Here is a 57671-nt window from a genome sequence, read left to right on the forward strand (position 1 = left end):
TTGCAACCGAATATGGAGTAGAGAAGTTTGTGATCGGTTTTCCGAAACATATGAATAATGATATCGGAGAACGGGCAGAGAAGGCACTGGAATTTGGAGAGATGCTGAAGCGGCGTACCGGCATTGAGATCGTGATGTGGGATGAGCGCCTTACAACGGTGGAAGCGGAACGGACACTTATGGAATCCGGCGTAAGACGGGAGAACCGCAAGCAGTATGTGGATCAAATCGCGGCTGTATTTATATTGCAGGGATATCTGGACTCTCTGGGTATGCAAAAGTAACAGGCTTTGGAATACAATCAGACGATAAGGGGAAAGTATATGAAGAATGAAAAATTAACGTTTACATGCGGAGAAGGCGGCGAAGCAGAAGAATTTTTTGTTGTGGAGCAGACCAGACTGAATGGAGTGACTTACCTTCTGGTTGCAGATTCAGAAGAGGATGATGCAGAGTGCCTGATCTTGAAGGATACAAGTACGCCGGAAGAGAAGGACAGCGTTTATGAGATGGTAGAAGAGGAAGTAGAGCTTAATGCCGTACTCAAGGTGTTCGAAGAGCTTCTGGAGGATGTGGAGATTGAAGTGTAGACGGAACTGTCAAAAGAATATTTCTGACAGATAAGAACGGGGTTCGCACACAGAGGCGGACTCCGAATTTTACGATAATTAAATGTACGGATGAGATACATAAAATATATGGAGGTGTGAGATTGAAGAAAAAAAGCAACTCAAAACTTAAGATCATTCCGCTTGGAGGTCTTGAAAAGATCGGAATGAATATCACTGCCTTTGAATATGAAGACAGTATTATTGTAGTAGATTGCGGATTGTCGTTCCCGGAAGATGATATGCTCGGAATCGATCTTGTAATCCCGGATATCAGTTACCTTAAGAGCAATGCGGATAAGGTGAAGGGTTTTGTGATCACACATGGACATGAGGATCACATTGGAGCGCTTCCTTATGTGCTTAAAGAGATTAATCTGCCGATTTATACAACAAAGCTGACTATGGGAATTATCGAGAAAAAGCTCACAGAGCACAATCTTCTCCGCTCAACTAAAAGAAAAGTAGTGCGCCATGGACAGTCGATCAATCTTGGAAAATTCAGAATTGAATTTATCAAGACGAACCACAGTATCCAGGATGCATCGGCACTGGCAATCTATTCGCCGGCAGGTATTGTTGTGCATACCGGAGACTTTAAGGTAGATTATACACCGGTATTTGGTGATGCGATTGATCTGCAGCGTTTTGCAGAAATTGGCAAGAAAGGGGTACTGGCATTGATGTCAGACAGTACCAATGCGGAGAGACCTGGTTTTACACAGTCAGAAAGGACAGTGGGAGCTACATTTGACCGGCTTTTTGCCGAACACTCCAATACAAGAATTATTGTAGCAACCTTCGCTTCGAATGTAGACCGTGTACAGCAGATCATCAATACGTCTTACAAGTATGGACGTAAAGTAGTTGTAGAAGGCCGCAGTATGGTAAATATCATTTCGGTTGCATCAGAGCTTGGCTATTTGAATGTGCCGGAGAATACGCTGATCGAGACAGATCAGTTGAAAAACTATCCAAGAGAGAAGACAACGATTATCACAACCGGAAGCCAGGGAGAATCTATGGCGGCTCTGTCACGTATGGCAGCAGATATCCATAAGAAGATCTCGATCATGCCGGGTGACACAATCATTTTAAGCTCTAATCCGATCCCGGGTAATGAAAAAGCGGTATCGAATATCATCAATGAACTCTCTGAAAAGGGAGCGAATGTTATTTTCCAGGATACGCACGTATCCGGACATGCGTGCCAGGAAGAGCTGAAGCTGATCTATTCACTGGTAAAACCAAAATATGCAATTCCGGTTCACGGAGAATACCGTCATCTGAAAGCGAACGCAGGTATTGCCAAATCTCTTGGGATTCCGAAGGACAACATTTTCATCCTCAAGTCAGGCGATGTACTCGCACTGGATGATGAAAGTGCAGAAGTTTTAGATAAGGTACACACAGGAGAAATCCTGGTAGATGGACTCGGTGTTGGTGATGTCGGTAATATTGTACTGCGTGATCGTCAGCATCTGGCAGAAGACGGAATCCTGATTGTTGTTCTGACACTGGAAAAGCGTACCAACCAGCTTCTTGCCGGACCTGATATCGTATCCCGTGGATTTGTTTATGTACGTGAATCTGAAAGCCTGATGGAAGAGGCACGGAAGGTTGTTACGGAAGCGGTTGAAAAATGTCTGATGAGCCGTCATGCTGACTGGAGCAAGATTAAGCTTGTGATCCGCGACACAATGAATGACTTTATCTGGAAAAGAACCAAGAGAAAACCAATGATCCTTCCGATCATTATGGATGTATAATATAAAGATGCCTGTGGCATTTTTATGAAAATAAGCAGATGCGAAGATATCTGCATAAAGAAGCGCAGTCAGAGTTGAAAAGAAAATAAACTTTGTCTGCGCTTCTATGATAAATGTATAGGATAAGAATTCCCTTGGAAGAAAAGAGGAAGATATGATAGTAGAAGAACGACTGACGACTTACCTCCATTCTCTGGAAAGCGCGGACATTCCCGTTCTCGATGAGATCGGACAGGAAGCCCTTGCGGACATGGTTCCGATCATCCGCAAAGAGACAAAAAGTTTTCTGAAAGTAATGCTGGAGATCAAACGTCCGGTAAAGATTCTTGAAATTGGGACAGCAGTTGGATTTTCGGCAATTCTGATGGGAAAATATTCTCCGGAGGAATGTCGCATTACAACAATCGAAAATTACGAAAAAAGGATTCCAATTGCCAGAGCCAATTTTGCCAGGGCAGGTATGGAACAGAAAATTACGTTGCTTGAAGGCGATGCACTGGAGATCATGAAAGGCATGCCGGATGATGCAGGATTTGATTTTGTGTTTATGGATGCCGCAAAGGGACAATATCCGGCATATTTAGAACAGGTGATGCGTTTCCTTGTGCCGGGAGGAATCCTGATCACGGATAATGTGTTGCAGGACGGAGATATTATTGAGTCACGGTTTGCGGTGGAAAGAAGAGACCGCACGATCCATAGCCGGATGAGGGAGTATCTGTATACTCTGAAACATCATCCTGAGCTTGAGACGTCTATTCTTCCGCTGGGAGATGGAGTGGCACTGAGCGTGCGAAAATAAAAACAGGAGATAACAGTAACAGAAAGGAAAAAAATAATGGCAAGACATCCTGAATTATTGATACCGGCAAGCAGCCTGGAAGTGTTGAAGACTGCAGTCGTATTTGGAGCAGATGCAGTTTATATTGGAGGAGAAGCATTTGGACTTCGTGCAAAGGCAAAGAACTTTTCCAAAGAAGATATGATGGAAGGAATCCGGTTTGCACATGAGCATGATGTAAAAGTATATGTAACTGCAAATATTCTGGCACATAACTACGATCTGGAAGGCGTGCGGGAATATTTTAAAGAGTTAAAGGAAATAAAACCGGATGCATTGATCATTGCTGATCCGGGTGTATTTGAGATCGCAAAAGAAGTATGTCCGGAAATTGAAAGACATGTGAGTACACAGGCCAATAATACAAATTATGCAACTTATATGTTCTGGTACAGACAAGGGGCGAGCAGAGTTGTATCTGCAAGAGAACTTTCCATGCGTGAGATCAAAGAAATCCGTGCACATATCCCAGATGATCTGGAGATTGAGACATTCGTACACGGTGCAATGTGTATTTCTTATTCCGGAAGATGTCTGCTCAGTAATTTCTTTACAGGCAGGGATGCAAACCATGGCGCATGCACTCATCCGTGCCGCTGGAAATATTCTGTTGTGGAAGAAACCCGTCCGGGAGAATATATGCCGGTTTATGAAAATGAGAGAGGAACGTATATTTTCAATTCAAAAGACCTCTGCATGATCGAACATATTCCGGAGCTTATCGATGCGGGGATTGACAGCTTCAAGATCGAAGGAAGAATGAAAACGGCTCTGTATGTGGCAACTGTAGCGAGAACATACCGGAAAGCAATTGATGATTATCAGAAAGATCCGGAGCTTTACAGGAAGAATATGCCGTGGTATCTGGACCAGATCTCGAATTGTACCTATCGGCAGTTTACAACTGGATTTTTCTTTGGAAAACCATCGGAAGAGGCACAGATTTATGACAGCAACACCTATATCCGGGAGTACACATATCTTGGAATCACAGAAGAGATTAAAGACGGTATGGTGAAGATCGAACAGAGAAATAAATTTTCGGTGGGCGAGACGATTGAGATCATGAAACCGAACGGAGATAACGTGGAGGTTCAGGTAAAACGGATCGTAAATGAAGAAGGAGAAGAACAGGAGAGTGCACCACATCCGAAGCAGGTACTGTATGTAGAACTTTCCGGTAGGGCTGACAAGTACGATATTCTCAGAAGAAAAGAGGAAGCAGATGAATAAAAAAACGTGGAAGCCATATGCGGCGATCGTACTGATCCTTCTGTACGGCGTGGATATATTCTGGCTTTCCGGATTTTGTGTCTATTATTTTGGTGAGTGGGGAATTCCAATGTATGAGGGTCTTCTTGCGGTGCTGGCACTTGGAATAGTAGTGCTTTTCAGGGAAGACGTAAAGCGTGCATTTCCATTTCACAGACCGACGATCGCAAAGACTGTCGGAACATTGCTGATGTGGATCGGAACCCTTCTGATCACGATGATTCCGACATCGATCCTGCTTTATGTATTTCCGGAGCAGATGAGTGGGGCTACAGAAAGTGTGAGTGAATTATCCGGTGGACTGCCGTTTGGGCTTGCATTTCTTCTGATCTGTGTCACGCCGGCGATTTTTGAGGAAATAGCATTCAGAGGCGGGCTTTTCAGCTGTTTTCGTGGCTTTAGGAGTCCATGGCCGGCAATTCTGATCAGTGCAGCAGTGTTCGGTGCATTTCACGGAAGCTTCTGGCGGTTTGTGCCGACAGCGATGCTTGGAATCGCCATGGGATATCTGCTTGCCGAGACGGATAACATGTTTTATAACATGTTCTTCCATCTAATCAATAATGCGTTACCGACATTGCTTTTACAGCTTACTTCCAGTGTGACTTCAGAGCAGATGGAAAGTGCAGAAGCTATGGCATCGACAGGCATTTTGCTTGTGACGGTGGCGGTGTATTTTATTTATGCTTCGGCAGGACCGTTTTTGATTTATGCGGGGAATTACCTGATCCATAAAGGACAGCCGGGATACGACAGGGGACTTCTGCCAAGAGAGAAAAAGAAAACTCTGCTGGGGCTTGTGCTTGTAAGTAGCGTCTTTCTGGGACTTGGCATTCTGCTTTTTGGTATAGGAATGTTTGAGTAGAGTGTCCTGTCTGCCGGTGTGAAAGAAGCATCATGAATTTTAAAATGGACAGACAGGATCTAGACCGGCAAAAATTAAAAATGAGAAGGAAGAAAGCAGGGGCGGAGTTTTTGAATCGCCCCTTTTTCAATTCGCGAAACATAGGAACGTGAGATGCCAAGAGAAGCTGCAACTTCTTTCTGGGTATATTCTTTTTCACCATAAAGACCGTAGCGTTTTTTCAGTATCAGCTGTTCGCGGTCGGTGAGAACGGATTCCAGTTTTTCATAGAGAAGAGAAATATCATTTTTCAAGGCAAGCTGCATACAGGCATCTTCTTCATCAGATTCGATAACATCATACAGGCGGATCTCGTTCCCTTCCCGGTCTGTACCGATCGGTTCGTATAGGGAGGTTTCCCGGTTACTCTTCCGCTTGGTGCGCAGCATCATCAGAAGTTCATTTTCGATGCAGCGGCAGGCGTAGGTGGCAAGCCGGGCTTTTTTGTCCGGGTTAAAGGTGGAAACTGCTTTGATAAGGCCGATGGTTCCGATGGACAGAAGATCTTCTGTATCGTCCTCCAGATGCTGATATTTTTTTATGACATGAGCGACCAGACGGAGATTGTGCTCGATCAGAATATGACGGGCCTCATTGTCACCGTCTGCACTGCGTCTCAGAAGCTCGGATTCCTCTTTTGGAGTAAGAGGCGGAGGAAAGGATTTCAATACGATTACCTCAAAATAGAGTTACTAACATTGTATGTAAAAGTGAAATGTTCTGTGCTTTTCCATTCGGGTTATTTTGCGCTTGTGGTACGTCTGAAAATGCGTTATAATGAGCGTTGAATCATGTAGTAGCAGATATGTTTTACAAAAGAAATGAGATTACGAGAGAAAAGGAAAAAATTATGGGAATAAGGACAAGATTAGCGGTACTTGCCTGTAAGACATCCAATGCAGTCCTGCGACGGATGGGACGAGGCGGAACGAACCTGCCGGGCAAGATCGCATTAAAAATTGACAAAGATATTTTAAAGGAATTATCACGTGGGGTGAAGGTTACGGTAGTGACCGGAACCAATGGAAAGACGACCACGTCCCGTATGATCGAGCAGGCATTTGAAGAAGCCGGATATAAGTACTTCGCAAATAAATCCGGTGCCAATCTTCTGACCGGGATCATTACGGTGTTTGCACAGCACTGCAGTCTTTCTGGCAAGTGTTCCTACACACACGCATTGATCGAGTGCGATGAGGCAGCGTTCCGCAAGACCAGTGAGATGCTGCCGGTAGAGTGTCTGGTAGTCAACAATATTTTCCGTGACCAGTTGGACAGATATGGGGAGATCACCCACACGTTGAATGCAATCCGCGAAGGAATTACCCACGTACCGGATGCAACCCTGTGCCTGAACGCGGACTGTTCATTGACGTCATCTCTTGCAGATGATGTACCGAATAAGGTTGTATGGTTCGGGGTGGATGTGCCGATTTACAAAGAGACAGCGTTTGAATTGTCTGATGCAGTGTACTGTATTCATTGTAAGACAGAATATGAATACGATTACAGAACTTACAGCCATCTTGGCGGTTTCCGCTGTCCGAAATGTGGATATCACCGGCAGACACCGCAGGTTGGCGTGACGCAGGTAGTGCGTACCGGAGCAGATTCTTCGGATATCGTGTTAAATGCATTCGGGCATAGCCATGATGTGCACATTAATCTTCCGGGAGGTTACAATATTTACAATGCGGCAGCCTGTGTTGCGGCTGCGGAGATTGTTGGAATCGATGAAGACACAGCAGTTGATGCACTCAGCAGATTTGAGTGTGGTTTCGGACGTGCGGAACAGTTTGAACTTGGCAAGTCTAAAGCACGTATGATGCTTGTCAAGAACCCGGCAGGGTACAATCAGGTCATCAACCAGATCTCTAATGATGAGGAAGAGTGCAAGATTGCGTTCCTTCTGAACGACCGTTATGCAGATGGAACCGATATCAGCTGGATCTGGGATGTGGATTTTGAAGCACTTTCCCGCCAGAGCGCACGCTTTACCCGTATTCTGGTATCCGGAGTCCGTGCAGATGATATGGCGCTCCGCCTGAAATATGCAGGATTTGACACTGGACGGATTGAAGTGATCCGCGACTATGAGAACCTTTTAGAAGCAATCGGAGCGGATGAGACACCGACATTTATTATGCCAACTTATACCGCTATGTTTGATCTGCGCGGCGAGATCAGCAAGCATACCGATATCAAGGCATTTTACGAATAAGGAGGGAATTATGGAACTGAATATCTGTCATCTCTATCCGGACATCCTTAATCTGTATGGAGACCGGGGCAATATCATCACAATGAAACGTCGTATGGAGGATCGGGGAATCAAGGTCAATGTAGAAGGCTGCTCGATCGGAGAAACGCTGGATGCAAACCGCTATGATATCTTCTTCATTGGCGGAGGTCAGGATTTTGAACAGGAAGTCCTTCTGAAAGACCTGGGGACCGGAAAAGCAGCAGAGATCCGCGCGGCTGTGGAAGATGAAAAGACCTTCCTCGCAATCTGCGGAGGCTATCAGATGCTTGGCCAGTATTATAAGACCTGGGATGGTGTCCAGCTCGATTTTACCGGCGCGATCAACATTCATACCGTTGGATCAAAAGAGCGTATGATTGGCAATTATATGTTTGAGACCCTCCCGGAGAGCAGTGGAGCTGTCGTAGTCGGCTTTGAAAATCATTCCGGCAAGACCTACCTGGGTGAAGGCGTATCACCACTCGGCAAAATGCTCAAAGGCTACGGCAACAACGGAGAAGACCAAACCGAAGGAGCCCGCTACAAAAATGTCTTCGGAACCTATTCGCACGGCTCCCTTTTACCAAAGAACCCGGTTCTCTGCGATTTTATATTACAAACTGCCCTCGAACGCAAATACGGTCAAATAGAACCACTTGCGCCACTGGAAGATACCCTGGAATTAAACGCCAACGAATACATGAAACAAAGATTAAGCAAATAATGCTTCTTTAGAAAATGCCACTGCACACAGGGTTCCATCCCACCTGTGCAGTGGCATTTTGTCCCATCTATGATACAGCAAGGCAAAACTTTGCCAGTAAAGTACGGCGGTCATCGTGGGAAAATCAAAAGAGATGATTCTCCCACGATGACCTCACAACCTACTCCCACAAATTTCCCCTCTCAATCATCTTGACAAAATCCCCTACCCATACTATCATAAGGATACATTTTCTAAAAGATATCGGTTTTCTTTTAGCAAATCACTCATGGCATTTCGCCATACATTTTCTGAAATAAAACTTCTGAACTTTTGCCGGGGAAAGGCAAGGGTGAATTTAATATGGGATTTTATAAGGTACATTCGGCAACGATTCTGGGGCTGAAAGTAGAATTTGTGCAGGTAGAGGCAGATGCAGGGAACGGACTTCCAATGTTTCATATGGTGGGATATCTGTCTTCTGAGGTAAAGGAAGCCGCAGAACGGGTAAGAACTGCCATGCGTAATGCCGGTTATATCATGCCGGCGAAAAAGATTGTAATCAATCTGTCGCCGGCATGTGTCCGCAAGAAGGGATCGGTATTTGACCTTCCAATTGCAGTTGCAGTACTCGGGGCAATGGGGATTTTCCCGGAAAAAGCAGTGGAGGATATTTTACTTGCAGGAGAGCTCGGACTGGATGGAAAGCTGCAGCCGGTAGAGGGAATCCTTCCGATTGTTCTGGAAGCAAAGAAGGCTGGTTTTAGGTGTTGTGTGATTCCGAAGTCAAATGAGGATGAGGGAAGGCTGGCGCAGGGAATACAGATTTTTGGGGCAGAGACTCTGGAGGAGGTATGCAGATGGCTGAAGGGTGAGTATATGCCTCAGATGGAGAAAACTGACCGGGAAGAGGTTCATGGAACGGAAGAATGGGACATAGATTATAGTGATATTCAGGGACAGGAAGCAGTAAAAAGAGCGACGATGGTGGCGGTGGCAGGAGGACATAACCTGCTTTATGTCGGTCCGCCTGGTTCCGGAAAGACGATGCTTGCCAAACGGATCCCGACGATCCTACCACCGCTTGACCGGGAAGAAAGTCTGGAGATCACGGGGATTTACAGTACGGCTGGACTGCTTAAAAGAAAGAATCCGCTGATCTGGCAGAGACCGTTCCGGGAGGTCCATCATACTGTGACACGGGCAGCGCTCATCGGAGGCGGACGAATCCCATCGCCGGGAGAAGCAACACTTGCGCATGGAGGTGTCCTTTTTCTGGATGAGCTGGCGGAGTTTCCGAGAGGTGTTCTGGAAGTGCTCAGGCAGCCGTTGGAAGAAAAATGCATTCATCTGGCAAGGCAGCAGGGAGCTTATATTTTTCCGGCAGACTTTATGTTGGTTGCTGCAACGAATCCATGTCCCTGCGGAATGGCTCCTGGTCCCCAATGTACCTGTACGCCCGGGCAGATCCGGAATTATCAGGGAAAGTTGAGCCAGCCGTTTCTGGATCGGATTGATATCTGCATGGAGGCACCCAAGGTCGAATATGAAGAACTGACCGGAAAGGGAACAGGGATGGATTCCAGAACCATGCGAGGAAAAGTGATGCTTGCAAGAATGCGTCAGATGGATCGTTTTCGAGAAGAAAAGCTGACAAAAAATGCACAGATGGGGCAAAATGAAATTGAAAAATACTGCCGTCTTGGGAAAGAGGAAGAACGGATGATGCGCCAGGCTTATGAAGTGATGAAGCTGACGGTGAGAAGCTATCATAAAGTGTTGAAGGTGGCACGGACGATCGCAGATATGGAGGAAAAAGAGGAGATCGATCTTGTGACACTCCGAGAGGCACTGGGTTATCGGGTTATGGATAAAGAATACTGGGGATAAGAGAAATGAGTGAAATGTGGTATACATACTGGCTGGCGTGTGTGGAAGGAATCACAGGTGACAGAAAGTGTGAATTATGCAGAAAGAACGGATCTGCGGAAGCAGTATATTATATAGAAGAAAAAGGGATCAGAGAACAGATAATTACAGAAAAAGAGTGGGGGATTCTGAAAGAAAGTAAGAAAAAAAGGAATTGGAGGGAAGCGTATCAAAAAGTGGTGGATCGGGGAATTCAGATGGCAGTCCGGGGACAGAACAATTATCCGAAACGGTTTGAAGAACTTGCGGGAATGCCGTATGCACTCTTTTTTATCGGGGAGATGCCACGGGAGGGAATGCCGTCGGTGGCAGTGGTGGGTGCCAGAAGATGTAGTAGCTATGGTGAGAAAATGACGCTTCGCTTTGTTGAAAGACTTGCGGAGAGCGGAATCCAGATTATCAGTGGAATGGCACTGGGAATTGACGGAATGGCACACCGGGCTGCATTAAATGTCGGAGGGAAAACATTTGCGGTTCTGGGAGGCGGAGCAGATGTATGTTATCCTGCGGCACATAAAGGACTCTATAAAGATTTAATAAAGCGGGGAGGCATACTGTCTGAACAGCCACCGGGAACTCCGCCGGTTGCCTGGCATTTTCCGGCAAGAAACCGTCTGATCAGCGGACTTGCCGATGTGGTACTTGTTATGGAGGCAAAAGAAAAGAGCGGATCCCTGATTACAGCAGACATGGCTCTTGAACAAGGAAGAGACATTTATGCTCTCCCGGGGATGGTGACAGAGCCGCTGAGCTGTGGTTGTAACCGCCTGATCCGGCAGGGAGCAGGGATTCTTCTGAATGAAGAAGATTTGCTGGAAGAACTGGTTATAAAAGGGCTGCTAAAGAAGAAAATCGCAATTATATCAGACACGAAAAATAAAATAAAGCTTGAAACGAAAGAAAATTTGGTGTATAGTAAGCTCGGTTTGTATCCGCGGGGGCTGGATGATTTACAGAGAGAAACCGGACTTACTCCACAGGAGGTGATGGGAATCTGTGTATCTCTTCAGTTGAAAGGATGCATTCAGGAAAGATCAAAAAATTATTATGTCAGAGCTAAATGATCTGACACTATTAATATGGAGGAATATAATATATGGCACGTTATCTTGTGATTGTAGAGTCACCGACAAAAGTGAAGACCATAAAGAAATTTCTCGGCAGTAATTACGTGGTAATGGCATCAAACGGACATGTAAGAGATTTGCCGAAAAGTCAGATGGGAGTAGACCTGGAGCATGACTTTGAGCCGAAATACATTACAATCAGAGGAAAAGGTGAGATCCTTGCAGGACTTAGAAAAGAAGTAAAAAAAGCAGATAAGATTTATCTTGCAACTGACCCGGACCGCGAAGGAGAAGCAATTTCCTGGCACTTGATGAAAGCACTTAAGTTGGAAGGAAAGAAAGTATACCGGATCAGCTTTAACGAGATCACTAAAAGTGCGGTAAAGGCATCCCTGAAAAATGCACGTGATATCGACATGGATCTGGTAGATGCGCAGCAGGCGCGTCGTGTGCTGGATCGTATCGTGGGATATAAGATCAGTCCAGTTCTCTGGGCAAAAGTAAAAAGAGGACTTAGTGCCGGTCGTGTGCAGTCTGTGGCACTTCGCATCATTGCAGACCGGGAAGATGAGATCGCAGCGTTTATTCCGGAAGAATACTGGTCACTGGACGCCAATTTCAAGGTAAAGGGAGAAAAGAAGCCTCTTACAGCAAAATTCTATGGAACAAAGGATGAGAAGATCACCATCCATAACGAAGAAGAACTGCATAAGATTCTTGCAGATCTGGAAGATGCAGAATATGAAGTGGTCGATGTAAAACGCGGAGAGAGAAGTAAAAAAGCACCGCTTCCGTTTACGACCAGTACCCTTCAGCAGGAGGCATCCAAAGCACTGAATTTTGCAACTTCAAAGACGATGCGTATCGCACAGCAGCTTTATGAAGGTGTGGATATTAAAGGAAGTGGAACGGTTGGTCTGATCACTTACCTGCGTACGGATTCGACCCGTATTTCTGAGGAGGCGGATGCAAATGCAAGAGCCTATGTTGGAAAAGCCTACGGAGAAGAGTATGTGGCAGAGACTGCATCGGAACAGAAGCAGAAAAATGACGGGAAAAATATTCAGGATGCACACGAAGCCATCCGCCCGTCAGATGTTACCCGTGTTCCGACAGAAATTAAAGAATCTCTTACAAGAGACCAGTTCCGTCTGTATCAGCTGATCTGGAAGCGTTTTGTGGCGAGCAGAATGCAGCCGGCAAAATATGAGACAACTTCTGTTAAAATTGGAGCAGATGATTACCGTTTTACGGTATCGGCATCTAAGATTATATTTGAAGGTTTCCGTCTGGCATATGTGGAAAGCGATGAGGAAAAACAGAGTGGAAATGTAATGGTCAATAGTATCGATAAAGATTCAGAACTGACGAAAGAATCCTTTGACTATAAGCAGCATTTCACACAGCCACCTGCACATTACACCGAGGCATCTCTTGTAAAGACACTGGAAGAACTTGGAATCGGACGTCCGAGTACCTATGCACCAACAATCTCTACGATCATTACAAGAAGATACGTTGCAAAAGAGAACAAGAATCTTTATATGACAGAGCTTGGTGAAGTGGTCAATAATATTATGAAGCAGTCTTTCGCAAGCATTGTTGATGTCAACTTTACCGCTTATATGGAAGGACTTCTGGATATGATCGCAGAAGGAAAGGTAGAGTGGAAATCGGTTATCAGCAATTTCTATCCGGATCTGAAAGAAGCGGTTGAAAAAGCAGAAAAAGAGCTGGAAACAGTTAAAATCGAGGATGAGGTAACCGATGTAGTCTGCGAAGAATGTGGAAGAAATATGGTTATCAAATACGGTCCCCATGGAAAGTTCCTTGCATGTCCCGGATTCCCGGAATGCCGCAACACCAAACCGTATCTGGAGAAAATCGGAGTTGCCTGCCCGAAATGTGGAAAAGACATTGTATTGCGCAAGACAAAGAAAGGCAGACGTTATTATGGATGTGAGGATAATCCGGAATGTGATTTTATGTCATGGCAGAAGCCGTCAGAAGAAAAATGTCCGAAATGCGGAAGTTATATGGTAGAAAAGGGAAATAAACTTGTCTGCGGTAATGAACAGTGTGGGTTTGTTAAAAATAAAGAGAAAGATGAAAAATAAATCAAATTTCATTGAACTATTCAGAATTGTATGATAATATATTTGTGTGCACATTTTTTTGACTAATTTGTGTGCATAATTTCAACAATATTTCATATTCGTGAAAAATGCGACCGGAAACGCACATTTTTAATAAAAATATATGGAGGCAGATATGAGCGTACAACTATTGGATAAAACAAGAAAAATTAACAAACTGTTGCACAATAATAATTCAAGCAAAGTTGTGTTTACAGATATCTGTGAAGTTCTGACAGAGATTCTGGCATCGAATGTACTGGTAGTCAGTAAGAAAGGAAAGGTACTCGGTGTCAGCACATGCGAAGGAGTCCCGGAAATCCATGAGCTTTTGCAGGACGAAGTGGGAGAACATATTGATCCGATGTTAAATGAACGTCTTCTAAGTATTCTTTCCACAAAAGAGAATGTTAATCTGCAGACACTTGGATTTACAGCTGATGTATCCCAGGGATATCAGGCGATCATTACTCCGATCAACATTGCAGGAGAGAGACTTGGAACTTTGTTTTTATACAGAAAAGAGTCTATGTACGAAATTGATGACATCATTTTGAGTGAGTACGGAACCACTGTCGTGGGACTTGAGATGCTCCGCTCTGTTAATGAAGAGAGTGCAGAAGAGACCAGAAAAGAACAGATCGTACAATCTGCGATCAGCACCCTTTCTTTCTCTGAGCTGGAAGCAATCATCCATATTTTTGATGAACTTAACGGAATGGAAGGGATTCTGGTGGCAAGCAAGATTGCAGACCGTGTGGGAATCACCCGTTCTGTAATTGTCAATGCACTCCGCAAATTTGAGAGTGCGGGTGTGATCGAATCTCGTTCATCCGGTATGAAAGGAACTTACATCAAGGTTGTGAATGATTACGTGTTCAAAGAACTGGATAAGATCAAAAAAGAAAAAATGAATTAAGGATAAAAGTAAAAGAGGGGTATCAGACAAATCTGATGCCCTTTTCTTTAACGGGGAATTATATTTGTAAAAAGGAGAGAAGAGAGCATGTATGATGGAGATAAAGCTGTACTTACGATGGTACAGTATCTGAAAGAAGATAAGGAAAAAGATGAGAATATTTATGAGGCAACAGTCATAGAATATCAGAAGGAGATGGAGCAGGTACATCTGATCCTGCGCTCAGGCAGTCTTTCTGATATTTCACTGGATGCAGTATATGAATGCCGGATCCGGACGATCACTTGTGAGACTGTGTGTACAGGGATGATAAAGGAGCGTTATGAGAACCGTGCAGGTATGATTCTGGTCCTGCAGGTGACGAATGGATTTTATGAAATAAATCTAAAGTAATTATAAAATTCAAAATCGAATGTTGACAAAAAAGAAAGAGAGTGCTATCTTATACCTAGAAAGTTTTTAGCACTCGATTTTGTTGAGTGCTAACAAGATAGAGTTAGGAGGAATTATAATGAAATTAGAACCATTAGCTGACAGAGTTGTATTAAAACAGTTAGTTGCAGAGGAGACTACCAAATCAGGAATCGTACTTCCTGGACAGTCAAAGGAAAAACCACAGCAGGCAGAAGTTGTTGCTGTAGGACCTGGCGGAGTTGTTGATGGAAAAGAAGTTATGATGAATGTTTCAGTAGGTGATAAAGTTATCTATTCCAAATATGCAGGTACAGAAGTAGAACTCGATGATGAAGAATACATCATTGTAAAACAGAATGATATTCTTGCAGTGATCAGATAATCCGGCAGGATATCATATACAGATAAAAATCAGATTTTCAGATCAGAACAGAATTTTATTTTTAAGAATCAGGAGTGATAGAAATGGCAAAGGAAATTAAATACGGAGCAGACGCAAGAAAGGCACTGGAAGCAGGTGTCAACAAACTTGCTGATACAGTAAGAGTAACAATCGGACCAAAAGGAAGAAACGTAGTTCTGGATAAATCATTCGGAGCACCGCTTATCACAAATGACGGTGTAACAATTGCAAAAGAAATCGAACTGGAAGATGCATTTGAAAATATGGGAGCACAGCTGATCCGTGAAGTTGCATCTAAGACCAACGATGTTGCAGGTGATGGTACAACAACAGCAACTGTTCTTGCACAGGCTATGGTACACGAAGGAATGAAGAACCTGGAAGCAGGTGCAAACCCGATCGTATTAAGAAAAGGTATGAAGAAAGCAACAGACTGTGCTGTAGAAGCTATCAAGAAGATGAGCAGCAAAGTTACAGGAAGAGAGCAGATTGCAAGAGTAGCAGCTATCTCAGCAAGTGATGACAGTGTTGGTGAGATGGTAGCAGAAGCTATGGATAAAGTTTCCAACGATGGCGTTATCACAATTGAAGAGTCAAAGACAATGAAGACAGAGCTTGACCTTGTAGAAGGTATGCAATTCGACCGTGGATATATTTCAGCATATATGTGCACTGATATGGAAAAGATGGAAGCAAATCTTGACGATCCATATATCCTGATCACAGACAAGAAGATTTCTAATATTCAGGAAATCCTTCCACTGCTGGAACAGATCGTACAGTCAGGAGCAAAACTTCTTATCGTAGCAGAAGATATCGAAGGAGAAGCTCTTACAACTCTGATCGTCAACAAACTGCGTGGAACATTCAATGTAGTTGCAGTAAAAGCACCTGGATATGGTGACAGAAGAAAAGCTATGCTGGAAGATATTGCAACCTTAACAGGCGGACAGGTAATCTCAGAAGAACTTGGTCTGGAACTGAAAGATACAACAATGGCACAGCTTGGACGTGCAAAATCTGTAAAAGTTCAGAAAGAGAATACAGTCATCGTTGATGGTATGGGCGATAAGGCTGCTCTGGAAGCCAGAATCGGACAGATTAAAGCTCAGATCGAAGAGACAACATCTGATTTTGATAAAGAAAAACTTCAGGAAAGACTTGCAAAACTCGCTGGCGGAGTTGCAGTTATCCGTGTAGGTGCTGCTACTGAGACAGAGATGAAAGAAGCAAAACTCCGTATGGAAGATGCTCTTAATGCAACAAGAGCAGCAGTAGAAGAAGGAATCATTGCAGGTGGTGGATCAGCATACATCCATGCATCAAAAGAAGTTGCCAAACTTGCAGAAACTCTGGAAGGTGATGAAAAGACAGGGGCAAAAGTAGTCCTCAAAGCTCTGGAAGCACCATTATTCCACATTTCAGCTAACGCAGGTCTTGAAGGCGCAGTTATCATCAACAAGGTAAGAGAAGCTGAACCGGGAAATGGCTTTGATGCTTACAATGAAGAATATGTAGATATGGTGAAAGCAGGTATCCTTGATCCTGCAAAAGTAACAAGAAGCGCACTGCAGAACGCTACAAGTGTTGCATCTACACTCCTTACAACAGAATCCGTTGTTGCTAACATCAAAGAAGATGCACCGGCTATGCCGGCAGGCGGAGCTCCGGGAATGGGCATGATGTAAGCTAAAAATATGATTTTTAGAAAACTCCTCAGAAGAGGAGTTTTCTTTTTATTATAAAAGTGTTACAATAGTTCTAATATATAAATTTGGAGGTTAGGATATGGGTGATTTTTACACAGAACAGCTGGTGAAGAGGCAGAAAGCATCTTCGACGACGCTGATCAAAGCAATACTTATCATACTTACTGTTCTGTCGGTCGTACTTATATTTATGATCCCATTCGGAATAATTGGTCCGGTGGTCATGATCGCACTGGATGTTTTTTTGTTCCGGAGTATGGATGTTGAATATGAGTATTTATTTGTGAATGGGAGTCTTGATATTGATAAGATTATGGCAAAATCCCGTCGGAAAAATATGTTTTCCATGGAGATGACGGATCTTGAGATGATGGCACCTTCCGGTTCGCCGGAACTCAGACCTTATCAAGGGCTGAAAGGAACCGATTACAGTTCAGGTATGCCGGGGGCAGATACATATGAGCTGATCGTTGTAAATAACGGGGAAAAGAAAAAAATTATTTTTGAGCCAAATAAGACAGTTTGTGAAGGACTGAAGATGCTGGCACCAAGAAAAGTATTTTGTAAATAATTCCCGAAAGACGTGCAGAAAAGCTTGCAGGTTCCGGGGTACAATTGCATCCGGAAAGACGGTTACGTAAAATTATCAGTGATCTGTAGAAATGTGATTGCCACGGACGGACGAATGTACTCGATAAAGGACTTGACATAGCATAGATTTATGCGTTATCATAGCAGATAATCAAAATTACAGACGAGAGAGAAAGGAAGAAAAATCATGGGAAAGATTATTGGAGAAGGAATCACCTTCGATGATGTACTTCTGGTACCTTCTTATTCAGAAGTAATTCCAAATCAGGTTGATTTATCAACTTATCTTACAAAGGGCATTAAGCTTAACATACCGATGATGAGTGCGGGAATGGACACTGTTACCGAACATCGTATGGCGATCGCTATGGCACGCCAGGGAGGTATCGGTATTATTCACAAGAATATGTCGATTGAACAGCAGGCAGAAGAAGTAGACAAGGTTAAGCGTTCTGAGAATGGTGTCATTACAGATCCATTCTATCTGTCGCCGGAGCATACACTGGCAGATGCTAATGAACTGATGGCGAAGTTCCGTATTTCCGGAGTTCCGATCACAGAAGGAAGAAAGCTGGTAGGTATCATTACGAACCGTGACCTCAAGTTTGAAGAAGATTTCTCCAAGAAGATCAAAGAATCCATGACAAGCGAAGGTCTTGTAACAGCACAGGAAGGTATCACCCTGGAAGAAGCAAAGAAGATCCTCGCAAAAGCAAGAAAAGAAAAACTTCCAATCGTAGACAAAGATTTTAACTTAAAAGGTCTGATCACAATTAAAGATATTGAGAAACAGATCAAATACCCACTGTCAGCCAAAGACGCGCAGGGAAGACTTCTGTGTGGTGCAGCGATCGGTATTACAGCGAACTGTCTTGAAAGAGCAGAAGCTCTTGTAAAAGCAAAAGTTGATGTAGTAGTACTTGATTCGGCACACGGACATTCAGCAAATGTACTTCGTACCGTAAGAATGATCAAGGATGCATTCCCGGATCTTCAGGTGATCGCAGGTAACGTTGCAACAGGAGAAGCAACAAAAGCGCTGATCGATGCAGGTGTTGATGCAGTAAAGGTTGGTATCGGACCTGGATCCATCTGTACAACCCGTATCGTAGCCGGTATCGGTGTACCACAGATCACAGCTGTTATGGACTGCTACGAAGCAGCAAAAGAGTCGGGAATTCCGATTATTGCAGATGGTGGTATTAAGTACTCAGGTGATATGACAAAGGCGATCGCAGCCGGAGCCAACGTATGTATGATGGGAAGTATCTTCGCAGGATGCGATGAGAGCCCGGGAACATTCGAACTCTATCAGGGAAGAAAATACAAAGTATATCGTGGAATGGGATCTATCGCAGCAATGGAGAACGGAAGCAAAGACAGATACTTCCAGACAGATGCGAAGAAGCTTGTACCGGAAGGCGTAGAAGGACGAGTTGCCTATAAAGGATCTGTAGAAGATACTGTATTCCAGTTAATGGGCGGTCTCCGTTCCGGAATGGGTTATTGTGGAGCACCAGACATCGAAACTCTCAAGACAACAGGACGTTTCGTAAAAATTTCTTCTGCATCCCTCAAAGAAAGCCATCCACACGACATTCACATCACAAAAGAAGCACCAAACTACAGCGTAGATGAATAAGATGCAAAATTAATCAAGAGAGAAGAATCATTTCCGTAAGAGAGACGATTCTTCTCTCTTACATTATCCAACTATTTTCAAACTTCACCCAAACCTTCAACAGTCAACGGAATCCAGCGGCAATTGTTTTTTCGGAGGGGTACACGTCCCCTTCCGACTACCTTAATAAAAAAATAATAATTTTTTCAACAATTTCTCATCATTTTATGATAGTCTGGATATAGTTAGGATTCCAACAGAAAATTTGCAAAAAACACAAAAGATTGAGATGACGAAATGAACCGAAGAAAGAAGAAAAACACCAGAGCCAACCTGTACAGGGGTGGCGATGGAAAAAGCTATTATGAGGCGAATAAGAGACGCAGAATGAGCCGTTATATAAAGGTGGGGAGTACGATCCTGATCACACTGCTTCTTGCACTTTCTATTATGAAGATCAGTGGAAGAGGAATCTTTGCACAGAGAGCATACAGTGAGCTTTCTGATGAAGTGCTCAGTGCCCAAAAGCCGGATATTGATGTAGAACTGTTAACTGTGAATGAATATTCAAGACCGGGACTTTCAACCAATGAGATTACCGGAATAGTCATTCATTACACTGCCAATCCTGGTTCGACAGCGATGGAGAACAGAGACTATTTTGAGGGACTGAAGGACAGTCACATTACGCAGGCAAGCAGTAATTTTGTAGTAGGACTGGACGGGGAAATCGTACAGTGCGTACCAACCTGGGAGGTTGCATATGCGTCCAATACACGGAATTTTGATACGGTGTCCATTGAGTGCTGTCATCCGGATGAGACCGGAAAGTTCAACGAGGCAACTTATAAGAGCATGGTACAACTTACAGCGTGGCTGTGTGAAAAGTTTTCGCTGACAGAAGAAGATGTGATCCGACATTATGATATTACAGGGAAAATCTGTCCGAAATACTTTGTCGAAAATGAAGATGCCTGGAAGCAGTTTAAAAGTGATGTAAAAGCGGTCCTGGACAACGCAAAATAAAAAATATCTATTGATTCACTTCCAAAGTGTCTGCTATAATGTTTTAATATAACGGGCAATTGAAGGCACCCGGAAAGCAGTAGAGTGAGAAACGAGGAATTGATAGATGAACGATTTGGAATTATACCGTGAAGAGCTTGCAAACTGTGATGCGAAGATCACAGAGGCATTAAAAGAAAGATATGCGATCATTGAAAAGATCATGGCATACAAAGAAGAGTATGGCATGCCGATCCTGCAGCCGGAACAGGAAGAAAAGCAGAAGAAGAGACTGATGTTCAGCCTTCACAATGATAAGCACAGAGACGAGATTTATGATGTATTTGAGCGTATCCAGCGCAACAGTAAGAAGATCCAGGCTAGAAAGCTTTTTGATTACAACATTGTCCTGATCGGGTTTATGGGAGCTGGAAAAAGTACGATCTCTGATTATCTTAGCACCATGTTTGCCATGGAAGTGGTTGAGATGGACCAGCTGATTGCAGAACGCGAAGGCATGAGTATTTCCGATATTTTTGAAACCTATGGGGAGGAATACTTCCGTAATATGGAAACCAATCTTCTGATCGAGATGCAGGAGAAGAAGAATGTGATCATTTCCTGTGGTGGTGGTGTGGCAATGCGTGAACGCAATGTCGCGGAGATGAAGAAAAATGGTCGTGTAGTACTCCTTACTGCACATCCACAGACCATTCTTGACCGTGTAAAAGACAGTGACGACAGACCGCTGCTCAATGGACACAAGAATGTAGAATATATCGAGCAGCTGATGGAAGCAAGAAGAGAAAAATACGAGGCGGCTGCAGATATTGTTGTAGATACAGATAACAAGACGGTTCTGCAGATCTGTGAAGATCTGATTCAGAAGCTTCTGGAAATGGATGAGAATCATGTTTAAGACCTTTTATCCGGACGAATATGTAGCGTCCACTTATGTGCTGGATTTTGAAAAAATGTATCGGGAAGGCTGTCGTGGACTGGTATTTGACATTGACAATACGCTGGTTCCGCATGGAGCACCGGCAGATGAGAGAGCAATCTGTCTTTTTGACAGGCTGCGCAGCATCGGGTTTGATACATGCCTGATTTCCAATAACCAGGAACCACGTGTAAAGCCTTTTGCCGAAAAGGTGCAGAGCAAGTATGTGTTTAACGCGCATAAGCCTTCCACGAAGAATTATATAAAAGCCATGGAGCTGATGCAAACGGACAGAGGAAACACTGTATTTATCGGAGATCAGCTTTTTACGGATGTGTGGGGAGCGAAGCGTACCGGGATGAAGAGTATTCTGGTGAAGCCAATCTATCCAAAAGAAGAGATCCAGATTGTGCTGAAAAGATATCTGGAGAAGATTGTATTACATTTCTATAAAAAAGAGAACGAAAAGAGAATGTCCTGCAAGTAGGCAGGGCATTTTTTGATAGGAAATTCCGAAGGAACTTCCTATCAAATAAAAGGCACTGCGTGCCAAAGATGTGCACTCGCACGAAGATGAAGAATGTCGCAAGCGACTGCGCTCGGCGCGAAAATGTGCCAAGGCACATTCTTTTTAGTAAAGTAAATAGAAAACCCCCGGTTCTCATAACGAGAACCGGGGGACATCAGGGGGGATACTATATTTACAAAATCTTATAAGTAGTCATGTTTGGCAAGAACATTCAGGATGTTACGTCCTTCTTCTGTACCTTCGATGATACGGCGGGCACGTACACTATCACCGATGTTCATGATTTCAACATCTTCATCTTCGAATTCTTTACGGACTGCATCGAGGATCGGAGCGTTTGCTCTCATACCAAGACATACAAATCCATAATCAAATAGCATTTCTTCTTCATTTCCTTCTGGCGTTTTAACAAGGAAGGAATCTGCTTTAACTTCAAGAAGAGCAGTATTCGGACACTGTTTTACACCATATTTATCCATCAGTGCAAAGGTTCCGACTTTGGATACCGGATCAATTCCGTTACCGATTACCGGCATCATTTCCACAATGCTTACATCAGCGCCACGTGGAGCAAAGAATTCTACTACGTCAAGACCTACGGCACCGCCACCGATAACAACGACTTTTTTACCTTTCAGATCTTCTGGATATTCCATAACATGGTTGATCATATTTGTAATAGAAGAAACTTTTCCGCCCTCTTTGTCAATATTCTCATGAAGACCCTTGATCGGTGGAAGGAGCGGATTAGAACCGGTAGCATTTACAATAATGTTCGGGTTCATGCTTCTGATCATTTCAATCGTAGCTTCCGTGTTCTTGAAGATGAACAGGTTTTTCAGCTTGCTTGCGCGATGGATCAGATAGTTCGGAAAGTCAGCAAGTCTCTTCTTATCCGGGATCTTGGAGATCAGGGCGGCAAGTCCGCCGAGTTCCGGTTTCTTCTCGATCAGGAAAGTAGTGCATCCAACCTCGGCAGCTGTACATGCAGCTTCCAGTCCGGCAGTACCACCACCGATCACAACAACGTTGCAAGGCTTGTTGATTTTCTGCTTTTTGTAATCTTCGCCGCCATTTACAGACGGGTTAACAGTACAACGGATCGGACGGTTGATTCCGATACGGTGTCCTGCACATCCGATGTTACAAGAAATACATTTACGGATATCACATTCATCACCGAATTCTACTTTATTTACCCATTCCGGATCAGCGATCAGTCCACGTCCCATACCGATCAGGTCAGCATCGCCTCTTGCAAGAATATCTTCAGCAACCTGTGGGTTACGGATGTTACCCATTGTCATACATGGTTTGCCGTAACGTTCTTTTACAGCTTTTGCCATATAAGAACGCCATCCATCTGGAAGGTAATTGGCATCAATCTGGTACTGGATGGATCCGTTCAGACCGGCAGATACGTCGAATACGTCAACTTCTTCCTGGAAGTACTGCAGGTAATCAAGACAGTCATCCAAAGTATTTCCGCCTTCCATAAATTCGTCCGCACTGATACGAACAAAGATAGGGAAGAATGGTCCAACCTGTCTTCTAACTTCTTCAATAACAAGTTTTGCAAGTCTTGCACGGTTTTCCAAAGATCCGCCGAATTCGTCTGTTCTCTTATTTGTAAGAGGTGAAAGGAACTGGCTTATAAGGTAAGAATGTCCTGCGTGGATTTCTACAGCGTCAAACCCTGCGATCTGAGCACGTTTTGCGGCTTCACCGTATTTTTTTACAATATGCATGATTTCATCTTTTTCCAGTGGACGCGGGATTTCACCGCCTGCTTTTGAAGGAACATCAGAAGCAGAAACCGGCTGCATATTGATACGTGCTGACTGTGCAGAAGCACCGGCATGATTGATCTGGATTGCAATGCAGGATCCATGTTTGTGTACTGTTTCGCAAAGTTTGAAAAGTCTTGGAATGTAGTTATCCTGATCGATACGAAGCTGTGTGGTTCCGTTAGATCCCTGTGGAGAATCAACGCTGGCGTTCTCTACGATGAGAAGTCCTGTACCGCCTTTTGCACGCTGCTCGTAATAATTGATATGAAGAAAACTCATTTCACCATTCTGTTCACCGTAGTTGGTTCCCATTGGAGTCATGACGATACGGTTCTTGACCGTCATATGTTTGATGGTAAATGGCTCGAAAATGTGTTTGTATTTGCTTTTCATTAGAAATTCCTCCGTAAAAATGACTTAATAATCAAAATAAAATGATGTGAGTGTCAAAAGTGAATTTTGCCACTCACTGATGTAATCGGATTGCTTCATTGCTATGCAATTCCTGCAATCCTCAAAAAATCTTAGTCACGCGAGGTTGTCTTATACCGGCTTGGGCGTACCGGTTTTTGTTAAATCCATTATAATCACAAAAAACTGAAAAATACAAATTGAAAATACATAGAAAAATAATAGAATATAACTATAGAAACGGTGAAAAAGATAAAAATAAAATTATATTAGGAAGACGGGAAATGGAAAAAGATAGACAATTTAAACAAAACTATAGAATAATTAAATAATTTATGCTATGTTTAATATAAGAACAGGAAAGAGGGTGATGGTTTTATGAATCTGAATCAGTTGCATTACTTTGTGACACTAGCACATATAGAACACTATACCAGAGCGGCGGAAATGCTGTCCATTACGCAGCCAAGTCTCAGCCATGCCATCAGTATGCTGGAGCAGGAGCTTGAGACAAACCTGTTTGAAAAAAGAGGGCGTAACGTTGTACTGACAAAGTACGGAAAAGTATTTCTGGAATATGTAGAAGAAGCTTTAAAGATTCTGGACAGTGGTGTAAAAAAGACAAGGGCGTTGACAAGTGACACCGGCGGGGTGATCGATCTCGCATATATTTTTACGCTTGGAAGTGTATTTGTTCCACAGCTTGTAGGCGGTTTTTTGAAGGAACACGAAGACTGGGATGTGAATTTCCGTTTTTCTGTCGGAAATACGACAGAGATTATACAGGGGTTGAAAGAGGAGAAGTATGACATCGCTCTCTGTTCGCGAAAAGAAAAAGAATCCGGGATTGATTTTGTACCGATCGCTAAGGAAAAATTGGTTGTTGTTGTTCCAAGAGACCATGAGCTTGCCGGAAGAGGATCTGTTGATCTGAAGGAAACACTTCCTTATCCCCAGGTATATTTCACCAAGAACAGCGGGCTCAGACCGGTGATCGACCAGTTGTTTGAACAGACCGGAGGGACACCGAAGATAGCATATGAGATTCTGGAAGATGCATCGATGGCAGGTCTTGTGGCAGAAAATTTTGGAATTGCGGTAATGCCGGAGATTCCTATACTTAAAAATCTGAATGTAGATGTACTGGATATTGAGAATCCACCATACGAACGTTATATATATCTGGCGAAGCTGAAGGAAAAATATCTGGCGCCGGTTGTAAAAGAATTTATTGAATATGTAAAAGAAAGCAATGGGAAGGCACTTTAATAGGCCTTCCCATCTCTTTTGACAAACTGGATGAAACGTTTGACAGCGGGAATCTGGTATTTGTCGCGGATGTATCCCATATAAACGGTGTGGGTAAGGTCTGCATCGGCAAGCGGGAGTACGGTTACATTTGCCTGATCAACCGCATCGACCCTGGCAACAAGGGCGATTCCGAAATCTTCGGCAACCAGGGCAGCAATTGCGTTTTCATCCGGACACTCACAGACGATGTTTACCTTCAGCTTCTTTTCTTTATAGAAGTTACGGGTGAAGCCACCGAGTCCGGAATAGCGGTCATACCCGATCAGAGGATAGTCAGTAAGGTCACTGCAACAGACGGATTCTTTCTGGACAAGAGGATGTTCTTTTGGAGTAATTACAACCATATTCTGGTTCAGAATGGGTACAAAGGAAATATCCGGTTCATCCGCAACGAAAGAACCAAAGATCACATCGTGGCGGTCGGATTTGAGCCCCTGGATCATATCTGCAGTGTGCGTTTGGTTAAAATTGAAGGTTACATGCTTGTTGCGGTCTATATCTAGGAAGGATCGCACTGTATGCGGAATATAGTAGTTTGCCAGCGGAAATACATAGGCGATATCAATATGTCCACCGCTTCCGGCAAGCTGCTTCATCTTATGCTCGGCAATATGTACCTCCTCGAGGATCCGGTTGACATGTTCCAGGAAGACGCGGCCGGATTTGGTGAGGACAACATTGCGTCCCTGATGTTCAAAAAGCATCAGTCCAAGTTCTTCTTCCAGAAGCGACATGGACCGGCTGAGGCTTGGCTGGGAGATCTTAAGTACTTCTGCAGCCTGTCGGAAATGCTGCAGGGTTGCTACTTTTTGGAAATATTCAAGCTGATTTAGCGTCATGGTAAAAAATCCTTTCTATATTATATAAAATAATCATACCATAACTGATGCCAAAAAGCTATCAAAAACACACATAAGATATATTTGAACTATCAAATGATATCGTCTATAATTTAACTATCAAGAGGTTGTTTAAAAATTAACAAAAATTGGGCAAACGTTAAAAACATTCTCAAAGAACAAAGAAATAAATTTCGATGGAAGAAGAAAAGGAGAACAAATCATGGCAGAGAGAATTACAGGACACACAGAACTTATCGGACTTATGGCTTATCCAATCAGACATTCAAGCTCACCGGCAATGCATAATGAAGCATTTGCTTACCTTGGACTGGATTATGCTTACCTTGCATTTGAAGTTGACAACAGCACACTGGAAGATGCAGTAAAAGGACTTCGTGCTCTGAAAATGGTAGGATCTAACGTGTCTATGCCAAATAAAACAGTTGTTGGACAGTATCTGGACAAATTATCTCCGGCAGCAGAGCTTTGTGGAGCAGTTAACACAATCGTAAATGAAGATGGTGTTTTAACAGGACACATCACAGACGGCATCGGATTCATGCAGGCATTAAAAGATAACGATATCGATGTGATCGGAAAGAAGATGACAATCGCAGGCGCAGGCGGAGCTGCTACAGCAATTGAAATCCAGGCTGCACTTGACGGCGTAAAAGAAATCTCTATTTTCAATATTCATGATAAATTCTGGGCAAATGCTGAAGAAACAGTAAGAAAGATCAATGAAAAGACAAATTGCAAAGCTACTCTTTACGATCTGGATGACAAAGAAAAATTAAGAGAAGAAATGAACGATTCATACATCTTCGTAAACGGAACAGGTGTTGGTATGAAACCACTGGAAGGAATGTCAGTTGTACCGGATAAATCATTCTTCCGTCCGGAACTTATTGTTATTGATGTTCCTTACTCACCACTGGAAACAAAGATGCGTTCTATGGCAAAAGAAGTTGGATGTAAGACAATGAACGGTCTTGGAATGATGTTATTCCAGGGAGCAGCAGCATTCAAACTCTGGACAGGAAAAGAAATGCCGATCGAACACATGAAAGAAGTATTAAACATCAGATACGATGATTAATACCTGGCAGGCTTGTATTGAATTTAAGAAGAAATCGAAAAAATTTGAAAAACAGGAATGTGAGGAAAAGAGATGAATAAGAAATACATACCCAGCGCCCTGATCCTTTATTTAAACTACTTTATCCACGGTGTCGGATGTTCCATCCTTGGACAGGCAGTCATCAAGGAAGCACTTGCCGCTTCCTGGGGCGTAGAAGTTATGGCAATCACTGCAATTTCAGCAGCACTCGGACTTGGACGTCTGATCGCGCTTCCGTTCGCCGGACCGCTTTCTGACAAACTCGGACGTCGTATTTCAACAGCGATCGGTAGTGGATCCTATGCAATCTACCTGATCGGACTTGCACTTGCATTTAATGCAGGAACAAATGGCGGATACCAGATCGCATATATCTGTGCAATCGTTGGTGGTATCGCAAACTCTTTCCTGGATACAGGAATTTACCCGGCTGTTTCAGAAATCATTTACAAAGCACCGGGCGTTGCAACTATGGGAATCAAATTCTTTATTTCTGTATCGCAGATGCTCTTACCGTTCGTACTTGGTGTAACTGTCACTACAACAGCAACAGGAGCAACCTCTTACAACACACTGTTCTATGCATGTGGAATCGCTTATCTTGTACTTCTGGTACTGGTTATGATATTCCCACTCCCGGATACAGATCAGAAAGCAGCGGGAAAGAAAGAAGGCCTGATCGACAGCTTAAAGCATACCCATTTCTCTGTAGAATCCATCGCAATGATCCTGATCGGATTCACATGTACAGGTACCTTCCAGTTATGGCTGAACTGTGCACAGAACTTTGCAAAAGAGAATGTTGGCTGGGCTGATCCGTCCATCATGCAGACATACTATTCAGCAGGAACAATGCTTGCACTCGTTGTAACTGCACTTTTAACAAGAAAGATCAAAGACGTAAGATTTATCCTGGGATACCCGGTAATCTGTCTTGTAACAATGATCGCTGTTCTGGTTGGAAAGAGCCAGACACTTATGATTGCAGGTGCATTCCTGATCGGATGGGCAGGAGCAGGCGGACTTCTTCAGATCGCAACTTCTGTATGTAACATGCTTTTCCCGAAGATCAAAGGAACTGTAACAGCACTTGTTATGATCGCATCTTCCCTGTGTAACTACACCATCCTTACAGCAGCATCCAAAATGCAGCCGTCACAGGTTATGGTTATGAATATCGTTCTTACAGCAGTTGGAGTCCTTCTTGGATTATTTGTAAACTTACGTTATACTAAGATGGTAGAACAGGCTCAGGCTGACAACTAGAAAAAGGAGAAAACAGACATGAGTAAATATGTAGAAGTTCGTGGTGTTAAGATCGGTGAAGGAGTACCAAAAATCTGTGTACCGATCGTCGGAAAGACAAAAGAAGAAATTCTTGCAGCAGCAAGATCTTTTGAGGATGTTGCGCTTGATGTTGTAGAATGGCGTGTAGACTGGTTCGAAGGTGTATTTGACTTCGCACAGGTTGAAGATGTATTAAAAGACCTTCGTCCGGCACTTGGCGAAACTCCGATTCTTTTCACATTCCGTACTTCCAAAGAAGGCGGCGAAAAAGCAATCGAAGCTGACGCATATGCAGAGCTGAACAAGAAAGCAGCAGCAACAGGACTGGTTGACCTTGTGGATGTAGAAGCATTTACAGGGGACGAAGTTGTAAAAGATATCATCGAAGGTGCGCATGCACACGGCGTAAAAGTCGTTGCATCCAACCATGACTTCGATAAGACACCGGACAAAGACGATATCGTAGGACGCCTTGTGAAAATGCAGGAACTTGGCGCAGATATCCCGAAAATTGCAGTAATGCCACAGTGCAAAAAGGATGTACTTACACTTCTTGAAGCAACACGTGAAATGGCAGAAGAACATGCAGACCGTCCGATCATTACAATGTCTATGGCAGGTACCGGACTGATCAGTCGCCTGTGCGGTGAAGTATTCGGTTCAGCACTTACTTTCGGGGCAGTAGGAAAAGCTTCTGCACCTGGACAGATGAATGCATCAGATTTAAGAGAAATCCTGACTCTGATCGATAAGAGCATCTAGTGAAGAAACATCCGGAGAAGTCCTGTGGCGGATCCGTTATGTTTATGTTTAACCTGAATGAAGAGTGAAAAAGGCAGGATAAAGACCCGCAATCATACCGGGGATTCCGGTGGATTGCGGGCCTTTATCATATTCTGGTTTTGTTAAAAAACTAACCGATTTCTGAAAGTGAAAAAATTATATAAAAATTTTGCTATTTAAAGAGATAAAAGCAAATAGAAAAAATAGACAAATTCTTCGGTAATTGATATCATTTTTGTATGATTACATGAATGGAGGGCAAATGCGAATGAAGAAAACAGTAATCTGGCTGGATAACTATCTGGAAGAATTTTTTATGGTGATAAGCCTGATCCTGATGACAGTGATCATGGGGATCCAGGTGTTTTCCAGATATGTACTCGGCTCAGCGCCGTCCTGGTCGGAGGAGATTACCCGTTACCTGTTTGTATGGTCGGGATTTTTGAGCGTCAGCTATTGCACGAAAAAATGTATTTCCATTAAGATCGAACAGTTTGTGTCAATTTTCCCACGAAGAGGGAAGGCACTTTTTAAACTGGTTAACCATACCTTTGAACTGATGGTATTTCTTTATCTGATACCGTTTGCGTTTAAGTATATGATGTCAGCAGTAGAGAGCGGACAGGTAAGTCCGGCGTGCCACATCCCGATGTATTATGTGCAGGCAGCACCGCTTGCAAGTTTTATCCTGGTAGCGATCCGTATTATCCAGCGATGGTTTGCAGAATTAAAAGTAGTAAGAGAAAAAGATGAGAAAGGAGAAAAAGCATGCCGGCAGCAGTAGTATTTATCTTATTTGTAATCTGTCTGATCATTGCCATTCCGGTATCAATCGCGCTTACGATCGCATCGGTCCTTCCGGGTGCTTTTGATCCATCCTTCACAGCCAGCGGACAGTTTGTGATCCGTTCTATGCTGGGAGGAATTGACAGCTTTCCGCTCCTTGCGGTTCCGATGTTCGTACTTTCCGGAATCATCATGGCAAGAGGCGGCATTTCAAAAAAATTATTTGATGTATTTTCCTATTTTCTTGGAAATCTGACAGCGGGTCTGCCGTGCGCGGTCATTGTAACCTGTCTGTTTTATGGTGCAATCTCAGGCTCCGGACCGGCGACGGTTGCAGCAGTCGGAAGTATGACGATCCCGATTCTGATCGAGCTTGGATACGATAAGGATTTTTCCGCGGCGATCGTAGCCGTGGCAGGTGGTCTTGGAGTTATTATTCCACCAAGTATTCCGTTTATCATGTTCGGAAGTGCTTCCGGTGAATCAGTAAGTGACCTGTTTATCGCAGGGATCATTCCGGGACTTCTTATCGGCGGACTTCTGATGGTTTATGCAGTTTATTACTGTAAAAAGAATGGAGAGGACAAAGAAAAGATCCAGAAAGTAGTCGGAGAACTTCATGAGAAAGGACTTCTGAAGGTTTTAAAAGAAAGCTTCTGGGCACTTTTGAGTCCGGTTATCATTCTGGGATGCATCTATTCCGGAATCGCATCGCCGACAGAAGCGGCAGTCATTTCGGTGTTTTACGCACTGATCGTCAGCCTGTTTATTTATAAGACGATGACATTTAAAGATATCTGGCCGGCACTGGTGGAAGGCGTGCGCACCTATGCACCGATCATGTTTATCCTTGCAGCATCGATTGCATTTTCAAGAGTTCTGACTCTGATGCAGATCCCACAGATGGTAAGCACCTGGATCCTGACGCACTTTACCAATAAGATCGTCCTGCTTCTGGTGATCAATGTATTCCTTCTGATCGTGGGAATGGTCATGGATACAACACCGGCAATCTTGATCCTGACACCGATCCTTCTGCCGATCGTAACAGCAGTCGGCATGAATCCGATCCACTTTGGAATCATGATGGTTGTCAACCTTGCAATCGGATTTGTAACACCGCCGATCGGAGTCAATCTGTTTGTGGCAAGCTCGCTTACAGATATCCCGATCATGCGGATTTCCAAACATGCGATGCCAATGATCGGCTACTTCCTTGTTGCACTTTTGTTAATTACATTTATCCCGGCGATCAGCCTGGCACTGATATAGGAGGTAGCAGCATGAAGAAAGCAGTAAGAATGGCGGTAGCGGCAGGAATGTGTGTGGCACTTGCACTTAGTGCGGGGTGTCAGAAAAAGACGGTTGCGGATGATGAGGTACAGCGATATGCATGGCCGCTTGCAACGGCAAGTCCGGAGGATACCGTAACACAGATTTATGCAGAAAAATTTGCGGAAGAAGTAGAAGAATTAAGTGATGGCAAGATGAAGATCCAGGTCTATCCGAACGGTACGATCGGAGGGGACAGAGAGCTTCTGGAGAGCTGTAAGGATGGGGATATTCCGTTTGTGATCCAGAATACCGCACCGCAGGTAACTTTCATGCCGGACCTTGCGGTGTTTGATATTCCGTGCCGATTCAGTACGATTGATGAAGTACGTGAAAAGGTAGATGATCCGGAGTTCTATGGACTTCTGGAGGATGTCTATGAGAATGGTGGATATAAGCTCCTTGGCTATGCAGACCAGGGATTCCGTGTTATGTCAACGAATAAAATGGTCGAATCATTGGCTGATTTTAAAGGACAGAAGATCCGTACCATGGAGAATTCCTACCATATGGATTTCTGGAAAAAACTGAAAGCATCTCCGACACCGATGAGTTTCAGTGAGGTGTATATTGGGCTGCAGCAGGGAACCATTGATGCCCAGGAGAATCCATACGAGGTTATCGTATCCAACAAGCTTTATGAACAGCAGGATTATGTTGTGGAAACCAATCACCTGCCGCATCTGATCTCTCTGATCGTCAGTGATGAATTTTTTCAGGATCTGCCGGAAGATAAGCAGGCAATCCTTGTAGAAGCTGCTGAGATCGCCAAAGAAGAGACTCGCCAGGCATCGGATGACCGGATTGCAGACAAGATCAAAGTAATTGAGGACAGTGGAACACAGATTGTTACACTTAGTGATGAACTGAGAGCTGAAATCCGTGAGGCAGTGCAGCCGGTTTACGATGAAATCGAGAAAAATGTGGATAAAAAACTCTATAATGCCTATATGAAATAGCAAAAAAATACGGAAAATCAGGGAAATCTGTAATTGATTGAAATTTTTTGTTGAAAAATAGAGTTTTTTATTATAGAATTATAAGTAATGTATATAAAAAGTAAAAGGAATGCCCCAGGGCATATATAAGGAGGATATTACAATGATTTCAGCAGGCGATTTTAGAAATGGTCTTACAGTACTGATCGAAGGTAACATTTATCAGATTCTGGAATTCCAGCATGTAAAACCGGGAAAGGGAGCAGCTTTCGTTAGAACAAAACTTAAAAACATCATCAGTGGTGGTGTAGTAGAAAAGACTTTCCGTCCGACAGAGAAATTCGATACCGCTCATATCGACAGAAAAGATATGCAGTATCTGTATTCTGATGGTGAACTCTATCACTTCATGGATGTTGAGACATTCGACCAGATCGCAGTTGATGGAGATACTGTAGGAGATTCCCTCAAGTTTGTAAAAGAGAACGAGATGGTTAAAGTATGTTCACATGAAGGTAACGTATTCTCAGTAGAGCCGCCGATCAGTGTGGAACTTGAAGTTACAGAGACAGAGCCGGGAGTAAAAGGTGATACAGCTACAGGTGCTACCAAACCGGCTATCGTTGAAACAGGAGCAAGTGTTCTTGTACCGCTTTTCGTTAACCAGGGTGACAAGATCAAAATTGATACCCGTACAGGAGAGTACAGCTCAAGAGCATAATCCTTTCGTCATAATTCACAAAATTAAGACAGAGATAAAAGCCGAAAGCAGAGGCAGGTCCTCATGCTTTCGGCTTTTTTGCATGTCAATGCCATTTTGGAGGGAAAAAGAATGTTCTTGTAATCTGAAAAAAGGGCAGATATAATTGGCAGTACACACCTGCTTGAATGCAGGTGATATTCAAATCATAAGCTGCCTTAAGATGGCAGAAAAGGTTTTTTGCGGCGCATGGCTTTCGGGAAGGAGAACGGATGAATTATACAGAATTTATGAATGCTATGTTATGCGAGATCAGAGGACAAGTAGATGCGCAGGTGAGGACGGAGTTGTACACCGTGACGAAGAATAATGGAACCAGAAGAACAGGGATTCTTTTTAAGCAAGAGGACAGCAACCTTGCACCGACGATCTATCTGGAGGAATTTTACCAGAAGTATCTGAAGGGGCAGCAGGTACCGGATCTGGCGGATTCCATTTGCAGTATTTATCAGGAGATACGGGTGAAGAAGACCTGTGATTGTCAGAATCTGTTTGATTTTAATCATGTAAAAGAGCATATCGTGTACAAGCTGATCCGGCGGGATGCCAACGAAGAACTGTTAAAGCAGATTCCTTATGAGCCGTTCCTGGATCTGGCAGTGGTCTATTATATCCAGATAGACAACACACGCTTTGGCTCGGCGGCGATCCAGATCCGCAACGAGCATCTGCGGTACTGGCGTGTGGAAAAGGAAGAAATCCGCCGTCTTGCCGAGAAGAATACACCGCGGATCTATCCGGTGCAGATCCGGCAGATTGTGCGCTTTATGTATGTGGCGACGAACGAGCAGTGCAGTCTGGGGGCAGCAGTGATGCGGTATCCGGATTTCCGGGAAAAGGTCAGGGGGATGATCAGAGGGGATTTCTATATCCTGCCAAGCAGTATCCATGAAGTGATACTGGTGCCGGAAAGCTTTGGACTGGAGCCGGAGCGGATGCAGGAAATGGTAAAAGAGATCAATCAGACCGGAGTGGCACCGGAGGAAGTGCTTTCGGATTCCGTGTATTACTTTGATGGGGAAGAGATTCGGATCGTGGCGAAGTAGGGATAGATTATAAACGTGTATAGAGTAGGGAAAATTGACAGGGAAATATACCATTGTATAGCAGAGGATATAGTAACAGATGAAGTTATTATAACTGTTGTGCAGATTATGCATATTCGGGAAAGACATCCCAATGATTATGAACTTTTTTCTACATACTTTGACGAGATAATACGGGATTCGGATTATATAATTGAAGCGAAGAAACCCAATACAGCGTTGATACTAAAAGAAATTAAGGACGTTAAAGAAGTATTTAAAATGGTTTTACGTTTGATTACATCAAAGGATAATCTGGACTACAAAAATTCAATTATCACATTTATGAAAATAGATGATAAGGAATGGAACAGGCTGCTGCGCAACAAGAAAATTCTTTACAAAAGAGAATAATATTGATATACTGAATGTAGAGAAAAATTCATTCATATGATTATCTAAGGTGGAAGATTTCGTGCGATCCACACGCCGATGGTATAGACAGGGGAAACCTGAGAGATGCAGGAGAAGCGCACGCCTGCTGGATAATCATTTGAAGAAGACTTAAAGAGGTGTCGCAGGTTTGCGGCACCTTTTTGTGTATACGATGAGCCAAGTGCAGATTTGTGCTTGCACAAGAATCTGTATTTTGCGAATGTACATCACCTGGCTGTTAAGCGAGATGGTGTACAAAGTATACGAATCAAGTAGGAGTCAGCTTACGTAATCATACAATATAAAGAAAGGAATTCCGAGCATGAACACAGAAATTTTAGTAATTGAAGATGACGACCTGGTAAGACAGGGAATCGTAGACATCCTGGAACTAAAGGGATGGAATGCGGTTGCAGTGAAGTCTTGTAGCGAAGCACTCGTAAGGATCCGAGGAGAAGAATATATGCTGTATGTACTGGACATGAAGCTGCCAGACGGGAACGGAATCATGCTCTGCAGGGAGATCCGCAGATATACAGACAATCCCATTCTTTTCTTATCAGCCTATGACAGTGAAGAATTTATCGTAGAAGGATTTGAAGCGGGAGCAAATGACTATGTGATCAAGCCTTTCCGCACATTTGAATTTATTGCGAGAATCAAGGCTTTGCTGCGACGTACCGGTATGCAAAACGGCAAGAAAGTGAAAAAAGGAATTAAAAGCGGAGAATATGAACTGGATTTGCAGAATCAGATTTTGCAGAAGGATGGTGTCCGAATCGATCTTACAAGGACCGAATATCAGATTCTGTGCAGCCTTCTTGCAAACGCACCGAATCTTGTTGCGAGGGAGTTCCTGTTGGACACTATTTGGGATTTCAATGAAAATTATATCGATGACAATACCTTGTCTGTACATATGAACCGGCTGAGAAAGAAGCTGACTGCAGAAAATGAGCAGGATCCGATTGAGACAAAGCGTGGAGTCGGTTATGCATGGACGCTGAAAGCTGAGGATGTGTATGATGAGATCTGAGAGAAAGACGGAGAAATGGAGAATACCGGGAAAATGGACTCTGATTTTTCTTTTGATATTGCTGGCTTTTTATGGATACCAGAATATTCTTGCAGAAAATTATGAAAGACAGGTTGTTTCCTGGATCGGACAGACAGAAAAAGACAGAACGGTTTCTGCCTTTACAGAACCGGATGAAGAAGCATATCAGAAGGGCTGCGAGGCATTGAAAGAGGCAGGGTATGAAGAGACAGGAAAAATCTGGCTGGAAAAGAGAATCCGAAGTTACGGAATAGGTGTGTTTGTGGCTGCGATCGGCATCATCTGCATTGTTGGTCTGCTGACAGAACTGCACATGGAGAAAAGACGGAAAAAAGCACTGGATAATCAATTGGCAGAAAAAGACAGGGGACTGGAAGCAAAGCTGGCGGAAGAAAAAGAATTTCTGCATCGTGACCGGCAGAAAATGGGAACTTACATGGAAAATATTTCCCATCAGCTAAAAACACCGATCGCGGGAACACTTCTGAATCTGGAGGTGCTTCTTGTGACAGAAGAGGATGAAAAACGGTATCAGAAGCTGGAAGACTGTGTGAAAAAGGTGCAATGGATGTCCGATATGACGATCGTGCTTCTTAGGCTTGCGCAGATTGATTCCGGGAAAATCTGGATGAAGCGGAAAAAAGAAAATCTGACCGGACTGATCGAAGAATGTATAGACAGAACACAGCCTTTAGCGGAAGAAAAAGGAGTTGGATTTGAAATGGATGTTCCAAAAGAATGCCTGCTTTCCTGCGACGGATTCTGGCTGAAAGAGGCAATGGAAAATGTACTGAAAAATGCCGTAGAATATGCAGATACAGGAAGCCTGATTCAGATTCTGCTGAAAGAAGATACGGACTATTATAAGCTGTATATCACCAATTGGGGAAAACGGATTGAAGAAGAGAAAAGAGAGCTGATTTTTGACCGTTTCTACCAGATGGAACAGGGAAGTGGAATCGGAATTGGTCTGCATCTGGCAAGGGAAATTGTCACGCTCCATCAGGGAACACTGAAGGTTGTGGATCGAAGCGGCTTGGAGGAGGCGACAACCTTCCAGTTTATACTGCCGAAGATGATCGCAAAAGATCATGCACAGGAAGAAATAAATCTTACGATTTCGTAAGATTAGGGTAAGTGAATCGAAAGACTGATCTGATATAGTAAGACTAACAAATGAAGGAGGTGGCAGAAGATGAAAACCGTAATCAGACTGGACAAGGTAAGCAAAAGCTATACCCTTGGTGAAAAGAAAATCACAGCATTAAAGGAGTTTTCTTTTGAAGTGAAAAGCGGTGAATTTGTGGCAGTGATGGGACGAAGCGGATCCGGGAAATCTACTTTTCTTAAGATTGCAGGAACACTGGAAAAGTCAGATACCGGAGCAGTTTTCCTGAATGGAATACAGATTAACGGGCTTTCCCAAAAGAAGATCTGCAAGATCCGGCAGAAGAAAATCGGGTTTATTTTCCAACAGTATCAGTTACTGCCGGAGTATACGATCTGGGATAATGTATGCATGACGCTTTATATCGCGCATACGGTACCGGATAAAGCTTATATCCGACAGCTTCTTGAAAAGGTCGGATTATGGGACAGGAACGGAGATTATCCGGATCAGTTATCTGGTGGAGAGCAGCAGAGAGTGGCAATTGCCCGTGCAATGGCAGCAAAGCCGGGAGTGATCCTTGCGGATGAACCGACCGGGAATCTGGACTATCAGACCGGACAGGAGATCATGAAACTGATCTGCGCATCCAGAGAGCTTTACCGTCAGACAATTGTCATGGTGACACATGATATGGACAATGCCAATTATGCGGACAGGATTGTGTATATGGAAGATGGTGCATTGCGATGAAAAGACATGGAATTGAACGGGAACTCAGTATAAAAAGAATCCGCAGCCAGAAGAAATATAGTATCCTGATAGTCTCAATCCTGCTTCTTACCTGCACACTGATTCAGATTGGTTTTCAGATGTCGGAAGGACTGAAAGCCGCATATATCGAGAATCGTAAAGCAGTATATGGGGAGTGGGAACAGGTATTTGTGGATATGGATGAAAGCTCGGTAAAAGTAGCAGAAGAGAATCCATTTCTTGCACCGACCGGGAAAATAAGTATCTATGGGGCAATCGCCGGAGATTATCTGGAAAACCGTCAGATGAATATCGGGACAATGGACGAGACGGCGTGGAAGCTTGGCAGACTGGAAATGAAAGAAGGACGCCTGCCGGAAAATGAGCATGAGATCGTAATGGAATACAGTACACTTCGCTCACTTGGATATGAGGAGATGCTTGGAAAAGAGATTACACTGGATATTACACCGGCGCTTTCCATTCTGGAGCAGAGGGAATCAAAAAGCTATTCGTATACTTTATGCGGGATCCTAAAAGATTATCAGATAAACTGGGAAATCTGCAACCGGCATCGTTTTCCAACTGGAATTGTGACACAGGAAGGCGGGAACAGGATCGGCTCTGTTCAGGATATGCATATGCTTGTAAAAGCGAAAGAAGGCAGTGAAAGTGTTTATAAAGATCTGAAAGACAGCGAAGAATTTACCTGTGGCATGGATGACAATGTGGAACAGGACAAACTTTCTGATGTAAGTCTTCCGTATATGGATTTTCTGGAAAATATCCGTTTGCTGATTGGTGGTGCGTCGATCTGTATCCTGTTTCTTACGGTATCGCGTTCGATTATCTCAAGAGAACAGTTCTGGAGGTTCCTGGATGCACTTGGAATGAGAAGAGGGCAGATGTACCAGATTATTTTCTGGGAAGCAGTTCTGTTTGGTGCAGGAGCTGTTATTGTTGGAAATCTTGCAGGGATTGGGATTTACCAGCTGGTTATCCCTGCTTTTGAAAAGATAACCGAGCAGACATTACCACAGGCGGTTGCATGGGAAGGAGTCCTTTTTGGAACTGGCTTCAGTATCTTATGTATTGCTGCAAGTTATGGACTCAGTGCAGTACAGCTTCGCATACTTCTGAAAGAAAAAAAGAAGAAAGTTCAGAAAAGAAGGGGAAAGTACAGGAAGATCGTCCGGTTCACGCCGGGAAGAGTTTTACTTCATAAATGGCAGATGCATCGAGTGCGTAAGAGTGTAGAAATTGTTCTTCTGGCAAGTGCTTTGCTGATCGTGGGATTTGGAAAGATGGAAATATCAACCAGACAGGAAGAACTGAAAGTATATCAAAGGCTGACAGGAAATGGATACTATTTGAGTACAATGGAGATTACGAATTCTCCGGGAATTTCCAGGCAGACAGTTGATAAACTGGAACAGGTTGCCGGAGTAACTTCTGTAGAACAATATCATAACAATGAAAAAGAGGAGTTCTGGATTGATCTGTCAGAATATGCTGAAAGCGAGTATTTTCAGAAAGTAGTCGAAACATTGGTGGCATATCTGAATGAGACATCAATCAAGGAAAAGATATCTATTGAGAAAGTAAGATTGTCTTTGCTTACAATAGACAGATGGCAGGATATACAGCGTTTTCTGAGAAATCTGGATGAAGGCAGCCTGACAAAAGAAGAATTTGAACAGGGAGATTTTTGCATTCTGGATCTTACAGAGTTGCAGGAATATGACGGAAAATATCTGAGTGCATTCAGCCCGGACGGACAAGGAATATCAGAAGATACGGTACAGGTTGGTGATGAACTTCCGGTTTATACATTGAATGAGAATGGAAGTAGAAACGAAAATCCGATTCCAGTAACAGCGATTTTACGTGGCATGAAGGAAGAAGATGTGCGGAATCCACAGATAGGTGGATCTGGTATATCGATGATTGTTGGAAAGAATTTCTGGAAGAAATTTGGGAAAAGCAGAATTATGGAATATGATCAGATTGTAAAAATTCTGGTATCGGATGATGCGGATGCGTATGATACGGAAGGGCATATTCTAAGTATTTTAAAACAGGGAACAGCTGTAAATGTGCAGAATAACCATGAAGAGTATAAGAAAATACGTCAGGAATTATATTCCTTTATAGGAATGTACAGCATTTTTGCAGTGTTTTACATGATTCTGATTTCCATAGTTTTGTATCAGATGTTTCTTGCGGAGAAGCAGGAAGAAAAAAGAGAAGGGGAAATCTTACAGTCACTTGGAATGGAAGAAAAGTTCCTGAAGAAAATGCATCGGATAGAAGTTCTTTGGATGACGGGATGCGCAGGAGTGATTGGAGTTCTTACGTTATGGGGTGCTTGCCGACTGATATAGAGGAGGCTTCAAGATGAAGAAAACCTATATCCTATATTGCTGCATAATCAGCGTTATTCTAATGCCGTTCAAATGGTTTGCACCGGAGAATATGACGGATTTATCGGAATGGGGATTTAAGTGTATTTCCAATCCGGTTGGAATCGTGTTGCTCATTATTGGTGTTCTGCTGATTCAGGCAAAGCGTATAGAAGCAAAAGAACGGATTCAGGTGGGAATTGGATTAGTGGCAATAAAAAAGACTGTCAAGCCATAAAAGCTTCACAGTCTTTTCACGTCCCTGATCAGAATCGAACTGACGCACCCGCCTCCGGAGGGCGGTGCTCTATCCACTGAGCTACAAGGACATTTACTAATATAGCACTTGCCCAGAAAAAAATCAAGAAGAAATTTCGAACAGGACAAGTAAAACGGGATGAACAGAATAGCAGCCGAAATACCATTTGAAAGTGATTTGATACACAGAGTGGGCATCAGCATAAAGCAATTTTAATGCAGAAAAAGAATAAATAATCGCTTCGACAAAACCAGTCAAAACAAGTCTTCCTTCGCTATTGACGCAAAAGCGGGCATTGCGTATGATAGGTGGCAAAGGAGGAAATGCCATGTCGGAAGAAAAAAGGATGCCCGTCCTTACAGGCCAAAAGAAGCAGATTTTCTACACTGGTCTTGTGTATCTGCTGGTCTGCTTTATGACGGCGGGAGTCACCGCTTTTCTTACGAAAGAGAAAAAAGATGAGGTAAAAGAAGTAAGTGCAGTTGTTACAGAAGAGCCAAAAGTAAATACCGGATACGCAGCGATGGAAACCAATCCACTTCTGGAGAACCGGGACGAAGAGCTTGCGGATGCAGTAGAAGCATACTATCAGGAACTTTCCGGAAAAGAAGCCTATGCCGAAGCATATGATGGGATTGCGATTTACACGAAAGACGGCAAAGCAAAAGGCAGCAGGATTCTGTATGTACGGTACAATATGAAGATCCGTGGAATTTATACTGAAGTACCGGGACTTGAAACCTTATATGCGGTCAAGGACAAAGATGGAAAATTCGATATTCAGGCAGAGATCTCTGACGAGCAGATTCAGACGATAATTGAAGAAGTTTCCGCACAGACAGATGTGCAGGAGATGTTTGCACAGGTAGAAGCGGATTATGAACAGGCACTTGGTTCAGATGCAATGCTCGCACAGGCGGTGGAAGATCTGAAAAATGCAGTGGATCAGTAACACTGTAAATACAGCGAGCCAGTAACGTCTGAAAAAAGCGGTAAAGTCTATGAAAAAATGTTGTGCGTCAGCAGAAGTGGATGCTGTCTTGCCAAAAATTCATAAAGAATGCAGAATTTCAGGCAACATCCAGTCTCCGGATTACGATTTTCTATTGCGCTTACATAAGGATTCAGATATAATAAATAAAGCGGCGCAGGCAAAGAGTCTGCGCTAACGTTTATGATGAAAAAGAGAGGAACGATCGATACTATGAAGAAGATCCTGGATCTGATTACAGAAGAAATGGAACAGGCATTTGCAGATGCCGGATACGAGAAAGAACTGGCGCGTGTTACACTTTCCAACCGCCCGGATTTATGTGAATATCAGTGCAATGGCGCGATGGCAGGTGCAAAAAAGTACCACAAAGCACCGATCATGATTGCAGAAGAAGTTGTGGCAAAGATTCCGGAGAACGGATATATCAGCGGAGCAGAAGCAGTTAAGCCAGGTTTCATCAACCTGAAGACCAACCCGGTAGCAGTCGCAGATTATCTGAACCAGATGGAAGCAGACGAAAAGCTCGGCGCGGAAGAAGTAGAGAATCCAAAGACAATCGTTATTGATTACGGCGGACCGAACGTGGCAAAACCGCTTCACGTCGGACATCTCCGCTCCGCGATCATCGGAGAAAGCGTAAAGAGAATCACCCGTTTTATGGGCAATAAAGTGGTTGGTGATATCCACCTTGGAGACTGGGGATATCAGATGGGACTGATTATCACAGAACTGAAGAAACGCCAGCCGGATCTTCCGTATTTTGATGATAATTTCACCGGAGAATATCCAAAAGAAGCACCATTTACCATCAGTGACCTGGAGGAAATCTATCCGGCAGCGTCCGCTTATGCAAAAGAGCATGATGATTACAGAGAAGAAGCACTGGATGCGACCTTCCAGCTGCAGAGCGGAAAGCGCGGTTACCGTGCAATCTGGGATCACATTATGAATGTGTCTGTGACAGACTTGAAGAAAAACTATGCGAACCTGAATGTTGAATTTGACCTCTGGAAAGGGGAATCTGACGCACAGAAATACATCCCGGATATGGTGGAAAGACTGAAGAAGGAAGGCTATGCGCATATTGATAATGGAGCACTCGTGGTAGATGTCAAAGAAGAGACTGATACCAAAGAGATCCCACCGTGTATGATCCTGAAGTCCGACGGTGCAGCACTTTATGATACCACAGACCTTGCAACACTGGTAGAGCGTGAAGAACTGTTCCAGCCGAACGAAGTTATCTATGTAGTTGACAAACGTCAGGAACTGCATTTTGTACAGGTATTCCGCTGCGCGAAGAAGACCGGCATTGTAAAAGAGGATACAAAGCTTACTTTCCTTGGATTTGGTACGATGAACGGAAAAGACGGGAAACCGTTCAAGACCAGAGAAGGCGGCGTTATGCGTCTTGAGAACCTGATCCGCGAGATCACAGAAAAGATGTATGAAAAGATCACAGAGAACCGTACAGTATCGGAAGAAGAGGCAAAAGCAACAGCGAAGATGGTCGGAATGGCTGCGATCAAATACGGAGACCTCTCCAACCAGGCAGCAAAAGACTATGTATTCGATGTAGACAGATTCACTTCTTTTGAAGGAAATACAGGTCCGTACATCCTGTACACCATCGTTCGTATCAAATCAATCCTGAACAAGTACAAAGAATCAGGAAAGAGTATGGACGATATCAAGATCCTTCCGGCTACAAGTGAGAGCGAAAAGGCTCTGATGCTGGAAGCTGCGAAGTTTGGCAGTGTGATGGAGAATGTATACGAAGAACTTGCACCACACAAGATCTGCGCATATATTTATGATCTTGCAAATGCATTTAACCGTTTCTACCATGAGACAAAGATCCTGGCAGAAGAGGATGAACAGAAGCAGAAGAGCTACATTGCCCTTCTTACACTGACAAGAGACATTTTGACAACCTGCATCGATCTGCTTGGATTTGAAGCACCGGAAAGAATGTAAAAAGGCAGAAGCATCAGAAGTAATGACAATGCGATAAAGAGGCGAGGACATATGACAGAGAAATTGTTTTACATAGACAGTCACCTGCAGGAATTTACTGCGGAGGTTGTGTCCTGCCGCCCGTGTGATAACGGATATGAGGCAGTTCTTTCAAGAACTGCCTTTTTTCCAGAAGGCGGTGGACAGGCAGCAGATACCGGAGTGATTGACGGGATCAGAGTATATGATGTACAGGAAAAAGGAGACCAGATCTTTCACTATCTGGAAGGAGAACTGGAGGAAGGAAAGACCGTGACCGGTCAGATCGACTGGGACAAACGTTTTTCACGGATGCAGCAGCACAGTGGAGAACATATCGTATCGGGAATCGTTCATGCACGTTTTGGATATGATAATGTGGGATTCCATTTGAATGATGAGCTGTGCACTCTGGACTTAAGTGGTCCGCTCACGAAGGAGGAGCTTCGCGAGGTGGAAAATGCGGCAAATGAAGCGGTATTTGCAAATGTGCCGGTTCAGGTAAGCTATCCGTCCAAAGAAGAACTGAAGACGCTGGATTACCGCAGTAAGATTGAGATTGACGGTCAGGTGCGTATCGTGACGATACCGGGATATGACGTGTGTGCCTGTTGTGCACCGCATGTGTATTTTACCGGAGAGATCGGTCTTATCAAACTGGTGCAGAGTCAGAATTATAAAGGCGGTATCCGGATTACTATGCTGTGCGGAAGAAGGGCACTGAAGGATTATCAGCAGAAAGAAGAAAGCGTGAAGGCGATCATGGGAAGCCTTTCAGCGAAGGAAGAATTGATTGCTGAAGCAGTTGAACGCGTAAAAGAGGAATGTACACAGCTGAAGAGTGAACTTGCAGAGACAAGATATCAGATTCTTGAAGCACAGGCAGAAAAAATTCCGGAGGGACAGAAAAAGGTCTGTATTTTTGATAGCAAATTAAGTGGGAATGAACCACGTGAGCTTATGAACCTTGTACTGAAAAAAGGAACAGAAGTATGTGCGGTATTTGCAGGAAACGAAGAGAGTGGATACCGTTATGTGATCGGCAGTGAGACAGAGGATGTGCGCCCGTACAGCAAGATTCTCAAAGAACAGTTTGACGGAAGAGGCGGTGGAAAACCGGTCATGGTACAGGGTTCTGTAAATGGAAGTGAAGAGGCAATCCGAAAAGTTTTTGAGTAAGAGAAGGCGGAGATGAAGAATGCGAGACAGGAAAACAGGGAGAATTATCTGGTATTTGTTCAGTGCGGTTCTGATCAAATGGGGTGTGGAGATCGCAGTAGCGACATTTGCACTTTCCTGCGGTCTGCGCAGCAATATGGGAATTGGGGCAGTCTCTTCGATCATCACGATCCCAATGATTGCGTGGATCTACCGGAAAGATCAGGGACGCTATGAAAAGCAGCAGGAATCCTGGTGGAAATATAAAGCGGCTTCCCGATATGGAATGTGGCTTGTTATGATCGTCGGTGCAGTGACTGCGTGTGTGGCGATGAATGATATCGTCATGCTGATGAATATGCAGAGGATCAGCCAGGTTTATCAGAGCACAGAGCAGATCATTTACAGTGCACCGCGTTGGCTTCAGCTGGCGGGAGCCGGGATTCTGGCTCCGGTCGCAGAAGAGCTTGTTTACCGCGGGATGATCTACCGGCGGATGCGCGAGAGCCTTACCGCTGTGCAGGCAGGTGTGTTTGTATCCATTTTGTTCGGTGTCGGTCATGGAAATCTGCCACAGGGACTTTATGCAATGGTACTCGGACTTCTGCTTGCCTGCATTTATGAGAAATTCCGGAATATTGCAGCTCCGATCCTGTTCCATATTGTTGTGAATATTACGTCATTATTGCTTTCGTGGTATGGGGGCTTTGAATGGATTCTGGGAACAGAGGGAAAAGCAGTTGGAATTACTGTACTGGCTACGTTGATTACTGTTATAATTTATGTAAAAATAAAAAATATAAGACAAGAAATACGATAATTAACTGAAAAATACTGAAAAAGTTTACAAAATAAATAATATCTGACAATTTCTGTAAAATTAGGGGTTTACTTTTGCAGACAAATGCTGTATAGTGTTAAATCATAAAAGCAACAACAAAACCGTTTTACAGAAAGGGCAGGTTATATGAGTGTAATACAACAAAATACAGAACAAGGCTTATACAGCCCTGATTTTGAGCATGACAACTGCGGTATCGGAGCTGTTGTGAACATCAAAGGGCAAAAGAGTCATGATACAGTCGCAAATGCGCTGAAAATCGTAGAAAATCTTGAACATAGAGCTGGCAAGGATGCCGAAGGGAAGACAGGAGACGGTGTAGGAATACTGTTACAGATTTCGCACAAGTTCTTTACAAATGTCTGTCGTCCCCTCGGCATCTTTTTAGGTTCTGAGAGAAATTACGGTGTGGGAATGTTTTTCTTCCCACAGGACGAACTGAAAAGGAATCAGGCAAAAAATATTTTCGAAGTCATTGTCGAAAAAGAAGGACTGAAATTCCTTGGATGGAGGGAAGTGCCGATCCGTAAAGAGATCCTTGGAAAGAAAGCACTCGAATGCATGCCGTGCATTATGCAGGGATTTATCGAACGACCGAAAAAAGTAAAACAAGGACTGGATTTTGACCGCAGACTTTATGTGGTAAGAAGAGTCTTTGAACAGAGCAGTGATGATACCTATGTAGCATCCCTGTCAAGCAGAACCATCGTGTACAAAGGAATGTTCCTTGTAAAACAGCTCCGGATGTTCTTTGAAGATCTGCAGAACCCGGATTATGAATCTGCAATTGCAGTTGTACATTCCAGATTCAGTACAAACACTAATCCAAGCTGGGAAAGAGCACATCCGAACCGTTTCATCGTACATAACGGAGAGATCAATACCATTCGTGGCAATGCAGATAAGATGCGGGCCAGAGAGGAAAACATGGAATCCGAGCATCTGGAAGGAGAGCTTTATAAAGTCCTTCCGGCAATCAATACCGCAGGTTCCGATTCTGCCATGCTGGATAACACGCTGGAATTCATGGTGATGAGTGGTATGCCGCTTCCGTTGGCAGTTATGATCACTATTCCGGAGCCATGGGCACAGAATGCAACGATGTCACAGAAAATCAAGGATTTTTATCAGTATTACGCAACGATGATGGAGCCATGGGACGGACCGGCATCCATCCTGTTCTCAGATGGAGATATTTTAGGAGCTGTACTTGACCGAAATGGACTCAGACCTTCCAGATATTACATCACAGATGATGACACACTGATCCTTTCTTCTGAGGTTGGTGTTCTGGATATCCCGCCGGAGAAGATCGTAGTCAAAGAAAGAATCCATCCAGGTAAGATGCTTCTTGTTGATACCGTTCAGGGGCGTGTCATCGACGACCAGGAACTGAAAGAAGAATATGCGGCAAGACAGCCTTATGGCGAATGGTTGAACAGTCAGTTGGTCAATTTAAGCGATTTAAAGATTCCGAATCAGAAAGTACCGCAGTATTCTAGAGAAGAATGCCAGAGACTGCAGAAAGCATTTGGATATTCTTACGAAGAAGTGAAGACTTCTATTTTAAATATGGCAATGAATGGAAGCGAAGGAATCGGAGCCATGGGTATCGATGCACCACTTGCCGTTCTTTCTGAGCAGCATCAGTCTCTGTTTGGATATTTTAAACAGTTATTTGCACAGGTAACGAACCCGCCGATTGACGCGATCCGTGAAAAAATCGTGACTTCGACAACGGTATATGTCGGAGAAGAAGGAAACCTTTTGGAACAGAAAGAGGAAAACTGTCATGTACTGAAGATCAATGATCCGATCCTGACAGATACCGATCTCCTGAAGATCCGTAACATGAAAGTCGACGGTTTCCGTGTGGCAGAAATTTCTACTACTTATTATAAAAACTCCAGCCTGGAAAAAGCGATCGATTATCTGTTTATCCAGGTAGACCGTGCAATCCGTGAAGGCATGAATATCCTGATCTTAAGTGATAGAGGTGTGGATGAATATCATATTGCGATCCCGTCCCTGCTTGCAACCTCAGCGGTTCATCAGCATCTGGTAAGAACTAAGAGAAGAACAGAGGTTGCCATGATCCTTGAGACCGGAGAACCAAGAGAAGTACATCATTTCGCAACGCTTTTGGGATATGGTGCATCTGCAATCAACCCGTATCTTGCACATGAATCGATCAAACAGTTGATCGATACAGATATGCTTCAGAAAGATTATTATGCAGCAGTCAATGACTATAATGAAGCTGTTATAAGCGGAATTGTCAAAATTGCATCGAAGATGGGAATTTCCACGATCCAGTCTTATCAGGGATCCATGATCTTTGAAGCGATTGGATTAAAACCGGAATTCATTGAAAAATATTTCACCGGAACTGTCAGCCGTGTCGGTGGTATCGGACTAGAAGAAATTGCAAAAGATTATATGGCAAGGCATTCCGAGGCCTTTGATCCGCTGGGACTTTCCGTAGATTTGACGTTGAACAGTGTGGGACAACACAAGTCGAAGAGCGGTGGTGAAAAGCATCTGTACAACCCGAGAACGATCCATATGCTCCAGCAGTCTACAAGGCGCGGGGATTATGAAATGTTCAAGCAGTACACGCAGATGGTTGATGAAGAATCCAAAGGAATCACACTCCGTGGACAGATGGACTTCAATTATCCAAAGAAAGGAGCTCCGCTTTCAGAAGTAGAGAGTGTGGATTCAATCGTGACCAGATTCAAGACCGGTGCAATGTCTTACGGATCAATTTCAAAGGAAGCACACGAAACCCTTGCCCTTGCAATGAATGCACTGCACGGTAAGTCAAACTCCGGTGAAGGCGGAGAGGATATCGAGCGCCTTGGAACCGACAGAGGTTCTGCGATCAAACAGGTTGCCAGTGGACGTTTTGGTGTTACAAGCAGATACCTTGTCAGTGCAAAAGAGATCCAGATCAAGATGGCGCAGGGAGCAAAACCTGGAGAAGGTGGACATCTGCCGGGGGGAAAGGTTTACCCTTGGGTAGCAAAAACCAGACATTCTACGCCGGGTGTGGGACTGATCTCACCGCCGCCGCATCACGATATTTACTCAATCGAAGATCTGGCACAGTTGATCTATGACTGTAAAAATGCAAACAAGGATGCAAGAATTTCTGTCAAACTGGTATCTGAAGCCGGTGTCGGAACGGTTGCAGCGGGTGTTGCAAAAGCTGGGGCCGGACTGGTTCTGATCTCCGGTTATGATGGAGGTACAGGAGCAGCACCGAGAAGTTCTATCCATAATACCGGACTTCCGTGGGAGCTTGGACTTTCTGAAACACATCAGACACTGATTCAGAACGGACTGAGAGAAAGAGTCCGTATCGAGACAGACGGTAAGCTGATGAGCGGTCGTGATGTGGCGATCGCAGCACTTCTCGGTGCAGAGGAATTTGGATTTGCGACGGCACCGCTTGTAACCATGGGGTGCGTAATGATGCGTGTATGTAACCTGGATACCTGTCCGGTCGGAATTGCAACCCAGAATCCGGAACTGAGAAAGAGATTTGCCGGAAAACCAGAATATGTCATCAACTTCATGCGTTTTATCGCGGAAGAATTAAGAGAATATATGGCAAAACTTGGCATTCGTACTGTGGATGAACTGGTGGGAAGAACAGACCTTCTGAAAGTGAGAGATGTGCCGACATCCAAACGTGCCGCAACACTGGATCTTTCCAGAATTCTCAATAATCCGTATGCAAAAGAGAAGAAAGGTATGATCTTCAATCCGAAGAAAGTCTTTGATTTTGAACTAAATAAAACACTGGATGAAAGAGTTCTGGTAAAGGAACTTCTTCCGTCACTGGAAAAGAAACAGAAGAGAATCCTGGAGCTGGATGTAAAAAATACAGACCGTACATTCGGCACAATCTTCGGTTCTGAGATTACAAGACGTTATCCGGACGGACTGGAAGAAGACAGCTATGTGCTGAAATGTAAGGGCGCAGGCGGACAGTCATTCGGAGCATTTATACCAAAAGGTCTGACACTGGAACTGACCGGTGACAGCAATGATTATTTTGGAAAAGGACTTTCCGGTGGTAAACTGATCGTTTATCCGCCGACTGGTGTGAAATTTAAAGCTGATGAAAATATTATTATTGGTAACGTAGCGCTTTATGGTGCAACAAGCGGAAAAGCCTATATCAATGGTGTGGCAGGCGAACGTTTCTGTGTCCGTAACTCCGGAGCAACAGCAGTTGTAGAAGGGGTCGGTGATCATGGATGCGAATATATGACTGGTGGACGGGTTGCAATTCTTGGCAAGACCGGAAAGAACTTTGCAGCAGGTATGAGTGGCGGTGTTGCCTACGTTCTGGATATGGACAGTGATCTTTATACAAAAGTCAACAAACAGATGGTTAATATCGAAAAAGTAACATCTAAGTTCGATGTATCTGAATTGAAAGGTATGATCGAAGAACATGTAGCAGCAACCAATTCCGAGACGGGAAAAGAAATCCTGGATCATTTCAAAGAATATCTGCCGAAGTTTAAGAAGATCATTCCGCGTGATTACGAGAGAATGCTGACCCGCATCCTTCAGCTGGAAGAAAAAGGTCTCAGCAGCGAACAGGCAAAAACCGAAGCATTTTATGCGATCAAAGAAGGAAGATAGGAGGCCAAAAACGTGGGAAAAGCAACAGGATTTATGGATTATGACAGACGCGATGCAGAGTGCGAATCTCCAAAAGAGAGAATTAAGCATTTCCGGGAATTCCACATGCCTCTGTCAAAAGAAGAGCAGGAAATACAGGGCGCCAGATGTATGGCATGCGGCGTCCCTTTCTGCCAGGCGGGACAGATGATCGCAGGGATGGCAAGCGGCTGTCCTCTGCATAATCTGGTGCCGGAGTGGAATGACCTGATTTATCACGGCAACTGGGAAGAGGCATATTACCGGCTGAAAAAGACAAACAATTTTCCGGAATTTACTTCCAGGGTATGCCCGGGACTTTGTGAGGCGGCATGTACCTGCAACCTGCACGGAAGCCCGGTGACGACTAAAGCAAATGAATATGGGATTATTGAAAATGCTTACGAAAAGGGATATGCAAAAGCATGTCCGCCGAAAGCGCGTACCGGTAAAAAGATAGCGATAATCGGTTCCGGACCTTCCGGTCTCGCAGTCGCAGATCAGTTAAATAAACGAGGACATCTGGTAACAGTATTTGAGCGGGAAGATAAGCCGGGTGGACTTCTCCGCTATGGAATCCCGAATATGAAGCTGGAAAAACAGTTCATCGACCGGAAACTTGCAGTAATGGAAGAAGAAGGCATCCGTTTTGAAACTGGCTGCAATATTGGAAAAGATAAGAAATCTGCAGAACTTCTGAAAGCGTTTGACCGGGTGGTGCTTTGTTGCGGTGCATCCCATCCGCGTGATATAAAAGTACCCGGAAGAGATGCGAAAGGAATCTACTTTGCAGTAGATTTTCTGAAATCAACTACGAAATGTCTCTGGAAAAATGAGATGCAGCTGAAAGAAGGCGAATATATTTCTGCAAAGGACAAAAATGTAATTGTCATCGGTGGTGGCGATACGGGAAATGATTGTGTTGGAACGTCGATCCGTCATGGTGCAAAATCCGTTCTTCAGCTGGAAATGATGCCGAAACTTCCGGATGAGAGAAGCGCTATGAATCCATGGCCGGAGTGGCCGAGAGTCTGCAAGACAGACTATGGTCAGCAGGAAGCAATTGCTCTCTGGGGACATGATCCGAGGGTTTATCAGACAACGGTAAAGGAATTTGTCAAAGATAAGAATGGAAATCTTTGCAAGGTGGTTCTTGTGAAACTGGAAAGCAAGAAGGATGAAAAGACCGGACGTATGATGATGGCAGAGGTCGCAGGAAGTGAGTACACGGTAAATGCAGAACTGGTGCTGATCGCAGCGGGGTTCCTCGGAAGTGAGGATTATGTGACAAAGGCATTCGGTGTGGAAGTCAATGAGCGCACGAATGTTAAAACAGCTCCGGGTGAGTATAAAACGAATGTGCCGAATATATTTACGGCAGGAGATATGCACAGAGGACAGTCGCTGGTTGTGTGGGCAATCCGGGAAGGAAGAGAAGCGGCACAGCAGATAGATCTGGATCTGATGGGGTATACGAATCTGTCAGTACAGTAATTAGTGGCGTTTGATTTTATGAAGGCGTAGCCCGCCGCAAGGTGTAGGAAGTGGTTCCTACACCTTGCGGCGGGCTACGCTTTTAATGAAAATGTGCAATAGATTTATTTTTCAGGTACGATTTCTAACCAGTAGCCGTCTGGGTCTTCGATGAAGTAGATACCCATGGACTCATTTTCGAAACAGACGCAGTTCATTTCTTTATGGTGTGCGAGGGCGGCATCCATGTCGTCTACGGTGAAGGCGAGGTGGATTTCGTTGTCACCGAGGTCGTATGGGCGGTCCATGTCGCGAAGCCAGGTGAGCTCGAGCTGATGAACGGAGCTTCCATCACCGAGGTAGACGAGCTTAAAACTTCCGTCAGCAGCATCTTTTTCGCGGACTACGGTGAGTCCGAGTGCATCTTTGTAGAATTGAATTGATTTTTCAAGGTCACGTACATTTAAGTTGTTATGGTTGAATTTGAAATTCATAGTGGAATCCTTCTTTCTTATTTAGTATTCTAGATTTATTGATTATGAAGTCAGTTTAGCATAAATAATAAGGATTACGCAAGGAATTCTAAATTCCTTAATTTCTTCTGCAACCAACTAGTTATTGTTCACTTCCGTGTCAATCACTACGCTGACTGGCACGGAGGATGCATGTTTTATCTTGAATGGCATCTTGCTCATCGCCTTGTGTCTCCATTGGATAGTTGCCTGATTATTAGGAGTGATAACGAAAATATCAGTATATTATGATACCCTAGTAGAATATTACAAAAATGTTAAATTGTATTGCAAAAAATAGAAAAATGGTATATAATCGACCACAGGGTTAGGAAAATAATTAGTAAAAAATATAGGATGGGTGATTATGAGAAAATTTAAACAAGCATTTTTGGCATCTGTTCTTGCAAGTTCAATGGTAGTTACGCCAGTATTTGCAGATGATGTCAGCAATCTGCAGAATAGTAAAAATGCAGCACAGAGTGAAGTGAATTCTCTTCAGTCAGAATTGCAGACACTAATTGAAAAAATGAGTAAGCTGGAAGATGATCTGGTGTCAACAGGTCAGCAGATCACACAGGCACAGGATGATCTTACTGTTGCTAAAGAAAAAGAACATCAGCAGTACGAAGATATGAAGAAGCGTATCAAGTATATGTATGAAGAAGGCAACTCGACTGCGATTGAGACTCTGATCAGTGCTGAGAATTTCTCAGACTTGCTTAACAAAGCAGAGTATGTTCAGAACGTACATAGTTATGACAGAAAGCAGCTTCAGGAATATATTGATACCAAGCAGCAGATTGCAGATCTGAAAGCACAGCTTGAAGAAGATCAGGCGAATCTGGAGTCTATGCAGTCTGATTATGAGGCAGAGCAGACGACGCTGAGTAATACGCTGGAATCTAAGAAAGAAGAAGTCGCAGATCTGGATCAACAGCTTCAGGCAGCTGTAGCAGCAGCTGAAGCAAAGAGGCAGGCAGAAGAAGCTGCAAAGGCAGCAAAAGCAGCTGAGTCAACAAAGTCAAATTCGACCGTTGCATCGACAAGCAACAGTGGTTCACAGACTGTAGGTAATACAACAAATAACAATGGTAATAACAACACAACCGTTACACCGAGTGCACCAAGTACACCAAGTACGCCAAGTACCCCGACAGTGACTCCGGATACAAGTAATAATAACAGCAGTAGTGATAACGGTGGAAGTACATATGGCAACGGAAGCGCTATTTTAAGTGCAGCAGCAGCATACCTTGGAGTTCCTTATGTATGGGGCGGTACTTCGGGAAGTGGTGTTGATTGTTCAGGTCTTGTATACCTGGCACATCAGGCATGTGGTATTCCAATTACACGTAACTCATACAGTCAGGGAAGTGGCGGACAGGCAGTGTCAGACCCGCAGCCGGGTGATGTTGTATGTTACGGAGGACATGTGGGAATCTACGCAGGAGGCGGACAGATGATTCATGCACCGCAGCCGGGTGAGGTCGTATGTTATACAAGTGTTAATTATGCATACCACTGGTATAGAAGATACTGGTAAGAAACGAAGTAACTGAAGTAAGTAAAAAAATTTTTTTGCGGAAATCGACGAAAACGTACATAATTCCATGAGAAGTTAAATACTGATTTTTGCTAAAAACTTGAAAAACGTACAAAATAAAAGAGATTTTCATTTGGCATAGGCCATTTGAAAATCTCTTTTTTGAAACTATTTTATTAACCTAAAAAAACTTCTTTTTTCTACGGCGTCCTTTGCAATAAGGACAGGATTCACGATGTCTCTTTTGATAGAAAACTTTATCAGCTGGACTCAATGGATATTTATGTTCAGAGCTTCTTTTACAGTTCCACCAAACCTTTTGTGAATATGTATCTAATATTTCATCGGGATTTACAAGGCAATAGTTTGCAATAAAATCCCAATCTTCCATTAAATCAGGATGAAGCGCGGCAAAGGATGTTTTTCCAGGAAGTGCTTTACGACCGGAACAATAAGGACAATCGGTAACTCCATTTATAACATCGATGATTCGAGCAGGATAATTACCGTGACAAGTAGGGCAACAATTTATTGGCATCACTAGAGCTGAAAGATAAGGTGAATTGGGACTATTTTATTTTGTTGGTTGCAAAAACAGGAATGAGATTTTTTGAACTAATTAAGCAATTGCCAGAGGATAAGCCAATTTTTGTTGATGGGGCAGTATACAATTCAACAGTAAACAATATACTTGCAAGACACTGTAAAGAATGCAATATACCAGTAATATCAATTCATGGATTGCGGCATACGCATGCGTCTTTGCTGCTGTTTACAGGCGTATCTATTGCTAGTGTAGCAAGAAGATTGGGACATTCGAGTATGACAACAACACAGAAAACATATTTACATATTATTCAGGAATTGGAAAATAAAGATATTGATTTAGTTATGCGTTCATTATCAAGTTTAAGTTAACGAATTACACGGCTTGCGTTGATTAAGAGTGATAAGAAAATGACCTGATTTATTTATACAAAAATCGGTATAAATAAGTTGGGTCATTTATTGTGCAGTATATTTGATTATGGTAATATAAAGATATGAATTTTCCAAAAGAAAAGAGAATGAAAATGAATATAACAAGTACAAGTAAATTTGTAAGTTTAATCCTACGCCATAAACCAGAAACAATTGGAATCCAATTGGATGAACATGGTTGGGCAAATGTAGACGGGCTGATTGCCGGAATTTCGAAAACACGTGAATTTAATAGAGAAATGCTGGAAGAAATTGTTTGGACAGATAATAAGCAAAGATTTACCTTTAATGAAGATAAAACAAAGATTCGGGCAAATCAGGGACATTCGATTCCTGTTGATGTAGAATTACCAGCAGCAATACCGCCTGAAACGCTCTGGCATGGAACTGGAGAAAAATATGTTGCATCCATTGATCAACAAGGATTGATTCCAAAGGGTAGGTTATATGTGCATTTATCATCAGACGCAGCTACAGCTACGAAAGTCGGCTCACGTCACGGAAAACCAGTGCTTTATATCGTAAAAACAAAAGAAATGTATGACGATGGATATTCATTTTTCTTATCAAAAAATGGAGTATGGTTAACAAAAGAAGTCCCCGTAAAATATTTAATCAAAGAACAGACAGAAAGATTGCTGAACAGATAGGAACATTCCGGAAAGGTGAGTACTGCCGGGTGTGCGAGCTCCTTGAAAAAACGATTTATGGAGAGGAAGAACTGGAAGAATATGAGAAACGTACACTGAACCGGTTCATGAAAAAACTTACTGTTCCGGGCGAAAAATGTAATCTGAAGATGCGGATGAATCTGCGCTATGCATGTTTCAAATTTCTAGGTATGTAAAAAGAATCACTTATCAGAAAAATAAAAATAACAGGAGGAAACTAAAAATGGAAGTAATACGCGCAAAAAGTGCCGGATTCTGCTTTGGTGTAAAACGCGCTGTCGATACAGTATATGAGCAGGTTGAAAAACAGATGGGAAAACAGATCTATACTTATGGTCCGATCATCCATAATGAAGAGGTTGTAAAGGACATGGAAGCACATGGCGTAAAAGTCCTGCGCGGTGAGGAAGAACTGAAAGGTCTGGAAGAAGGACTGGTGATTATCCGCTCTCATGGTGTTCCAAAGAGAATCTGTGACCTAATGGATGAAAAAGGCATCGAATATGTAGATGCAACCTGTCCGTTTGTGAAAAGAATCCATAAGATTGTTGCCGAAGAAAGTAAAAAAGGTAGCCGGATCATTATCATTGGTAATCCGGATCACCCTGAGGTTGAAGGAATCCGGGGCTGGGCAGGAGAAAATGTAACCGTTATAAAAAATGCAGAAGAAGCAGAAAAATTTGAAAATACTACATCTGAAAGAATTTGTATTGTGTCTCAGACGACATTTAATTACAATAAATTCAAAGATTTAGTTGAAATTATTTCAGAAAAGGGTTATGATATAAGTGTTTTAAATACGATTTGTAATGCAACCAGAGAGCGTCAGACAGAAGCAAGGAGCATTGCAAAAGAGGTGGATGCTATGATTGTAATCGGAGACAAACATAGTTCCAATACCCAGAAACTGTATGAAATATGCAGCAGGGAATGTCACAATACGTACTATATACAGACACTTGACGATTTTGATATGAATCAATTAAGGTCCGTGGAAACAGTAGGTATTACAGCAGGGGCATCCACGCCCAACAATATAATTGAGGAGGTTCAAAATAATGTCAGAATTAACTTTTGAACAAATGTTAGACGAGTCATTTAAAACAATTCATAATGGAGAGGTCGTAGATGGTACTGTAATTGATGTTAAGCCAGATGAAATCATCTTAAATATAGGATACAAAGCAGACGGTATCATCACCAGAAGTGAATATACCAATGATAACAGTGTAGATCTTACAACTGTTGTTTCTGTTGGTGATCCGATGACTGTTAAAGTACTGAAAGTCAATGATGGAGAAGGACAGGTTCTTCTTACATACAAGAGACTTGTTGCAGAAAAAGGTAACGAAAGATTAAAAGAAGCATTCGAGAACAAAGAAGTCCTGAAAGCACCGGTTACTCAGATTCTTGGCGGTGGATTAAGCGTTGTTGTAGATGAAGCAAGAGTATTCATTCCGGCAAGTCTTGTATCAGATACTTACGAAAAAGACCTTTCTAAGTACAAAGATCAGGAAATCGAATTTGTTATCAGCGAATTCAATCCAAGAAGAAACCGTATCATCGGTGACAGAAGACAGCTTCTTGTTGCTGAAAGAGCAGAAAAGCAGAAAGAACTCTTCGCTAAACTTAAAGTCGGTGATGTGATCGAAGGAACAGTTAAGAACGTAACAGATTTCGGTGCATTTATCGATCTCGGCGGAGTAGACGGACTTCTTCATATCTCTGAGATGTCATGGGGAAGAGTTGACAATCCGAAGAAAGTATTCACAGTTGGTGAAACTCTTAAAGTGCTTGTTAAAGATATCCATGATACAAAAGTTGCACTCAGCTTAAAATTCCCGGAGACAAATCCATGGGCTAACGCAGCTGAGAAGTACGCTGTGGGTACAGTTGTAACAGGAAAAGTTGCAAGAATGACAGACTTTGGTGCATTCGTAGAACTTGCTCCTGGAGTAGATGCACTCCTTCATGTATCACAGATCTCAAGAGCACATGTTGAAAAACCTTCAGACGTACTTTCTGTAGGTCAGGAGATTACAGCTAAGATCGTAGATCTTAACGAAGCTGACAAGAAGATCAGCCTTAGCATGAAAGCACTTGAAAATACAGAAGCTCAGGAAGAAACTGAAGAATAATTAAATAAGATATACAAGGATAGAGACTGATTGAAGTCTCTATCTTTTGTTTGAAAAAGTGGTAGACATAACTAACTACAGCTGAAAAAAGTTTTCGGATCCATAAGTGATCTCGATAAGTAAGATGAAAAATTTTACCGAATAGTCAGAAAATTCACAAAGAGAGGTCGTAGTAGCCTCTCTTTTTTGTGTAAGGAGACTATTGTGTTAAAAAAAAGACAAGATGTACTGGAAAATATACAATAAAATGACGAAAGTTACTGGAATTGCAGGATTTATTTTAGTATATTTATAAGAGAGAAAATAGGAAGGAAGGATATCAAAATGGGACTTTTGACATTTAAAGGCGGAGTTCATCCGAACGACGGAAAAAGTCTTGCGAAAGACAAGGCAATCGTAGAACTTCTGCCACAGGGTGATCTTGTATACCCGTTATCCCAGCATATCGGAGCACCGGCTAAGCCAGTAGTAGCAAAAGGTGACCATGTGCTTAAAGGGCAGAAAATTGCCGAAGCGGGGGGCTTCGTGTCTGCACCGATCTATGCATCCGTATCAGGTACTGTAAAAGCGATTGAACCACGTGTGAATCCGACAGGTTCTAAAGTGAACAGTATCATCATTGCAAATGACGGTCAGTACGAAGAAGTAGAATATCCACAGCCAAAACCTCTTTCTGAACTGA

At 43.3% G+C, this 57671-nt stretch carries 52 protein-coding genes, 1 tRNA gene and 1 pseudogene (2 of these 54 cut by a window edge); 48 read left to right on the top strand and 6 right to left on the bottom strand.

Annotation, left to right across the window (positions count from 1 at the left end):
- The 6 genes from ruvX to AB5213_RS05145 form a co-directional block, all read left to right on the top strand.
- Positions 1-284: the 3' portion of a Holliday junction resolvase RuvX gene (gene ruvX, locus AB5213_RS05120; protein ID WP_044999233.1), read on the top strand. Its footprint begins 145 nt before the window's first position; the window shows 284 of its 429 coding nt (coding positions 146-429); its start codon lies off the left edge, out of view; its stop codon occupies positions 282-284.
- A 39-nt stretch (positions 285-323) separates the two neighbouring features.
- Complete coding sequence (locus AB5213_RS05125) at positions 324-590, top strand: DUF1292 domain-containing protein (RefSeq protein WP_055246887.1); 267 nt, start codon at positions 324-326, stop codon at positions 588-590.
- A 122-nt stretch (positions 591-712) separates the two neighbouring features.
- On the top strand, positions 713-2377 hold the full coding sequence (locus AB5213_RS05130; RefSeq protein ID WP_022220372.1) for a ribonuclease J: 1665 nt from the start codon (positions 713-715) through the stop codon (positions 2375-2377).
- Positions 2378-2531: 154 nt separating this feature from the next.
- Positions 2532-3179 (top strand): O-methyltransferase, encoded by a 648-nt coding sequence (locus tag AB5213_RS05135; protein WP_368276398.1) that lies wholly within the window; start codon positions 2532-2534, stop codon positions 3177-3179.
- A gap of 36 nt (positions 3180-3215) precedes the next feature.
- A complete protein-coding gene (locus AB5213_RS05140) occupies positions 3216-4451 on the top strand; it encodes a U32 family peptidase (protein WP_008375008.1) in 1236 nt (411 codons plus the stop codon).
- On the top strand, positions 4444-5355 hold the full coding sequence (locus tag AB5213_RS05145; protein WP_368276399.1) for a lysostaphin resistance A-like protein: 912 nt from the start codon (positions 4444-4446) through the stop codon (positions 5353-5355). Before AB5213_RS05140 ends, AB5213_RS05145 begins: the two co-directional genes overlap by 8 nt.
- 74 nt (positions 5356-5429) lie before the next feature.
- Here the strand turns inward: AB5213_RS05145 and sigK are convergent, their stop codons facing one another.
- Positions 5430-6062 carry an RNA polymerase sporulation sigma factor SigK gene (sigK, locus tag AB5213_RS05150; RefSeq protein WP_368276400.1) on the bottom strand — a complete coding sequence of 211 codons (633 nt, stop codon included), beginning with the start codon at positions 6060-6062 and terminating at the stop codon, positions 5430-5432.
- Positions 6063-6244: 182 nt separating this feature from the next.
- Between sigK and AB5213_RS05155 the strand changes: the two genes are divergently transcribed.
- The 14 genes from AB5213_RS05155 to AB5213_RS05220 all read left to right on the top strand — a co-directional run bounded on the left by AB5213_RS05155 (position 6245) and on the right by AB5213_RS05220 (position 21559).
- Positions 6245-7615, top strand: coding sequence for a Mur ligase family protein (locus tag AB5213_RS05155; RefSeq protein WP_070097294.1), 1371 nt, complete (start codon positions 6245-6247; stop codon positions 7613-7615).
- Positions 7616-7625: 10 nt separating this feature from the next.
- Positions 7626-8360, top strand: a complete 735-nt coding sequence (locus tag AB5213_RS05160) for a type 1 glutamine amidotransferase (RefSeq protein ID WP_022220376.1) — start codon at positions 7626-7628, stop codon at positions 8358-8360.
- A gap of 342 nt (positions 8361-8702) precedes the next feature.
- Positions 8703-10229, top strand: coding sequence for a YifB family Mg chelatase-like AAA ATPase (locus AB5213_RS05165; protein WP_368276401.1), 1527 nt, complete (start codon positions 8703-8705; stop codon positions 10227-10229).
- 5 nt (positions 10230-10234) lie between these two features.
- Positions 10235-11332 (top strand): DNA-processing protein DprA, encoded by a 1098-nt coding sequence (dprA, locus tag AB5213_RS05170; protein ID WP_008375019.1) that lies wholly within the window; start codon positions 10235-10237, stop codon positions 11330-11332.
- A gap of 32 nt (positions 11333-11364) precedes the next feature.
- Positions 11365-13452, top strand: a complete 2088-nt coding sequence (gene topA, locus AB5213_RS05175) for a type I DNA topoisomerase (protein WP_215633971.1) — start codon at positions 11365-11367, stop codon at positions 13450-13452.
- 154 nt (positions 13453-13606) lie between these two features.
- Complete coding sequence (codY, locus tag AB5213_RS05180; protein ID WP_022220379.1) at positions 13607-14389, top strand: GTP-sensing pleiotropic transcriptional regulator CodY; 783 nt, start codon at positions 13607-13609, stop codon at positions 14387-14389.
- Between the two features lie 87 nt (positions 14390-14476).
- Positions 14477-14782, top strand: a complete 306-nt coding sequence (locus tag AB5213_RS05185) for a hypothetical protein (protein ID WP_008375025.1) — start codon at positions 14477-14479, stop codon at positions 14780-14782.
- 118 nt (positions 14783-14900) lie between these two features.
- Positions 14901-15185, top strand: a complete 285-nt coding sequence (groES, locus tag AB5213_RS05190) for a co-chaperone GroES (RefSeq protein ID WP_215633970.1) — start codon at positions 14901-14903, stop codon at positions 15183-15185.
- A gap of 83 nt (positions 15186-15268) precedes the next feature.
- Positions 15269-16894: a chaperonin GroEL gene (gene groL / locus AB5213_RS05195; RefSeq protein WP_055246877.1), complete on the top strand. Its 1626-nt coding sequence runs from the start codon at positions 15269-15271 to the stop codon at positions 16892-16894.
- Positions 16895-16994: 100 nt separating this feature from the next.
- Positions 16995-17486: a DUF6106 family protein gene (locus tag AB5213_RS05200; RefSeq protein WP_195412857.1), complete on the top strand. Its 492-nt coding sequence runs from the start codon at positions 16995-16997 to the stop codon at positions 17484-17486.
- A gap of 207 nt (positions 17487-17693) precedes the next feature.
- The gene (guaB, locus tag AB5213_RS05205) at positions 17694-19148 is read left to right on the top strand and encodes an IMP dehydrogenase (protein WP_055155624.1); all 1455 of its coding nucleotides are present in this window, start codon (positions 17694-17696) and stop codon (positions 19146-19148) included.
- A 276-nt stretch (positions 19149-19424) separates the two neighbouring features.
- Entirely contained in the window at positions 19425-20153 is a 729-nt protein-coding gene (locus AB5213_RS05210) for an N-acetylmuramoyl-L-alanine amidase family protein (protein WP_055155623.1), read from the top strand.
- Between the two features lie 106 nt (positions 20154-20259).
- On the top strand, positions 20260-21051 hold the full coding sequence (locus AB5213_RS05215; RefSeq protein ID WP_022220383.1) for a shikimate kinase: 792 nt from the start codon (positions 20260-20262) through the stop codon (positions 21049-21051).
- Complete coding sequence (locus tag AB5213_RS05220) at positions 21044-21559, top strand: YqeG family HAD IIIA-type phosphatase (protein ID WP_055155622.1); 516 nt, start codon at positions 21044-21046, stop codon at positions 21557-21559. Before AB5213_RS05215 ends, AB5213_RS05220 begins: the two co-directional genes overlap by 8 nt.
- 224 nt (positions 21560-21783) lie before the next feature.
- Here AB5213_RS05220 and AB5213_RS05225 read toward each other — a convergent pair whose 3' ends face one another.
- Positions 21784-23784, bottom strand: a complete 2001-nt coding sequence (locus AB5213_RS05225) for an FAD-dependent oxidoreductase (protein WP_055155621.1) — start codon at positions 23782-23784, stop codon at positions 21784-21786.
- 396 nt (positions 23785-24180) lie between these two features.
- Here AB5213_RS05225 and AB5213_RS05230 point away from each other — a divergent pair, with 396 nt between their 5' ends.
- Positions 24181-25071, top strand: a complete 891-nt coding sequence (locus tag AB5213_RS05230; RefSeq protein ID WP_022220385.1) for a LysR family transcriptional regulator — start codon at positions 24181-24183, stop codon at positions 25069-25071.
- Here AB5213_RS05230 and AB5213_RS05235 read toward each other — a convergent pair.
- Positions 25068-25952 (bottom strand): LysR family transcriptional regulator, encoded by an 885-nt coding sequence (locus AB5213_RS05235; RefSeq protein WP_173686547.1) that lies wholly within the window; start codon positions 25950-25952, stop codon positions 25068-25070. The genes AB5213_RS05230 and AB5213_RS05235 overlap by 4 nt on opposite strands.
- A gap of 223 nt (positions 25953-26175) precedes the next feature.
- Between AB5213_RS05235 and AB5213_RS05240 the strand changes: the two genes are divergently transcribed.
- The 14 genes from AB5213_RS05240 (at position 26176) to AB5213_RS05305 (ending at position 39979) form a co-directional block, all read left to right on the top strand.
- Positions 26176-27054 carry a shikimate dehydrogenase gene (locus tag AB5213_RS05240; protein WP_008375048.1) on the top strand — a complete coding sequence of 293 codons (879 nt, stop codon included), beginning with the start codon at positions 26176-26178 and terminating at the stop codon, positions 27052-27054.
- Between the two features lie 72 nt (positions 27055-27126).
- Positions 27127-28341, top strand: coding sequence for an MFS transporter (locus AB5213_RS05245; protein WP_055246873.1), 1215 nt, complete (start codon positions 27127-27129; stop codon positions 28339-28341).
- A gap of 18 nt (positions 28342-28359) precedes the next feature.
- A complete protein-coding gene (gene aroD / locus AB5213_RS05250; protein ID WP_008375050.1) occupies positions 28360-29124 on the top strand; it encodes a type I 3-dehydroquinate dehydratase in 765 nt (254 codons plus the stop codon).
- 289 nt (positions 29125-29413) lie between these two features.
- Complete coding sequence (locus AB5213_RS05255) at positions 29414-29929, top strand: TRAP transporter small permease (protein WP_022220386.1); 516 nt, start codon at positions 29414-29416, stop codon at positions 29927-29929.
- Positions 29914-31203, top strand: coding sequence for a TRAP transporter large permease (locus AB5213_RS05260; protein WP_055260595.1), 1290 nt, complete (start codon positions 29914-29916; stop codon positions 31201-31203). Before AB5213_RS05255 ends, AB5213_RS05260 begins: the two co-directional genes overlap by 16 nt.
- Before the next feature lie 11 nt (positions 31204-31214).
- Complete coding sequence (locus AB5213_RS05265; RefSeq protein WP_215633969.1) at positions 31215-32222, top strand: TRAP transporter substrate-binding protein; 1008 nt, start codon at positions 31215-31217, stop codon at positions 32220-32222.
- A gap of 142 nt (positions 32223-32364) precedes the next feature.
- Positions 32365-32922 (top strand): elongation factor P, encoded by a 558-nt coding sequence (gene efp, locus AB5213_RS05270; protein ID WP_022220387.1) that lies wholly within the window; start codon positions 32365-32367, stop codon positions 32920-32922.
- A 251-nt stretch (positions 32923-33173) separates the two neighbouring features.
- A complete protein-coding gene (locus tag AB5213_RS05275) occupies positions 33174-34007 on the top strand; it encodes a DUF5688 family protein (RefSeq protein ID WP_008375058.1) in 834 nt (277 codons plus the stop codon).
- Positions 34008-34022: 15 nt separating this feature from the next.
- Positions 34023-34400 carry a PBECR2 nuclease fold domain-containing protein gene (locus AB5213_RS05280; protein WP_215633968.1) on the top strand — a complete coding sequence of 126 codons (378 nt, stop codon included), beginning with the start codon at positions 34023-34025 and terminating at the stop codon, positions 34398-34400.
- Positions 34401-34743: 343 nt separating this feature from the next.
- Positions 34744-35457 carry a response regulator transcription factor gene (locus tag AB5213_RS05285; RefSeq protein WP_215633967.1) on the top strand — a complete coding sequence of 238 codons (714 nt, stop codon included), beginning with the start codon at positions 34744-34746 and terminating at the stop codon, positions 35455-35457.
- On the top strand, positions 35444-36604 hold the full coding sequence (locus AB5213_RS05290; protein WP_215633966.1) for a HAMP domain-containing sensor histidine kinase: 1161 nt from the start codon (positions 35444-35446) through the stop codon (positions 36602-36604). Before AB5213_RS05285 ends, AB5213_RS05290 begins: the two co-directional genes overlap by 14 nt.
- Before the next feature lie 69 nt (positions 36605-36673).
- A complete protein-coding gene (locus AB5213_RS05295) occupies positions 36674-37339 on the top strand; it encodes an ABC transporter ATP-binding protein (RefSeq protein ID WP_215633965.1) in 666 nt (221 codons plus the stop codon).
- Positions 37336-39723: an FtsX-like permease family protein gene (locus tag AB5213_RS05300; RefSeq protein WP_368276402.1), complete on the top strand. Its 2388-nt coding sequence runs from the start codon at positions 37336-37338 to the stop codon at positions 39721-39723. Before AB5213_RS05295 ends, AB5213_RS05300 begins: the two co-directional genes overlap by 4 nt.
- Before the next feature lie 13 nt (positions 39724-39736).
- Entirely contained in the window at positions 39737-39979 is a 243-nt protein-coding gene (locus AB5213_RS05305) for a hypothetical protein (protein ID WP_055155610.1), read from the top strand.
- Positions 39980-39998: 19 nt separating this feature from the next.
- Here AB5213_RS05305 and AB5213_RS05310 read toward each other — a convergent pair.
- Positions 39999-40070, bottom strand: a tRNA-Arg gene (locus AB5213_RS05310).
- Positions 40071-40328: 258 nt separating this feature from the next.
- Between AB5213_RS05310 and AB5213_RS05315 the strand changes: the two genes are divergently transcribed.
- The 6 genes from AB5213_RS05315 to AB5213_RS05340 all read left to right on the top strand — a co-directional run bounded on the left by AB5213_RS05315 (position 40329) and on the right by AB5213_RS05340 (position 51162).
- Positions 40329-40952 carry a hypothetical protein gene (locus AB5213_RS05315; RefSeq protein ID WP_215633962.1) on the top strand — a complete coding sequence of 208 codons (624 nt, stop codon included), beginning with the start codon at positions 40329-40331 and terminating at the stop codon, positions 40950-40952.
- A gap of 252 nt (positions 40953-41204) precedes the next feature.
- Positions 41205-42971, top strand: coding sequence for an arginine--tRNA ligase (gene argS / locus AB5213_RS05320; RefSeq protein WP_215634016.1), 1767 nt, complete (start codon positions 41205-41207; stop codon positions 42969-42971).
- A gap of 51 nt (positions 42972-43022) precedes the next feature.
- Positions 43023-44168, top strand: a complete 1146-nt coding sequence (locus AB5213_RS05325; RefSeq protein ID WP_215633961.1) for an alanyl-tRNA editing protein — start codon at positions 43023-43025, stop codon at positions 44166-44168.
- Positions 44169-44187: 19 nt separating this feature from the next.
- Entirely contained in the window at positions 44188-44967 is a 780-nt protein-coding gene (locus AB5213_RS05330) for a CPBP family intramembrane glutamic endopeptidase (protein ID WP_118217225.1), read from the top strand.
- Positions 44968-45114: 147 nt separating this feature from the next.
- Complete coding sequence (gene gltB / locus AB5213_RS05335; RefSeq protein ID WP_215633960.1) at positions 45115-49650, top strand: glutamate synthase large subunit; 4536 nt, start codon at positions 45115-45117, stop codon at positions 49648-49650.
- Between the two features lie 12 nt (positions 49651-49662).
- Entirely contained in the window at positions 49663-51162 is a 1500-nt protein-coding gene (locus AB5213_RS05340) for a glutamate synthase subunit beta (protein ID WP_215633959.1), read from the top strand.
- A 104-nt stretch (positions 51163-51266) separates the two neighbouring features.
- On the opposite strand, the gene AB5213_RS05345 is transcribed toward AB5213_RS05340, so the two are convergent.
- Positions 51267-51635 (bottom strand): VOC family protein, encoded by a 369-nt coding sequence (locus AB5213_RS05345; RefSeq protein ID WP_117556070.1) that lies wholly within the window; start codon positions 51633-51635, stop codon positions 51267-51269.
- A gap of 385 nt (positions 51636-52020) precedes the next feature.
- On the opposite strand from AB5213_RS05345, the gene AB5213_RS05350 reads away from it, so the two are divergent.
- Positions 52021-53199 carry an NlpC/P60 family protein gene (locus tag AB5213_RS05350; RefSeq protein ID WP_270222843.1) on the top strand — a complete coding sequence of 393 codons (1179 nt, stop codon included), beginning with the start codon at positions 52021-52023 and terminating at the stop codon, positions 53197-53199.
- A gap of 181 nt (positions 53200-53380) precedes the next feature.
- Here AB5213_RS05350 and AB5213_RS05355 read toward each other — a convergent pair whose 3' ends face one another.
- The gene (locus tag AB5213_RS05355) at positions 53381-53737 is read right to left on the bottom strand and encodes a zinc-ribbon domain-containing protein (protein WP_215633957.1); all 357 of its coding nucleotides are present in this window, start codon (positions 53735-53737) and stop codon (positions 53381-53383) included.
- On the opposite strand from AB5213_RS05355, the pseudogene AB5213_RS05360 reads away from it, so the two are divergent.
- The 6 genes and pseudogenes from AB5213_RS05360 to rsxC all read left to right on the top strand — a co-directional run.
- Positions 53722-54117: pseudogene (locus AB5213_RS05360) on the top strand (tyrosine-type recombinase/integrase); the annotation flags it as partial. The gene AB5213_RS05355 and the pseudogene AB5213_RS05360 sit on opposite strands and share 16 nt — an antisense overlap.
- Before the next feature lie 125 nt (positions 54118-54242).
- Positions 54243-54830, top strand: coding sequence for an RNA 2'-phosphotransferase (locus AB5213_RS05365; protein ID WP_368276403.1), 588 nt, complete (start codon positions 54243-54245; stop codon positions 54828-54830).
- Positions 54831-54859: 29 nt separating this feature from the next.
- A complete protein-coding gene (locus AB5213_RS05370) occupies positions 54860-55027 on the top strand; it encodes a hypothetical protein (RefSeq protein WP_008375100.1) in 168 nt (55 codons plus the stop codon).
- A 47-nt stretch (positions 55028-55074) separates the two neighbouring features.
- Complete coding sequence (gene ispH / locus AB5213_RS05375; protein ID WP_055155600.1) at positions 55075-55929, top strand: 4-hydroxy-3-methylbut-2-enyl diphosphate reductase; 855 nt, start codon at positions 55075-55077, stop codon at positions 55927-55929.
- On the top strand, positions 55910-56989 hold the full coding sequence (rpsA, locus tag AB5213_RS05380; protein ID WP_055155599.1) for a 30S ribosomal protein S1: 1080 nt from the start codon (positions 55910-55912) through the stop codon (positions 56987-56989). The genes ispH and rpsA overlap by 20 nt, the downstream gene beginning before the upstream one ends.
- A gap of 324 nt (positions 56990-57313) precedes the next feature.
- Positions 57314-57671, top strand: partial view of an electron transport complex subunit RsxC gene (gene rsxC / locus AB5213_RS05385; protein ID WP_215633954.1) — the beginning only. It continues 962 nt past the right edge of the window; the window shows 358 of its 1320 coding nt (coding positions 1-358); it begins with the start codon at positions 57314-57316; its stop codon lies off the right edge, out of view.

Source organism: Coprococcus sp. RTP21204st1_G4_RTP21204_210225 (genome assembly GCF_040915385.1).
GTDB lineage: Bacteria > Bacillota > Clostridia > Lachnospirales > Lachnospiraceae > Allocoprococcus > Allocoprococcus comes.

What these genes read in the sequence shown, in the direction of transcription:
- AB5213_RS05125 (WP_055246887.1), top strand. Translation starts at nt 324, where the DNA reads ATGAAGAATGAAAAATTAACGTTTACATGCGGAGAAGGCGGCGAAGCA.
- AB5213_RS05135 (WP_368276398.1), top strand. Translation starts at nt 2,532, where the DNA reads ATGATAGTAGAAGAACGACTGACGACTTACCTCCATTCTCTGGAAAGC.
- AB5213_RS05140 (WP_008375008.1), top strand. Translation starts at nt 3,216, where the DNA reads ATGGCAAGACATCCTGAATTATTGATACCGGCAAGCAGCCTGGAAGTG.
- AB5213_RS05145 (WP_368276399.1), top strand. Translation starts at nt 4,444, where the DNA reads ATGAATAAAAAAACGTGGAAGCCATATGCGGCGATCGTACTGATCCTT.
- AB5213_RS05155 (WP_070097294.1), top strand. Translation starts at nt 6,245, where the DNA reads ATGGGAATAAGGACAAGATTAGCGGTACTTGCCTGTAAGACATCCAAT.
- AB5213_RS05160 (WP_022220376.1), top strand. Translation starts at nt 7,626, where the DNA reads ATGGAACTGAATATCTGTCATCTCTATCCGGACATCCTTAATCTGTAT.
- AB5213_RS05165 (WP_368276401.1), top strand. Translation starts at nt 8,703, where the DNA reads ATGGGATTTTATAAGGTACATTCGGCAACGATTCTGGGGCTGAAAGTA.
- dprA (WP_008375019.1), top strand. Translation starts at nt 10,235, where the DNA reads ATGAGTGAAATGTGGTATACATACTGGCTGGCGTGTGTGGAAGGAATC.
- topA (WP_215633971.1), top strand. Translation starts at nt 11,365, where the DNA reads ATGGCACGTTATCTTGTGATTGTAGAGTCACCGACAAAAGTGAAGACC.
- codY (WP_022220379.1), top strand. Translation starts at nt 13,607, where the DNA reads ATGAGCGTACAACTATTGGATAAAACAAGAAAAATTAACAAACTGTTG.
- AB5213_RS05185 (WP_008375025.1), top strand. Translation starts at nt 14,477, where the DNA reads ATGTATGATGGAGATAAAGCTGTACTTACGATGGTACAGTATCTGAAA.
- groES (WP_215633970.1), top strand. Translation starts at nt 14,901, where the DNA reads ATGAAATTAGAACCATTAGCTGACAGAGTTGTATTAAAACAGTTAGTT.
- groL (WP_055246877.1), top strand. Translation starts at nt 15,269, where the DNA reads ATGGCAAAGGAAATTAAATACGGAGCAGACGCAAGAAAGGCACTGGAA.
- AB5213_RS05200 (WP_195412857.1), top strand. Translation starts at nt 16,995, where the DNA reads ATGGGTGATTTTTACACAGAACAGCTGGTGAAGAGGCAGAAAGCATCT.
- guaB (WP_055155624.1), top strand. Translation starts at nt 17,694, where the DNA reads ATGGGAAAGATTATTGGAGAAGGAATCACCTTCGATGATGTACTTCTG.
- AB5213_RS05210 (WP_055155623.1), top strand. Translation starts at nt 19,425, where the DNA reads ATGAACCGAAGAAAGAAGAAAAACACCAGAGCCAACCTGTACAGGGGT.
- AB5213_RS05215 (WP_022220383.1), top strand. Translation starts at nt 20,260, where the DNA reads ATGAACGATTTGGAATTATACCGTGAAGAGCTTGCAAACTGTGATGCG.
- AB5213_RS05220 (WP_055155622.1), top strand. Translation starts at nt 21,044, where the DNA reads ATGTTTAAGACCTTTTATCCGGACGAATATGTAGCGTCCACTTATGTG.
- AB5213_RS05225 (WP_055155621.1), bottom strand. Translation starts at nt 23,784, where the DNA reads ATGAAAAGCAAATACAAACACATTTTCGAGCCATTTACCATCAAACAT.
- AB5213_RS05230 (WP_022220385.1), top strand. Translation starts at nt 24,181, where the DNA reads ATGAATCTGAATCAGTTGCATTACTTTGTGACACTAGCACATATAGAA.
- AB5213_RS05235 (WP_173686547.1), bottom strand. Translation starts at nt 25,952, where the DNA reads ATGACGCTAAATCAGCTTGAATATTTCCAAAAAGTAGCAACCCTGCAG.
- AB5213_RS05240 (WP_008375048.1), top strand. Translation starts at nt 26,176, where the DNA reads ATGGCAGAGAGAATTACAGGACACACAGAACTTATCGGACTTATGGCT.
- AB5213_RS05245 (WP_055246873.1), top strand. Translation starts at nt 27,127, where the DNA reads ATGAATAAGAAATACATACCCAGCGCCCTGATCCTTTATTTAAACTAC.
- aroD (WP_008375050.1), top strand. Translation starts at nt 28,360, where the DNA reads ATGAGTAAATATGTAGAAGTTCGTGGTGTTAAGATCGGTGAAGGAGTA.
- AB5213_RS05255 (WP_022220386.1), top strand. Translation starts at nt 29,414, where the DNA reads ATGAAGAAAACAGTAATCTGGCTGGATAACTATCTGGAAGAATTTTTT.
- AB5213_RS05260 (WP_055260595.1), top strand. Translation starts at nt 29,914, where the DNA reads ATGCCGGCAGCAGTAGTATTTATCTTATTTGTAATCTGTCTGATCATT.
- AB5213_RS05265 (WP_215633969.1), top strand. Translation starts at nt 31,215, where the DNA reads ATGAAGAAAGCAGTAAGAATGGCGGTAGCGGCAGGAATGTGTGTGGCA.
- efp (WP_022220387.1), top strand. Translation starts at nt 32,365, where the DNA reads ATGATTTCAGCAGGCGATTTTAGAAATGGTCTTACAGTACTGATCGAA.
- AB5213_RS05275 (WP_008375058.1), top strand. Translation starts at nt 33,174, where the DNA reads ATGAATTATACAGAATTTATGAATGCTATGTTATGCGAGATCAGAGGA.
- AB5213_RS05285 (WP_215633967.1), top strand. Translation starts at nt 34,744, where the DNA reads ATGAACACAGAAATTTTAGTAATTGAAGATGACGACCTGGTAAGACAG.
- AB5213_RS05290 (WP_215633966.1), top strand. Translation starts at nt 35,444, where the DNA reads ATGATGAGATCTGAGAGAAAGACGGAGAAATGGAGAATACCGGGAAAA.
- AB5213_RS05295 (WP_215633965.1), top strand. Translation starts at nt 36,674, where the DNA reads ATGAAAACCGTAATCAGACTGGACAAGGTAAGCAAAAGCTATACCCTT.
- AB5213_RS05300 (WP_368276402.1), top strand. Translation starts at nt 37,336, where the DNA reads ATGAAAAGACATGGAATTGAACGGGAACTCAGTATAAAAAGAATCCGC.
- AB5213_RS05305 (WP_055155610.1), top strand. Translation starts at nt 39,737, where the DNA reads ATGAAGAAAACCTATATCCTATATTGCTGCATAATCAGCGTTATTCTA.
- AB5213_RS05315 (WP_215633962.1), top strand. Translation starts at nt 40,329, where the DNA reads ATGTCGGAAGAAAAAAGGATGCCCGTCCTTACAGGCCAAAAGAAGCAG.
- argS (WP_215634016.1), top strand. Translation starts at nt 41,205, where the DNA reads ATGAAGAAGATCCTGGATCTGATTACAGAAGAAATGGAACAGGCATTT.
- AB5213_RS05325 (WP_215633961.1), top strand. Translation starts at nt 43,023, where the DNA reads ATGACAGAGAAATTGTTTTACATAGACAGTCACCTGCAGGAATTTACT.
- AB5213_RS05330 (WP_118217225.1), top strand. Translation starts at nt 44,188, where the DNA reads ATGCGAGACAGGAAAACAGGGAGAATTATCTGGTATTTGTTCAGTGCG.
- gltB (WP_215633960.1), top strand. Translation starts at nt 45,115, where the DNA reads ATGAGTGTAATACAACAAAATACAGAACAAGGCTTATACAGCCCTGAT.
- AB5213_RS05345 (WP_117556070.1), bottom strand. Translation starts at nt 51,635, where the DNA reads ATGAATTTCAAATTCAACCATAACAACTTAAATGTACGTGACCTTGAA.
- AB5213_RS05350 (WP_270222843.1), top strand. Translation starts at nt 52,021, where the DNA reads ATGAGAAAATTTAAACAAGCATTTTTGGCATCTGTTCTTGCAAGTTCA.
- AB5213_RS05355 (WP_215633957.1), bottom strand. Translation starts at nt 53,737, where the DNA reads ATGCCAATAAATTGTTGCCCTACTTGTCACGGTAATTATCCTGCTCGA.
- AB5213_RS05365 (WP_368276403.1), top strand. Translation starts at nt 54,243, where the DNA reads ATGAATTTTCCAAAAGAAAAGAGAATGAAAATGAATATAACAAGTACA.
- ispH (WP_055155600.1), top strand. Translation starts at nt 55,075, where the DNA reads ATGGAAGTAATACGCGCAAAAAGTGCCGGATTCTGCTTTGGTGTAAAA.
- rpsA (WP_055155599.1), top strand. Translation starts at nt 55,910, where the DNA reads ATGTCAGAATTAACTTTTGAACAAATGTTAGACGAGTCATTTAAAACA.